Source organism: Serratia sp. HMSC15F11 (assembly GCF_001808215.1).
Taxonomy (GTDB): Bacteria; Pseudomonadota; Gammaproteobacteria; order Enterobacterales; family Enterobacteriaceae; genus Serratia; species Serratia nevei.
In genome coordinates, this window is sequence record NZ_KV792462.1 from 72,603 (window position 1) to 121,164 (window position 48,562).

Here is a 48,562-nt window from a genome sequence, read left to right on the forward strand (position 1 = left end):
ATAAGAAATAAGAAATAAGAAATAAGAAATAATATTTAATAAAATTAAAGAAACCGGGCGATTTTTATGACCGCCATGTAGGGTTTATAAATTGAAAATGATTAGCTGTTATCATGTGCAAATTGTATTTTTAAATGCGAAGATTTCCTTTTTATTTCACTAACATCTTTTTTGAAAATCACCTCCTCTATGAGATAAAGCTCCTATGCTGACGCACGGCTACGCCCTAACGCTGTAAAATATATTTAACGTTTTAACAATGGTATTTGCTATGTTCGAGGGAAAAGCCAAAAGGATCAATCTCTGTTCTTTTAATTATAATAAGATATATATGATCCTATATATCATAATAATATTAGCACTAAAACATATAGCATTTGCTCTTAAACGCATAGGAAAACTATATTCATAGAAGCAGCACTTAGTGATTGCTCAAGACAATCACATTGCTGAAACAGGGTTCACCCCTGTTAATGATGGATTTATCCATAGAGAATTGCGGCGACAGCCGCCAATAAAATAAAGGTAAAACAATTGCAATATTCCTGAAACACCAGCAGCGCTGCGTGATTGTATGAAACAATCACTTCGCTGCAAATAACTCGCCAGAAACCACATATTTTTACGTAAAACTCTCTGCACATACGGTAAAAGGAAAGCTAGACTCTCTTAACGTCTTACTAATTATTTAATTATAAGCACTGTCCCAGCCCAATAAAACCAAGGCTTCACACTTTTTTTTCCTATGTTTAAACATAGCAGTTCCCTATGTTTAAACATAGAATCGTCCTATGTTTAAACATAGCGGGATCTATGTTTAAACATAGTTTTTTTAACATATAGCAATATCATAATAGTAAAAGTTCTATTTTATTTATAGTTTTACTATTGACTTTCATTTTTCTGCATAGTATTAAAATAAAAACTATAAGAGAGAATAATATGAACACTAATGACACTGAACTACTTCGCTTATTTGAAACATTAACCACAGAGCAAAAGATTGATATCGCAAGACACTTGCTACAAAACAAAGATATAAAATCAACCACCGTTATTGCAACAGAAGAAGAAAAAGCGATCTCATTTGCACAGCCTTATGTATTTGCTTTTACTTCTAACTTTCGTGTTTTTTCTGATCTGGACATATCTAAGAATGAATTCCGTGTATTAACTTACATCTTGGAATACATGGAGTTTGGAAACCTTATTAACCTTTCTCAGGCATCACTCTGTAAAGCGTTGAATATCGCATCCGGTAATATGTCAAACATATTCAAAAAACTAAAACAGAAAGGCATTCTCGTTGATCATCATGGACATCTTTATATTAACTCAAACATCTTTGCCAAAGGTATGAGTCATCAACTTGATGAAAATCGTAAAGAGCATTTAAGCAATGCAAGAAATGTTCAGGCTGAGATTGAACAATACCCTGATGGTTATCAAAATCTTTCTCAACAGGAAAGACGAGGATTAGCCCTCGAAACAGTAATTCAAAATGTTTATACAGATGCTTTTATTTTTAGCAAGAAGAAAAAGAACAATGCAGTTCCTAATGCTAAAAACAGTATCAAGATAGATAAACCCCGCAAGGTATATAAACGAACAAAAGAAAATGAAGCAAATAGACAAGATTTAGTTAATATCACTAACCACTTAAAAGCTGTTTCCTAAAGAGTAATAAGGAATGAAAATGAAAAAACTACCCGGTTCACTTGAAATTAAACTGCATGAAAAACTATCTAAAAACGACATTCTGAATGTCTTAGCAGAACATATGACGATGCTTGAGGAAACATTTGGCATTGAAGAGTTCAAACTCTATTCTTTTCTTGAATGTTATATTGATAGTAAAAAACAGTCCTTTTATCATGAAGAACATAATACTGTTGTAAATTCATTTAACTTACAAGGTAATGAGAAACTTGAGAACACAGCAAAAATAATTTCAAAAGATGGTAATAAAAGAATCGTCTCTTTTGATAAAAATATCGATGTAGATAGAATACGTTTAACAGTTGGAAGTATTCAGAAACATAATCCGTATCGATATTGGCCTAACAATATTCAAGTCATTCCATCATCAGTAGTCAACAACATCATTCAAGATAAAGAAAGCCAACTACAATTAGAAAGAGATAAACTTTACTTCCTCAACCAACTGAGACGTAAACAAGAAGAGGAACAAAGGCGTAAAGAGCGTGAGGAATTTGAGCGTCCATTAAAATCACTCATCGCAAGAAAGATCATGGAAAGCGGTCTAACTGATGTAGAGTTCAAAAGAACAATATGTTCCAGCTTCGACTATATAAAAAGCGGCGCTGTAATAGCAAAATACCTAGCCAATAAACCTGATTTATTAGAAAAATATCATGATTCCCGATTAATAAGAATGTCCATCAAAAATGATGAAGGTAAAGTCGGCAAGGTTGAACTTTATGATCTTTCTGGAACACTAATTTTTGAAAGCTATAAAAACAAATAAGAGAGGTATGATATGCAATGTTCATGTGGTAGAGAAATGACAGAGAGGTTTTCTGTTTCTAAGAAATGCAACTTGAGATGGGAATACTCTTTTTGTAAGTCTTGTGGAAGAATCGATGCAGATTATCTTTATAGCTACGATAAAACACAGTTTATTGAACGAGGTTATTCAGCAAGGCTAAATTATAGAGACATGACAAGAAAAATAGATAATTAAATCCATGCCTCTCCATTAAATTTGACACTTTGAACCAATCCCTTAAAATAAAATATATACACAATCCACTAAAAATAAGAGGAGTCAACATGACAGACCATATAAAAAAAGAACCAGAAGATGAAACAATTATTGATAGTGCTAAAATTTACGATGCGCTTAGAAAAAATTATTTTGATAGATGCTTCCTTTCTTCTTACTTAGATGAAAAAATAGATGATAACTTACATCCTTTCAGTGACGAAGCATATAATAAAATGAAGTCCTTGCATGATGAAAAAGATAATCTTAATTTTAAAAACAAAATGAAAGAGATTAAAAGGAATTTATCTATATCACAAAAAAAAGAAATCGAAAAAAATAATGAAAAACAAAATAAAATAATTTTTTAAATATCCAGCCATGAAAAACACTTTCTCCGATGAGATAAATCTCATCTCTGTTTCAGAAGATGGCATTTTTGTTGATTATCCTGAAGATGTTGATCAAGAAGAAATAATATAGTTTTCATCTGAATATTATCATTCTTATTTACCGGTTATATTTGACACTTACACTATATCTCGTAATATAGATATATCCACTATTTTATTTACGAGGTATATATGAGGAAAGTAAAATTAGACAATGATGATTTAATTCAGTACATGAACACCATTAAAGCATTAAAAAAATATCCAACGATGACTGAATACAGAGATGAATATCGCAGGTTAAGAACCGATGGTTCACCGTTGAGTGAAGCCAAGAAATTTAAATCGGCACATACCAAACTTCTGAGATTAGACAGGAAGAAAAAGTCACTACTCGAAAAATTTATTGAAGAACTCAACCCTGTAAGTCACGCATCAGCCCTTGCATCAAGAAAGCTTGAAAAAGTACAAGAGTCCATTATCTACCGAAAGTCATTACTTGAGAAAAGCCCTGATGAACTCGTCGCTCTGGTCATAAAACAGCGCACAGAAGCGGCTCTTGAGTTCCAGCGTTCTGTTGAGCAAAGTCTTGAGCAACTTTCTAACATTTCGTCAGAGTTCGAACCATCAAGTCAACTACAACGAAAAATGGCCCTATAAATCGATCCTCCGCTTTTCGTTTGAAATGGTTCTAATAGATTGCTCTAATGCTAATATTTACTATATTATTAATATGTTGGTGTGTTTTAAATCGATCATCAGACAATACTGCACACCCTTCGATCCCCCATTTCAAACACAGGATGGCATAGTATGAGTGAAGCATTAAAGGTACTGAACAATATTCGTACACTTCGCGCACAGGCTCGTGAAACTGATCTGGAAACGCTGGAAGAGATGCTGGAAAAGTTAACAGCAATCGTTGAAGATCGTCGTGAGGAAGAAAGTGCCATCCGTAAAGAACAAGAACAACGTCAGGCTAAGCTTGAAGCCTTCCGCCAGAAACTGTTAGAAGATGGTATCGATCCTGCGGAGCTACTTTCAGCGGTAGGTTCCACTAAGCCTAAAACCAAATCGACACGCACTCCACGCCCTGCTAAATACAAATATACAGATGAAAACGGTAATGAACAGACTTGGACGGGTCAGGGCCGTACTCCTAAAGTGATCGCTGTTGCTATTGAAGCAGGTAAAACACTGGAAGATTTCCAGATTTAATCTCATTACATTTTTTATTAAAAGCCGCCAATGTAATATTGTCGGCTATGCTCTTCACTTTAATTCTTACGATACGAATATGAGAAAGATATGACTGACCTATTCGATATAATCTATTCAGATCACCCAAAATCTGCAATTTTTTTTCTGTTTTTCGTAGTAGTAAATTTAATCCTATGGGGTTGGAACAAAAAGCACCCGAACAGAAAAGGTGAAAATGATGCTCTCAAAAAACCACTACTTTTCTTTCTTTTTGTTGCTGGAGTCATTTACTTTATTCTGGTTGGTATTTCTGTAGTAGATTATTCCAAGAGTAAAAACCCAGTCAGTGATGTTCAGTATAACACTATTAAATAATAGTCTACCTCCCTCAAGGGAGGTTTTAAGCATAAAAGTAGATGTTCCATACAATGACAAATATGACACTAATGCATGTAATAACGTTAAAGTGTTCATCAAAGTATCGATATAATTTATTATCTTTGAGTGATGACAAGAATCTTACTGTTCTTTTTTTCATTGAAACCTCCTTTCTTATATAGTTACTAATTGAAACCTCTCACAAGCGCCCTTCAGTCTTCTACTAAAAATAGTAAGTCTTTTTATATGAACCTTATTTATTTTTTTATCAGACTTTATTATTTACATATAACATTGTTCATTAATATGTCAATTAAGTTAAAAATCGAAAATAGGTTTCATAAATTTCGATGCAAGTGGTTTTTAATACTAAAAAATATCTTATCAACTGGCTATTAACTTTTAAGTGTGTTCCAAAAATTCACTTGCTTATTCGCTAATAGGTCACTTCATCAGAAACTAGTTTCACCTCATATAGTCAGAGTACGTATTACCGGAATCCATTCCGGTAACACATTTTAGATATACTCATGTATCCCTCTGAATAACATTACTGATATTATCTATTTATGTCCATATCCCAGTCCAAAACACTATAATCATCAAAAGATCGTCCCGACTCTATATTTCTTATCAACATATCCTTGACATATAAATCATGAAAAAACATCACCCTTTTTAATAGCTCTGTTATATTTATATATTCATACTTTTCCTTTCCTGTACCATAAGCAGCCTTGTAATACTCAAACTCAGTTAATACTTCCTTCATGTGGATTCGTAGTGCAAACTCAACAACATCTTCATCATTTACATAAATCATTGCATCATCTTTGTTTACACTTGCCATGCTGTATATCCTGTCCACATACAACATTAGCGTTGCTGAAATGGCAAATATCATCGTTTCATCTTTTTTACTCAGATTATCTTTCTTCATCTATATCCTCTTTTTTGATTTTTAGTATTTAATAAAAAAACAGTTAGTATTAACAAAACACCCAAGCATTACGCACAAGCCGTTCTGCTACTTCTTCGTAGTTAACCTCTTCAATATTCCCATGATGGCCTTCCTGCGCGGTTAACTTGTCAAAGTTATGACAAACATGATTAATCGTTATCCTTATAAATGCACTCATAAAATCAGCATCATCGACAAGATGCGAAATGCCGTCACTACACATATCCTGCATTGTTTTCCAGCTCGCTTCAAAAGAACGCTTTGCAAGATCATAGAACAACTCAGTAGATGTATTTTTACTTTCAATATTTTTAGTCATGATTACTCCTCATTTTTACATGATATATTTTAACTTACTCTTATTTTCAGCCCCTCAATACGGGGCTAAAACAAAAAACTACTTTTGAGAATCTTTCATAAAATCCATTTCTTTATGAAATGCCTTTAATGCTTTCAATATAAAATCGTTATCAATGAGTCTTGGTGATAACTTTATATCAAAGAATGTATTCCTTACGACTTTAGGGAACATCTGTTTTGCTACTTTAATACTGTCCTTATAAGTATTCATCATGAAAGTTTCTTCATGCTTGAGTTGTTCTACTTGTTCAGGATGGTTCTGAATAATAGAACTCACACGCAATTCAAAGCATTGTTTAGATAAATGCAGTAATATCTTGTTTGCTTCTTTTTTCAGATCTTTATTCATGATTTCTTCCTCTTTATTTAATGCCAAGTTTAGGATAGATTTTTTTGAACTCTCTATAAGAGTATTTTAAATCTTCCATAACTTCATCAATCAAAAAAATACATTCCCCAACATTATTGTCTCTCACCCACTTGAGGAAGTCTGGTTTTGTGATATAAATAATATGATCCATAACCATATTCATATATTTTTTATCATAAAGGTGACGTTCAAATTGATCACCCATTATCTTAAACATGTTTTCCACATAAAGAGCTAAGTTATCCATTGCCATTCTTGAGAAAACTTCAGTTTTATCATTATCAAAGATAAATGATATTTCAGGCACATTTATATTTTTCATGTTATTTTCCTTTTATTAGTTAGATGTATTACGAGAAGCGGTTATAGCTTTATAAATCCACTCATCAACTTCGCTTTCAATGAAAGCAACAGCTCTTTCACCGATTTTTATTTGTTTGGGGAATTTCCCCGCGCTGATAAGTTTATAAATCCACGTCTTGCCGAACCCGGTTTTCCTTATTACTTCTGATAAGCGAATAAGTTTTAAAGTTTTATCTGTTTTGTTTTGAACCATGTTTATCTCCTGTTTTTTTACGTAATATCTTGGATATTTCGTTTTTTAGTATGTTGTTCGATGGAGATAATTCTAGGATTTTGGCTGGTTCTAAACTAGGGATGTTCACCAACCGTGAGTTTCGCGGAAATTTTGGAGGGATACTCTTTATAGGGACGTTCGCAGGTTGTGAACATCCCTTGTGTTTACTTTTTGTTTTTATCCGAGGATTTATCGTTAAGTGTTATCACATCAACGATATCCCAATCCTTCAACATATTGTTTTTAATGTAAAAATCATTTAAAACCTTGAAGTACTCATCGTTATCAAGATAACTTTTCGCGTAATCATAATCAGTATCTTTGATGTTCTCACTACTTCTGGCCCCATTATTACCATGCAGAATGTCAGCTAAAATGGTGAAAGGTATGTTCTTACCTTCGTTGTAGAGCTGTTCCCATGAGATCAAATCCATCAAAGGGATGACTTTGTAATCAAGTATTCTTTCAAAGGTCTTATGACCAAACCTAAATTTTCGTTTCGGGGGTTTAGGCGTTTTCAGGTGCTTTTGCCATAGAGCAATCAGTACTTTCAGATGTTCTGCGAGATCGTCACTGCTGGCTTCTTCCAAGTCAATTTCAATCAGCATCTTGTTAGCAGGGTTCATGCCTCCTTGTTTCAGATACTCAGAGATGTAGTCGGAACTCACTGCAACAGGGTCTGTTTGCTCAGAATTCTCCAGCCGATACATAGCCCGCCCATAGTTGAACAATTGAACTCTGCTCATTGGTCTTACAGCATAGCTATGTGACAGTCTGTGATTGCCTGAAATCCAGTCCGATTGAAGTATCACATCACCACATCGGATTTTGGCATCATGGTATATAGCTTGCATTTGATTATCTTTGCCTGCTGTTTCCCATTGTTGCCTTGTTTTGTAAGCCAACATCCGTCTTTCAAGCTCTGCATAGATTTGTTCTAGGGTCAGGTCTTTCAGGCCATCGTATCGGCGTACATCAAACCAAGATAATGCAGTCCTGATTTCTTCCATTTCCTTTTGTGTAGTCATTATTCTACCGATTGCTTTTAAGTTTCATAAAAGTTAACCCATTCAACATGATAGAGAAAGTGGAAAAGAGGGGCGGGTTTTCAAAATGGTGTGAGAGCAGATAAGTGATCTTGGATGTAAGTGCTTTAATCTTGACTAAACATCGTTTCTTTACTAAAAATTAACTAATTGTTTTATATCAATTACTTTAACAAGAATAACGACAACATCATGTTGATAGATAAAGTTAAATCAGATTCGTATAGTTAGATGGTTATGACAACAACCAATTGTTTTTAATTGACATTTTATTGATAAGAAAACAATAATGATGGTAAATATGTTGGTAAAAATATAGTTAAACTTAACAAAATCAGTAACAACAGGAGATACAGATGAAGTTCGAGTCCAGTCAGAGGAGCCAAATTTAAGAAACCAGATACCTCAGGGCATCTGGTTTTTTTCTTTGCCGGCGTGTTGTCGGTTTCCCTCAGGTACTCCGCCGTTTCCGGTTCGCACGACGCGCGTTCTTTCATTGCGGCATCCTGGCACCGCCACTCTCATGCTCCGCGCTTTTATTCTACACCTTGATAGGTGACATTTTTCAGCTCCAGTTCCGATAATGGATAGTGGCAAAGAATATCCGCCGCGGCATGCACCACATGACGCGTCGTTTTTGCCGGATATAAACGGCGCTGCAACCCCCGGGCGATCACCTCTTCAGGGTGAAGATCAAATTCGTCGCGCCATGAACTCAGCTCTACTTGTGAATAGTCCAGCAAAAGACAAGGCACCCGCCTCAGCGAATGGCGCCTCGCAAACTCTCGGCGATGATGCCCATCCATGATAATCAAAGAGGTTCGTTCAACTAAAATGGGCTTAAGCCAACGCCCCTCACGAATAATATCCTGCTCGATCTGTATTACCCGCTCCTCAATAAACTCTTCTGTCGGTAAAAGCCGTTGCGGATCCAATAACACCACGTTGAAAGAATCCATATTTTTCTTAGCGTCCAGAATATTAGCCATGATATTTTCTCTGTCATCCTATAAACGACCAATGGCCTCTGCCAATGCGAGAGCAGCCAAGGAATAAAAAAAAGACCATAAGAGAATTAAAACCCGTGTTGCTCTTTGACGATTAACCTCACGATTTCGCAGGTCCCTTTGCGGTAGACGAAATGCCAATCGCTCACGGATTTATCCTTTTGCAGAGAAGCTCCTCAATAAGAGAAGCTCTCTGCAATATTGAAGGCGCTACGGTTTATGCCTCAACCTGCACCCTTTTTCCCAGGGCTAAACGCGCCACAAGGATATTGGCGACCTGCTCAGCCTGCGTCTTTATAAAATAATGCCCCCCTTCCGCAAGCCGCTCCACGCTCAACTGAGGGCTCACCTGCTTCCAGTTTTCAACGATATTTTGCCAATCCTGCGTTAAAGGATCGTCATCCGCCAACAGACACAACACTGGGAGAGGTGCTGCGTCGCTGTCGGACACGCGCTCTTGCCACACTTTCTTCAAGGACACATTGCCGCCAATCGCATCGTTACGATAGGCTGCAGCCAATCGAGGCGTGACTTCAGCTTGCCCTTTCATGTCCAGCGCCAATCCCGTGACACTCTCCAGCCAATGGACGATCTCAGCATCGGTCATCTGCCGCGTTTCTTCCATCTGCCGCTCCAGTACCTCGATGGGGCGCAATAGCTTGCCGGACACCACCAACTGATCGACACCTATTCCGAACTGCGGCGCCTGGCGAATGAATTCCGCGCCGGCCCCAGTCCCCGAGCAGTGCCCCCATACGCTGACTCGCGTAATACCGCGTTGCTGCAGCGCCTTGAGACTTCGGCTGACCAGTTCGGACAACGCAACGCCCCCTTCACGGCGAGACAGATCGTTACCCGGAGGCTCTACGCCGTATACCGTAGTCTGCGTGAGCCGATACAATGCATTGGCCACATTTTGGAAGTTAACAGCATTACCACCGGCATAACTGAAGCAAACCAGAACCGATTCGCGCTTCTCCGGGGTTAACGCCTGCAGCACATTATCCGTGGTGCTTGCCTGTGCGTTCGCCAACCTATCCAAGGTGCGCAAGGCAAAGATATCCGCCAGAGAAAAACGCCCTGCTGAACGGATGGCGGCCGACATGGCGAGCAGGGAATTCCCGCCGAGCGCAAAGAAATCGCTGTTCCGACCGATGCTTTCTACCGGCACGTTCAGGACATCAGCCCAGAGTGACGCCAACGCGTTTTCGGCGTCGCCTGCCGGCGCTTGCCACTGTTCGGCGTCAGAGACGCTCAGCGTCGACGCAAGAAAACGCAGCTGATTTTTGTCCACTTTACCTGCGGCATTCAGCGGTATTTGATGACAGTGGAACAACCGATCCGGCAACATGAATGCCGGCAGCAACTCGGCAACCTGACGCCTGATGGCGGCCACATCGTCATCGCCCTGAACAAAGCCGATCAAGCGTTCCCTGTTGTCGCGCACGTCCAATACAACGGCGGCATTGAGCACGCCGGCCACGGATTGTAACGCGTTTTCTATTTCGCCGATTTCAATGCGCATGCCGCGAATTTTAACCTGCTCGTCTTTACGCCCCAGATAAGCCAGGGTGCCATCCGTGCGCCATTTCCCGATATCACCGGTGCGGTACAGCCTGCCAGTCGACCATGCGCCTAACGGATGGGCAAAATCAAAGGCCTGAGCCGTTTTCTCCCGGCTGTTGATGTAACCCCGGCCAATACCGATGCCCGTCACACAGATTTCTCCCACGCTGCCAAAGGGTACCGCCTGCCCCTGATTATTCAGTATATGAATCCACATGTTCTGAACAGGTTTGCCAATCGGCACAATGGCATCGCCCGGTGGCGCAGTAAAAACGTGATGGGTAATGTCATCGGAGGCTTCGGTTGGCCCGTAGGCGTTGATCAGCTTGATCTCCGGGTACAGCGCAAACCACCGCATGACAAGTTCGTGCTTCAAAGCCTCACCGGTCAGCAGCAATACGCGCAACGGTGCCAAATCGCACGGAGTTTGCTCCAGATACTCCAGCAGAATGGCGAAATAAGAGGGAACGACCTCCAGAATGGTCACGCCGTCCTGCTTAAGCCGTTGACAGAAAACGGCGGGGTCAAGCTGCTGCTGTTTGCCGTACACGACGGTACTCGCCTGAGTATATAGCCCCGTTAACGCTTGCCAGACGGAGATATCGAAAGTAACCGGCGCTGTCTGAGCCAAAACATCCGCAGCGTTCATGCCCAGATCCTGAATCTTAGCCAGCATATGATTCAACATTCCGCGATGCTCCAGCAACGCACCTTTGGGTTTGCCCGTCGAACCGGATGTGAACAGCACATACGCTAACTCCTGCGCGGCCGGCAGCCGTAATTCCGCCGCCTGCTCTGACGCAGGATAATCACCATAGCAAACCAGATTGATCGGCGCCCCTAACCGGGCAATGATCCCTGATAGCCTCTGCGTTTGTTCCGCATCACAGACGACCTGCGTGACCTGCCCCTCGTTCAGCAGCTCCAGGAGGCGAGCATCAGGGTTATCCAAATCAAGCGGCATGTAGACGTTGCCGGAAGCCATGATGGCCGCCATTGCCACGATCCACTCCACGCTTCGCGGCAAACTCACAGCGATAACCTGCTGCCGCTGCTGGCCGCCAACGCCGGCCAAATGCAGGGCCAAAGTCCGACACTGCTGCGCAAACTGCGAATAATTCAGCGCGTGTTTCTCATCTTGTAACGCCGGCTTATCCGCACACTCTTCGGCTTGCGCCAAAATGCGTTGAATCATGCCCTCTTCAGGCAGCGGCCGCTGCTCGCCCTGCCCAATCTGCTGTAGCAAAAGCGCCTCTTCCGCCGACATCAGCATGCAGCTCAAATAGGCTTGCTGCGGTTGCGAAGCAATAGCCTGCAACGCCCCGGCATAATAGGCAGCGATGCGTTCAATGTGCTCCGCATCATACTCATTGCTGTGATAATGCAAACTCAGTTGAACCTGGTCAGTGTAAGCATTTTGCGAGAACTCAGCGCGCAACACGAACTCGGTCTCTGCACGCACGCGGACATCCAACGTTTGCATGCCTGGCAGGCTTTGCAATTCTTTCAGCATATGGAAGTGGGTAAAGTTAAACACTGACTCAAACAGCGTTTCCGTCGTATTGACGATTTGCTTCATCTCCGCCATCGGATAGCGGCGATGAGGCAGGAACTCCGCTTCTTGCCGATGAACTCGCAGAATGAGCGCCTCCCAACTTTCCGCTTCCGTCAACGTCGTGCGGAAGGGTATCGAGTTCAGGAAGAGGCCAATAGCCTGATCCACCCCCTCCTCTTCAGGACGGCCACTGTGTTCATAACCGGTAATCACATTTTCAGTGTTGGCGATAAAGCTAAGCACGCGCAAATGTGCGGCCATCAAGACATTCTTCAACGGCACATTCAGACGCGCCGCCACTTCTCGCAGTCCGTGGGAAAGCGATGAAGAAATAGCGATATCATGATATTCGATGGTGGGAATGTCGTGGTTTTTGACGCGTAAACGCGGCAGCGGCATCGGCTCATAGCCGCTAAGCTGTTGCTGCCAGAAATGGCGATGCGTCTCATTGCTGCGCGCAGCTTGCTCCAAAGAGACATATTTGCGCAGGAAATCATCGTGAAATACCTTGGCGGGCCGTCCCCCTTCCCTGTATTGGTGGTAATAACGCAATAGCTTGGTGTGGAAAAGGTTAATACTCCAGCCATCCAACGCAGAATCATGGAAGCTTAATACATAGCGGAAAGACTCATCTGAAAGAATGACGACATGGATACGGATTAATCCCGGCTGTTCCCAGTTGAATTGATAATGGCTTTCTTCCTCAAGGAACGACTCAAACGCCGCCTCTTGCTCCCGGCGCCCCATCTGCCGCCAGTCTTTAATAAACAGCGGCAGCGGCACCGCCGCGTGAACCATTTGCACAAATTGGCTGAAGCCTTGCAAATGATAACTGGTGCGCAATATCGGGTGTTCTTGCAACATCTGCGTCACGGCCTGCGTGAATGCCCCGGCATTAAAGGCGCCCGACAACGGGTAAACCTGAATGTCATGGTACCAGGAAGCGCCTTTTTGCAGTTCGCTTTGGAAAATTAAACCCGCCTGCAACATCGACAACGGGTAAGCATCGTCAATATTTGCCGGTAACCTCTGCCGCTCTTCCTCAGACAACAGACTAAACGGCTGATATTCCTCAGTGCTTTTACCCTTCACCGCACTGATTTCCGGGATGATTGCGGCGATCGTCGGGTAGCTGAACATGGTTTGGAAACTGATTTCCATGCCAATTTTGCGCGCCCGACTGATCACGCTCAAAGAGGTGATCGAATCGCCCCCCAGACTAAAGAAACTGTCATGGATGCCAACGCTGTCCAGCCCCAGCACCTGACACCAAATTGACGCGAGTTGCCGCTCACTTTCTGTTTGCGGCAATATCCGCTCTGCGGCCGAGGCGCGTTTGAGCGGATTAGGTAACTGCGCACGATCCAGCTTTCCATTCGGCGTCAACGGGAAGTGGCTCATCACCACCAACCACGGCGGCACCATAAACTCCGGAAGATTGGCGCTTAAATACTCCCGCAACTCAGCCTCCCGATATCCTTCGCCGGGTAAGAGATACGCAGCGAGATATTTACTGCCGTCTTCACGCATCAGGGCGATGACACGAACATCGCGCACGGGCTTGTACCGCAGTATAGCGGTTTCGATTTCGCCCAGTTCAATCCGATAACCGCGGATTTTTACCTGGAAATCTATGCGCCCCAAATATTCAATCTCGCCATCCGCCAACCAACGCACCAGATCGCCGGAACGATAAACGCGTCTCCCCAGCGGGGCTGGAAGCTGGCAAAACTTCTCCGTTGTTAGCTCCTCACGATTCCAATAGCCACGCGCCAGGTTAACACCGCTGATGCACAGCTCTCCCGCCACCCCCAAAGGGACAGGCTGATTATTCTTATCCAATATTAAAATACCGGTATTCTGGATCGGTTTACCGATGGGTACGGAAGCGCGAGATTCATCGGCCCGACACGCATAATAGGTCACGTCCACGGTCGCTTCCGTGGGGCCATAAAGGTTGATCAGACGGCAGTCATTCCACGGCGCAACCAAGGCAAAAAATCGTGCGGATTGGTGTAGCGTCAACGCCTCGCCACTGGTGAAAACCGTTCTCAGCGACTGGGTAAGTTCCGCCTCGCCTTCTCCCGCTTCAATTGCATTGAGAAAAGCATCCAGCATTGACGGCACGAAATGCAAATGGGTGATTTTATCGCGAGCGATGCTCGCCAGCAGCGCGGAAGGATCCTTTTCTCCGCCGGGCGCCAACAGAGAGACCGTCGCGCCGCTCAGCGCCCACCAAAAGAGTTCCCATACCGATACGTCAAAAGAAATGGGTGTCTTCTGCAAGATCACATCCCCTGGCCCCAGCGGATATTGATTCTGCATCCATTCTATTCGGTTAAAGACCGAGCAATGCTCAATCATTACCCCTTTAGGGTTACCTGTCGAACCGGAGGTATAGATCATATAGGCTAACGCCTTGGCATCACCGCTCACTGCCGGATTGCCGGCGTCACCCTCAAGGACAGAGAAATCCGCAATGCATAACGCATTGTCCCGAGCCTCATGACGCTCATTCACCAGAACGAACTTCGCCTGGCTGTCTTCAATAATATAGTGACGGCGATTATCCGGATAGTTGGGATCAACGGGCACGTAGACGGCGCCGGCCTTCAATACGCCATATATGGCCGCGATCATCTCGGCGCTGCGCGGCAGCATGATCGCAATCTTATCCCCTTCCGACACGCCACGGCGAATGAGGTTGTTGGCAATAATGTTGGCTTGCTCATTAAGCTGCCGGTAATTCCAGCGGACGCCATCGGCAATCAACGCCACGCGTTGTGCATCCCGGTTTGCCCAGTGCTCCAGCCAATGTTCCAAACGCGCCGTAGCGGTATAGGGCACCGTGTCCCCTTGGGAAAAATGCATCACGCGCCGCAATTCTTGTTCATCGGCAATCGGGATTTGAGCAAGGGCAGTGCCGGGGCTGGCCGTTATGGCCGCAAGCAACGCGAGCAGATTATTGAGAATAGATTCACGGTAAGTGGCAGGATAAAGCTGCGTATCGGCAATCAGACGAACCGTCGCATTGTCGTTAAGGCAAAAGTCGATCAGAAGCGCGCGTTCAAACCGCTCGACGGCATGACCGTCATGGGTACGAACGCTAAGTTGCAGCGCGAACATGTTTTGCGAGCTATCTGCTGGTAATGCAGCCTGAATCGCGCTAAAGCGGGTGGCGCCGCACGCCAAGACCGCCAACATTTTTTGCCTTTGACTGACAATCAGCTCGGCGCCGCTTTTATCATCCTCAAATAACGGCGACAGCAAAACGAAATCGTTTGCCTTTTCGTCATCAGGCCGCTGTAAAGAATAGCCGATGGCCAAAGGATAATCCGATGGGTTGTAATAATGAACTAAATGCGTTAAGGCAACGGAAATAACCGCGCTAATATTCACCAGGTCGCCATTGGTGATTTTCATTAAACGCGCCAATGTCTCTTCGGACAGTGTTTTTTCACAGACCCCATTATCGGCGGGATAACCAGGCATTACCGGAAACTTTGCAGGATGCCAGGTGTTTGAGAAAGACGCCTGATAATGTTTCATAACGGAGATATTAAATTCATCAGAACTGCTGTATGTATTCATCACTCACCTAAGAATTAGATACCAAAGTTAAACTCAGCCACATTCAAATCGACACAGGGAGACGTATTAGCCACATCTATAACAAGAAGCTGCTGCAAAGTATGACAGCTTTCGGCGTGAGCAATATTGCTCATGATGGATTGATAATGAGAGAGAAAACCGCTTACCATTTTTGGCGAGAATCGCTCTGGCGCGTACTCCCATTGAATGTCATATCCTTGTTCACCCAAATCAAATATCTGGATTACCGTGCCGAACTGCGCCATCTTCTTGGCCTGATGAAAGGATCTAAAGCGCCCGCCAAAAATCTCTATTTTTTGATAATCAATATTTTGAAAGGCAAATAATGCATCTAACGGTGACGGTGAGTCGTCACCCTTTTGCAATGCGCCGACTTGCCGGGCAAAGGGATAATGCTGATGTTCCAAAATGGCTGCGGTCCGCTCCGCCAAACCACTCAACGCCTCCTGCAGTGAAGTCTCTGCATTGAAGTTCACGGGAAGCAGCAGCGTATTGACGAACATGCCGAAAGTGTCGTAGTACTCCGGCTCGGTACGGCCGGACGCCACTAAGCCAACACAGCTGTTCCAGGCGCCCGTCACTTCACTTTGCAGCAGAGACCAACCCAATAAAAACAGCGTAAATGCGGTAACCTGATGTTGCTCCGCTTTTTGACGAATATCCGCCGCGAGCAAGGCATCGATTGGCGCTTGCTGAATCCCATAGCCCATCGTATGAGACGCTTGCCGCATGCCCGGCCAGCGCGGACGGAGGTTTTTCTCACCCAGGCAGTCATGCCAGAATGCCGCCGCATCAGAGAACTTCGCCTGATAAATTGCCGTTTCCGTCCAGCGGCTAAAATCAAAGATGGTTTTCGCGGTGCCTTCAAACGATTTCTGATACAGAGCCGCTTTCAGCCGACGAATGAAATGTCCTATTGATAGCCCATCGGCAATGATATGACTGAAATCCAGCATGACCTGAGTTACATCGCCATCGAACGGTACGACAGCCGCTCTAAGCAGACAATCCTTGCTTAAATCGAAAGGCTGAACAAACTGCTGTGCAGCCTGTTGTTGATTGTCGTAGACAATCAACGGAATCGTTTCTGCTTCGTAATAGCGAAATAAAAATTCACCATCGAGATCATAATAATGAGTGAAGATCGCCGGGAAGCATTTCACAACCTTTTGTAACGCCTGTTGCACCACCAGCGGTGAGAACGCGATAGGCAGTTCAGCAATAACAGGAATGTTATAAGCCGTCGTGTTCGGCTGCCGGAATGTCTCAAGATAGACCATCTTCTGTCCGTCAGTTTGACGGTACACATCTCGTGTATTTATCACCTCTTTTTCTGCTTCACGTTCAACCGTCTGAGCCGGCAAGTACGCCATCAGGCCAGCGAAATTCTCCAACTGAAGGATCGACTTAACGGAAAATTTCATCGACCAAAGCTGATAAAGGCGGGAAGCTAATGCAGCAGCCATAATAGAATCCCCCCCGAGATGGATGAGGTTCTCCTTCAGCACAACATCCGCCGCCGCATGAGGAAATAATTCAGTCAACAATGACCGCAATGCCGATTCTGTCGCCGCCATATGACCTCCTTATCCTATGAATTGAGAAAGTAAGAAATAAACCGCATAACCACTTGCGATCACAGCAAAAAAATTCTTCACTTTGCTGGATATAAGTAAAGTAATCAATATCGCAACCAGTGCATAATTAGTAAAAGAAATGTCCAGCTTAGCGGTTGTCGGGTTAACCAAAACACCACTGGCAATAATCACGGTTAAAATTGCGGGAGGCAACAGCTCGAGTGCATCCTTGACGACATTCGGTAGCGAAATATAATTTGCGAAAATAAACGCGACGCTCCTGACGGCAAATACCGTGACACCCATGAGTAAAATAACCTGCATGACATGGCTCACTTTGCATCCTCCGCTGAAGGACGCTGTCTTACCTTCCTTTGGCTGATTATCATTTCGCTTACTTTAACTACAACGACCGCCACCACACAGGAAATCAGAATCGCAAGATTATAGGGTGCCTGATATGTCAAGATATAAGTCGCCAAGGCAACCAGGGAAACGTAAATATTTCTGCCCACTCTCAAGTATGGCGCCAGCATGGCCACAAAGGTGGCATAGGTAATAAACTCCAGACCGTACTGCGCCGCGTAATGCGCTAAGGTATCCCCCAGAAACAGTCCAATTGCCGTGCCGATGATCCAGTTAAAGTAAAAGATCAGTACACACGCCATAAAATACGTGTTTTTTTCCGACTGCGTTCCCGGCTCATTAAAACGCTCCTTCGCCATCACAAATACCGCATCAATCAAACCGAATGCCAACATGATGCGATAGGCTACGGGTATCGACCTCACTTCATCGATCAAAGAAATGGAGTAGAGGAAGAAACGTAGGCTGAGCAGCAGTGTGGTCAGCAGCGCAACAGCCAGGCTGGTATGTGAAACGATCAGCTGCAACCCCACAAACTGGGCTGCGCCTGAGTAGATAAAGCCGGACATGACCAGCCCATCAATGACCGTAAGCCCCCCGGCAATGACCAAGGCGCCAAACACAATCCCCGAAAGCGTCGCGGATATCAGGAAAGGGGACGATCGCTTAAAGGCGAGCCGCCACTCTTTCTTTTTCGAACCCACCATCATCTCACCTCTTTCTTATTGTGCATAAGGCACCGGGAAGAATTCAGCAACGTTGACCATATTTTTCTCATCAATAGAATCCAGAATGCGTTGCGCTACCGCCAAATCAAGAATGCCCATGCCAAACGGAGAGAAAATGCGTGTGCGATGACTATCCGGAGCCACTTGCCGGCGAATAACGGCAGCGATACCGCCGGCCATAAATTCATGATGCCCCACCTGTTGGCTGGCCAGATGTGTCGATGTCTGCGCCTTCAGACTGTGGCTGATATCGTCCGCAAAGTTTTGCGCAGACAGGATCACTTCGGGCGCCAAATCCCGCAATGACATATGCAATACCGTCGGCGCATGGCTGAACCATTCCGGCGAAGTGATATAAGGCTCTGTCGCAGAGGTTGCCATGAGAACCATATCCGACTGAGTCACCGTGGCCTCCAACGAAGCGGCCGTTGATTTCCCCACGAAGCTGGCGCATTTATCACGAAACAGCTGGCTGCGTTGCTCAGATAAATCAGCCACATACAGCTCATCAATGCACCAGCCTAATTTAACCAACAGGGCCAAGGTGTGATAAGCGATCGGGCCACAGCCGATTACGCCGAGGCGTTTGACCTTCCCTGGCGTTGAGTGCAGGTAGTGCGCACCCAACGCGGCCGAAGCAGCGGTGCGAGCGGCGCTGATTAAACTGCCTTCCAAACACGCGCGGGGATAACCCGTTTCGCGATCATTGACGATTAATACGGCGGAAGCGCGATCCAGCCCTTTTTCGATATTGCCGGGAAAGCTGGCGATCCATTTGATGCCGGCAATCGGCGCGGCGCTCTCGATAGAAGCAGGTAAAGCGATAATGCGATTGCGCGTACTGTCAGGGAAACGCAGAAAATAGCTGTCAGGGCTCACCGTGCGGCCATCGGCATGTTGCAGATAAGCATCTTGTACCGCGTCGAATACGGACTCAGGGTTCTGCTCCAGCCACTCGGCGATCTGTTTCGCGCCAATGACATGGAATGCAGGCATGGATGTTGTTGTTTGCATAGAGACTCTTTTAATGAGACTGGAGGACATAAAAATGGGTTAAATGGCGATAGCGCATTTTTCATAACCCTGCATTTCGGGAAAATGCTCGTTGACCCAATCGGGGTTATAAAGCGTATCGACGTAACGATCGCCCATATCAGGCGATATCGCTACCACACAGGCTCCTGGCGGAATGGCGCTGGCATAACGTTGCACACCACATAGCACCGTTCCCGAGGATCCCCCCAGTAACATGCCTTGTTGCGCAAGCTGTCGGCACATCCGCACCGTATCGAGTTCAGGGATCATCAACAGCTCGTCGAAGCTGGAATATTGACGGATCGCAGGTGGATTACTGGTCCCTAATCCCGGGATTAAACGTTTGCCTGCCGGTTGACCAAACGTGATGGATCCTTGGCTATCAACGGCGATGATTTTTGTTTTCGGCGCTTTCTCCCGAAGGTAACGGGACACGCCTCCCAGCGTTCCCGTCGTCCCCGCCCCGATAAAGACATAGTCGGGCTCGGGAAACTGCGCCAAAATCTCCGGAGCGGTCGAACAGTAATGCGCGTGAACATTCTCTTCGTTTTCGTACTGGTTAACCCACAGCAAATCAGCGTCTTGTTTCAACAACGATTTGATCAGGTTAATGCGTGTCGCCAGATAACCGCCATTCGCATCACGATCTTTTACGATGATTAATTTCGCACCGTAAGCCTGGATGATACGCGCGGTTTGCGGGGAAATGTTCGGATCGCTGACGCAAGTAAAGGAGTAACCTTTCGCGGCACAAATCATCGAAAGCGCTAATCCAAGATTTCCGGATGAGCTTTCAATGATTTTCATGCCTTTTCGCAACAGGCCTTGCTGCTCCAGCTGTGAAATCATTCGCAAACCTGATTTCACCTTGATAGAGCCCGTCGCGGACAACCCCTCTAACTTCAGGTTAACCTGGAAATGCTTCGCAACAGACAGTTTTATAAAAACGTTTGAAATCAATAACTCCATTGGAGAATTCGCGATCAATTTGCCAGCCCCCAAGCTGAACCATTCACGCAACGCAAGTAAGCCTAACCTTCCCTGCACAACATGAATTGCAAGAAAAAATAATGTTAAAAACGTTAACAACTTGATAAACGGTAAATATAGATAGCACAGTTCCACCTTTCGTCAATAAAAAAGCAGACCATTACACATTAGAAAATCTTTACTTAACAGCTAAGACCAACTTAAAAGCAAACGTTTGCTTATGATTTGATCAGTTCCTAAGAATAAAATTCTGACCGCCCATTTTTTGTCAGTAAAACTGTCTGTTCTTGGCCTTTTTTTGCTTTAACGCGACAAGGCTGATGCAACCCCCAGGCTGACAAAACTTCGTTCTGATTTACCGGACGGTTTTTTTACATTCAGCACGACGAATCGCCCCATCCGGCACCGCAAACCGAACCCCAGAACAGCCCGCCCCCCAGCGAAACCCACTCTTTTATCTAAGAAGATTCCTAACCCAGATGACGGAAATCCCTCCCTGGCGCCAATACGCAGGTTAACCCGCAGATTTACAGTAATAACCCTGTAAAAACAATCGATAAGCGAATTGTTCGCACTCGATAAGTTGCGTCTATCCTTTCGCTATGGGCGCCTGCCGCCCATCGTTCGCTGCGGCTCGCGGCATGCGCGTTTCTGGCTGTACGGGTTTCGGTTTATTTCATAGCGCGTCTCCATTCATCATGTTGAATTTCACAGCAATCTCTCAGCAACAAGGAGTGTTTATATGGCTTACGTCATTACCGACCGAGAAAAACTGCAAGCGATTTGGGAGGCCGCCAAAGCCGGCGATTGGCCGACCGTGTATGCCGCCTCCGTCGATGCGCTCACCGATCCCAACCATGCCAATCAACCTATTCAGGGCGTGGATATCGCGGTGTATACCTGGATCAAAGGCGCCTATGGCGTGAACTCGAACCAGGGGGCGTTTGCCCATTACATTCGTGACCAAACCAAGCTGCAGTATGAGCTGCGCACCGGGCATGTGCCCGATGACTGGGAAACGCGCATCCAGAATGCCTCCGACAACATCGCCAAAAACTTCGCCAAGACGCTGTTTGGCGTCGATCTGAGCAGCGATCCCAACGCGCCGCTGCCGGATGCCCCGCCCACCAGCGCCAAAGTGCCGGACATTCACGAGGTCGGCCTGATCGACGCCGGCGCGGCGGCGTCCGAGGTGTTCACCGATGCCTCCTCGACCGGCGCCCCCAACTATTCACCCTGGGCCGGCACCACGCTGTTCTCCTATTTAGGCGACACCTCGTTCTTTACCGAATGGGTGGCCACCAACGACACCTCGCCTTTTAAGATCGAAAGCGGCACCTACGATTTGATTGCGGCGGCGCAGGTCTCCATGCAGATGAAAAACCTCAGCTACGTGGTTGAAACGCTGCTGGCGGGCGAAGTGCCCACCTATTTAACTACCCTCGGCATTGGCCACGAGACCATCCGCCTCGCCGCCGAAGCGGCGCGTGATTTCTACACCGAATCCTACGGCAGCAGCGTGACCGGCGGCGGCAGCATCATTCCCGGCAAGCTGGATATCGGCTCGGCGATTTTCAACGACATTGCCGACGTGCTGTCCACGCCGAATCTGTACCGCGTCGGTACGCTGTATGACGACGATTTCACGCTGGCGTTCGGCAATATCGCCGTTAACACCGGCAGCGGCGACGACACCATCAGCGTGCCGCGCGGCTGGCAAAACAACGCCGGCAACTACGGCTGGACGGTGATCGACGGCGGCAGCGGCCACGATACGGTCGATTATTCCAGCCTGTCGCACGGGGTAAACCTGAAGTTTGACGCCCAAGGCAGCTATGGCGGGCGCGGGGTGGTCGAGAAAAACGGCATCGGACTGTATGGCTTTAAGGACGGGCTGTACAACATCGAGGCGGTGAAGCTGACGGACTTTAAGGATAACGTCACCTTTAACGATCGGGTGCTGACGCCGGCCAACGGTCTGGAGGTCAACCTGGGCAAAGGCTCCAGCGAGATTCGCTTCGAACACGGCTATACCACTGCGCCGGGTGGGAGCGCGCCGCAGGATTATCTCGGCGTGAACCTGAGCATGCTGTCCAACGATGTGCCCTTCCCCAACAGCCTGCTGAATATTCCCGTAAAGCAGACCCACAATATCTACATCGACGACAGCTTCGAGCTGGGCTTTTTACAGGCCTCTTCCCTGTCTATCGATAACCACCTGTTGGCCTTCGGCACCGAAGGCTCAAACAGCAGCTTCTCGCTGAACTACAACGCGCAAACCCATACGCAGGATCTGTCGATATTCATGCAGGGCGAAAGCGCGCTCAATCAGCACGTCGTCAATATCTACAATTGGGCGCAAGGCGACTTCGGCATCACGCTGGAGCAGCCGGCCATTCAGCTTGTCGGTTTGCAAACCGTTACGTCGCAAGAGCTCGCGGCCGCCTAAGCGAAGCCCGCCGGGTTTACCGGCGGGCGGTTTACCTTCAGCGCGACGGCTCAGGCCCCATCCCGCTCCGCAACCCGCGCCATCAACGCTCCCAGCAGCGCTAGGTCGATCAGCAACGCCAGCGCGAAACAGCCGCCTCTCGCGCCCGGCGCGGCGTAGGTTTGAATCAGCAAAGCGGCAACCACCACGGCGACGATGCTCACCACCGTCGCCAGCCTGCACGCCACGGCGAACGCCGTTTTCTCCCCCACCGCCGTGCGGTAGGCTACGCCCTGCCCCAGGCCGCCGAGGGCGATGCCCGCCAGCAGGGCCGGCCAATCATGGCCGCCGAACAGCATCAGCAGCGTCAATAGCCACCCCGCCGCCGCCAGCAAAAAACCGTAGCGGAGCATAGCCAGCACAGGCCGGTTCCGCAGCGGCTGCCAGCGGGCCAGCGCGGCGCCGCCGAGAAACGCCAGCACCAATGCCGTTAGCAGCATCAGCGTTGCAACGATGCCCAGCAGGCTCTCCGCCTCCAGCAGCAAAGCGCCCGCCGCGACCGGCACGCTGAGCGCCAGGGCGCTCGCCGCCGTTCCCGTGTGTTCCATGGCGCCCAGGGCGCCGTTGTTGATATAGAGGCTCATCGTTAACTCCCGACATGTGGGAATGATGAAATTAATTCATTCCCCTGTTCACATGTCGCCAGCCTATCTCTTGTATAATCGATCAGACAAACTCATAGTTTTCAGCCTTAGATGAGAATAACTCAGCCATGAGAAAAACCCGTTTGCCGCCGCTGGGCGCGCTGCGCGCCTTCCACGCCGTGGCCGGCTGCCGCAGCTTCAAACTGGCCGCCGAGGCGCTGGGCGTCAGCGCGACGGCGGTCAGCCACCAGATCAAGCTGCTGGAGTCAGTGCTGGAATGCCGGGTGTGCGAGCGCAGCGCGCAGGGCGTCAGCCTGACCGAAATCGGCGAGATCCTGTATGCCGGCACCCAGCGCGCCTTCGCCGCGCTGGAGCAGTCCGTCGCCCAAATCACCCGCGCCCGGCAGCCGCCGGCGCTGACCGTCACCACCACCTCCAATTTTCTCACCCACTGGCTGGTGCCGCGCCTGGCGGATTTCAAGGCGGAATTTCCCGCCATCGATCTGCGCCTGCATACCAGCGTCGAGCGGGTCGATCTCAGCCAGCGCACCGTGGACGTCGCCATCCGCTACCGCGAAACGCCGGAAAGCGATCTGCATTGCACCCTGCTGCATGAGGATCGCTTTATGGTGGTGGCCAGCCCGGCACTGGCACTGGAGCGCAGCGAGGATTTGCAGCGGGTAACGCTGTTTCACGTGGAACATCGGCAGGTGCCTGCCGACTCCCCGACCTGGGAAAACTGGCGGCGGCGCTATGGGCCGGAAGGGTTGAACGTGGAAGCCGGGCTGACCTTCAGCGACGAGACGCATGCGCTGCAGGCGGCGGTGGCGGGCCAGGGGGTGGTGATCGCCAGCCGGCTGCTGGCGCGCGATTTGTTGCAGCGCGGCGTGCTGGCCGCGCCGTTCGAGATGGCGTTACCCGGCGCCAACTATTACCTGGTGACCACCGAAGAAACTGCACAGCGCCCCGATATCATCGCGCTGCGCGAGTGGTTGCTGCGGCAAATGACAGCGGGCTAACGGCTGTCGGGGGCGATTTCCCCCAGGCGGATCGCCACGCCGATCGCCTGTGCGGTGGTGGCGGCACCAAGGCGTTGGCGAATGCGGCGCAGGTGGTTTTCCACCGTGCGTTCAGACAGGCCGAGCATCGCGGCGATATCCGCCTGCCGCCGGCCGATGGCGGTCCAGCTCAGCACCTCACGCTCGCGTGCCGACAGCCGGCCCTCTCCCTCGCCGGCCGCCGGTGCGAACAGCCGCCGCGCCGCCTGAAAGGCCGCCGAGCCCACCAGCGACAGCGCCAGCCGCACCGGCGGTGAAGCGTCGATACGCTCGCCCCCCAGGCTGACGGCGCCCTCCAAACCGGCCGGGCCGAACACCGGGATCTGCACGCCGTGCAGGCCCGCGCCGCGCGGCGTGCGCACAATCCGGTAGCGTTCGCCCTGCTGCGCCCGGGTCTTGGTCCAGAAAAACGGCTCGCTGACCCGCAGCATGTGCCGGGTCACCGGGCAGTGCCGCACGTAGGTCAGGGCATCGACGGCCTCGCCGTCGCCGAACCAGTCGCCCTCGACCCAATAGATATGCTCGATCCCCGCCTCCGCCGTGGCGGAAGCGGAAAACAGCACAAAGCGATCGAAGCCGAACGGCGCGGCAAAGGCGCGAACCCGCCCCTGAATGGCGGACAGGGTTCGCTCGTGGTCCATCGCCAGCGCCGTCTGGAAAGCGCGCTGCGCGATCTCGTCGCTCATCGCGCGGCGACGTCGGCCAACAGCGTCTCCGCCGCCAGCTTGCCGAGGTTGTTGGAGGCCAGCGGGCTGTCGCCGGTCAGCAGGCGCCGATCTTTATGCACCTTGCCGGTGATGTCGGCGTTGACGATCTTGACGCCCCGCTCGCGCAGGCGCTCGCCCACCAGCCAGGGCATCGGGCCGGGGATGTAGCCAATGTCGATGTTGGCGCCGGTATCGAGCGAGTCCGGGAACACGCACATCTCATAGCCGCGATAGAGGAAATCCTCTTTGCGCTCGCCGATGCCCGCCGCCAGCAGGCCCGCCGGCCCGTGGCACAGCGAAATCACGTAGCGATCGTTGTCGTGCGCCCAGTGCAGGGTCTTTTTCACCTCTTCGCTGAACGGAATATCATTCAGCACGCCGTGGCCGCCGGGGATGAAAACGCCGAGGTAGTTGCCGCCATCCAGATCCTTCACCACCTCCGTCAGCTTTTTCGGCTGCTTGAGTTGGCTACGGTACTTCTCGTAGGTGGCCTTGACCGCTTCGTCTTCCTGCGGGAACGCCCACATCTCCAGCTTCACCGGATCGCCGGACGGCGTGGCGATGTCGATCTCGAAACCGGCCAGATCCAGGTGATACATCGGCAGCAGCATCTCGACCGGGTGGTTGCCGGTGGAGAAGAACTTGCCGTTTTGCATCAGCAGGTAGCGCTCCTGCGAGGCGATCATCAGCACCTTCCACTTGCCGCCGCGATAGGCGTTCGGGTAGCTGGCGCCCGCAAAGTCGGTTTTGGACGAGGTGTACTGGCTGAGGGAGTAAGGCGATGGGAAGAACGCGTTGTCTTCCGCCACATCCGGGGTAGGATTACGATCGTTGGACACTGAATCAGTCATGATTATCTCCATATTCACCGTTACGTTGCCCTTTCAGCTTAAATAACCGCCGGCGGGGCCGCAATGAGGGATATCCCTCAAGCATCGCCCAGGCGGTGGAGATTCCGCCCGGGCGATAGGGTTAGCTGTTCACGAACGCCAGCAGATCGGCGTTGACCTGATCGGCATGGGTGGTCGGGATACCGTGTGGCGCGCCCTTATAGGTATGGAGCGTGCCGTTCTGCACCAGCTTGGCCGACAGCACGCCGGAGTCCTGATAAGGCACCACCTGATCGTCGTCGCCGTGGATCACCAGCACCGGAATGGCAATCTTCTTGAGATCCTCGGTGAAATCGGTCTGCGAGAAGGCGACGATGCCGTCGTAGTGCGCCTTGGCGCCGCCCATCATGCCCTGGCGCCACCAGTTCCAGATAATCGCCTCAGAGGGTTTGGCACCCGGACGGTTATAGCCGTAGAACGGGCCGGCGGGCACGTCGTAATAGAACTGTGCCCGGTTGGCGGCCAGCTGCGCCTGGAAATCATCGAACACCGCTTTGGGGGTGCCCTGCGGATTGGCGTCGGTTTTTACCATCAGCGGCGGCACCGCGCTGATCAGCACCGCTTTGGATACTTTGTCCTCGCCGTGGCGCACGATATAGCGCACCACTTCGCCGCCGCCCGTCGAGTGGCCCACGTGCATCGCGCCCTGCACGCCCAGGTGTTTTACCACCGCGGCGACGTCATCGGCGTAGTGGTCCATGTCGTGCCCTTCCGACACCTGGCTGGAGCGGCCGTGGCCGCGGCGATCGTGCGCAACCACGCGGAACCCTTTGTTCACGAAGAACAGCATCTGGGCATCCCAGTCATCGCTGGACAGCGGCCAGCCGTGGTGGAAGTAGATAACCTTGCCGTTTTTGGGGCCCCAATCCTTGTAGAAAATCTCGACGCCATCGCTGGTCGTTACGTAACCCATGTCGTTTCTCCCATTTACACTATGGTTAAAAAAGAAGGTTTATACTGCGCGCGGCGCCGGGATCTCTGGCTCCCTCATCCCGGTTGGCCGACGATCTTGCGTTGATCGTTTAACGAGTATAGGTTTAAAGCTCACTTTAAGGTCAAACACGATTCGGCAAACCGCATTCCCGCTTTCACTCGGCATCAGGAGAATTCAAGTGCAGGGAGATGACATCCTCATGACGATGGAGCAACGGCTTGCCGCCCAGCGCCATGCCTTCCTGCGCGACGGCGCACCGACGATCGCTCAGCGCAAGGCCGCCCTGCGCCGCCTGCGGAGCGCCATTCTGGCCCAGCGCGGTGCGCTGACGGCGGCCGTCAGCGCGGACTTCGGCCACCGCTCGCCTTACGAAACCGACATCCTGGAGATCCTGGTCACCGTGCAGGCGATCGATTATCTGCTGCGCCACCTGAAGCGCTTTATGCAGCCGGAACGCCGCCACGTCGCCCTGCCGTACCAGGCCGGGCGCGCCTACGTGCAATACCAACCTAAAGGCGTGATTGGCGTCATGGCGCCGTGGAACTATCCCTTCTCGTTGACCTTCATCCCGCTGGCCACCGCCCTGGCCGCCGGCAACCGCGTGATGCTGAAACCTTCGGAGCTCACGCCGCGCACCAGCCAACTCATCGAAACGATGTTGGCGGCGCTGTTTCCCGCCGATGAGGTCGCGGTGGTGACCGGCGGGCCGGACGTCGGGGCCGGGTTCAGCACACTGGCGTTCGATCACCTGGTGTTCACCGGCAGCACGGCGATCGGCCGCCAGATCATGCAGGCGGCCGGTAAAAATCTGGTGCCCTTGACGCTCGAGCTGGGCGGCAAAAGCCCCGCCGTCGTGGCGCCCGGCGCGCTCACCGCCAGAACCGTTAACAGCCTGGTGTTCGGCAAGCTGTCGAACGCGGGCCAAACCTGCATCGCACCCGATTACCTGTTGCTCCATCAGGACGATGTGGAAAACTTCATCGCGCTCTACGACGCGGCGGTCAAGGCGTTTTACCCTGACGGGCCGACGAGCCATGACTACGGCGCCATCATCAACGACAGGCACTACCACCGTTTGCAGGATCTGCTCACCGACGCCCTGGCGCGGGGCGCGCGGATCATTCCGGTGGGCCACCGCCCGGACTCGGCGGCGGAACGGCCGAAAACCCTCGCCCCCACGCTGATCGTCGGCGCCCCCGACGACAGCCGGATCATGCAAGAGGAGATCTTCGGGCCGCTGCTGCCGATACGCACCTACGCCGCCTTCGAAGAAGCGATCGACGTTATCAACGCCGGGCCGCGCCCGCTGGCGCTGTACTACTTTGGCGCAGGCGGCCCCCTGCAGGACAGGCTGCTGGCGCGCACCACCTCCGGCAACGTCAGCGTCAACGCCACCCTGCTGCATTTTGCCCAGGACGATCTGCCGTTCGGCGGCATCGGCCCCAGCGGCATGGGGGCCTATCACGGCATTGAAGGATTCCGGGCGCTGAGCCACGCCAAGGGCGTCTTCATCCAAAGCCGCTGGCACTTCACCGATCTGCTGCGCGCACCGTTCGGCAAGCTGGCGGACGCGGTGCTCGCGTTCATGTTGCGGCGTCGATAACGCGACGTGTTGACTATCAATAGCACATCGATGAATCGCCGCAAGCTATCACAATATTCACTCATTCCTATTTTATCTCTCCGCCGCCGCTGACTAAGCTTACCCATGTGTCACCCTCTGCCCGTTGACGGTGGGGGTGACGTAAATCGATTGAGTTCAGTTATTTAGCGCAATACCCGACGCAAGCCTGACCCGCCTGCCTTGTTAACCGCTCCACGCCCGGCGGCTGGAGCATCTTTACGGAAGCAGAGAGCGCATTATGACAACTGAAAGCAAATGCCCGTTTTCGGGCGGCAAGCAGCCCGCACCACAGAACGGCCCCACCAATCAGGATTGGTGGCCTAATCAGCTCAGCCTGAAACCGCTGCACCAGCACTCCCCCCTGTCCGATCCGATGGATAAAGACTTCAACTACGCCGATGCCTTCAACAGCCTCGATCTGGCGGCGGTCAAACAGGATCTGCACGCCCTGATGACCGACTCGCAGGCATGGTGGCCGGCGGACTTCGGCCACTACGGCGGCCTGTTCATCCGCATGGCCTGGCACAGCGCCGGCACCTACCGCATCGGCGACGGCCGCGGCGGCGCAGGCGAAGGCCAGCAGCGCTTCGCCCCGCTCAACAGCTGGCCGGACAACGTCAGCCTCGACAAGGCGCGCCGTTTGCTGTGGCCTATCAAGCAGAAATACGGCCGCAACATCTCCTGGGCCGACCTGATTATCCTGACCGGCAACGTGGCGCTGGAATCGATGGGCTTCAAAACCTTCGGCTACGCCGGCGGCCGCGCCGACACCTGGGAGCCGGACGACGTCTACTGGGGCTCTGAGAAGATCTGGCTGGAACTGAGCGGCGGGCCGAACAGCCGCTACTCGGGCGACCGTGACCTGGAAGACCCGCTGGCGGCGGTGCAGATGGGTCTGATTTACGTCAACCCGGAAGGCCCGGACGGCAATCCCGATCCGGTGGCCGCCGCGCGCGACATCCGTGAAACCTTCGCCCGCATGGCGATGAACGACGAAGAAACCGTGGCGTTGATCGCCGGCGGCCACACCTTCGGCAAGACCCACGGCGCCGGCCCGGCGTCTCACGTCGGCGCCGATCCTGAAGCGGCCGGGCTGGAGTCGCAGGGTCTCGGCTGGCACAGCACCTTCGGCACCGGCGTCGGCAAAGACGCCATCACCAGCGGCCTGGAAGTCACCTGGACCACCACCCCGACCCAGTGGAACCACGACTTCTTCCGCCACCTGTTCGAATACGAATGGGAGCTGAGCCAAAGCCCGGCCGGCGCGCACCAGTGGGTGGCGAAAGACATCGGTGAAACCATTCCCGACGCCTTCGATCCCAACAAGAAACGCCGCCCGACCATGCTGACCACCGACCTGTCGCTGCGCTTCGATCCGGCCTACGAGAAGATTTCGCGCCGCTTCTATGAGCACCCGGAAGAGCTGGCCGACGCCTTCGCCCGCGCCTGGTTCAAGCTGACCCACCGCGACATGGGGCCGCGTGCGCGCTACCTCGGCCCGGAAGTGCCGCAGGAAGAGCTGATTTGGCAGGATCCGATCCCGGCGGTCGATCATCCGCTGATCGACGAGCAGGATATCGCCGCGCTGAAAAACGCCGTGCTGGCTTCCGGCCTGTCGGTGTCGGCGCTGGTCTCCACCGCCTGGGCTTCTGCTTCCAGCTTCCGCGGCTCAGACAAGCGCGGCGGCGCCAACGGCGCGCGCATTCGCCTGACGCCGCAAAAGGACTGGGCGGTCAACCAACCTGCGCAGCTCGCCGCGACGCTGGCCAAGCTGGAGAGCATCCAACGCGCCTTCAACGATGCGCAGACCGGCGGCAAACGCGTCTCGCTGGCGGATCTGATCGTGCTGGCCGGCGCGGCGGGCGTGGAACAGGCGGCGAAGAACGCCGGTTTCACCCTGACGGTGCCGTTCGCCCCGGGCCGCATGGACGCCTCGCAGGAACAGACCGACGTGGACTCCTTCGAGGCGATGGAGCCGCTCGCCGACGGTTTCCGCAACTTCCTGAAGGGCAAATACCGCGTGCCGGCCGAAACGCTGCTGGTCGACAAGGCGCAGCTGCTGACCCTGACCGCGCCGGAAATGACGGTGCTGGTCGGCGGGCTGCGGGCGCTCGGCGCCAACGTCGGCGGCACGCAGCACGGCGTATTCACCCATCGCCCGCAGGCGCTGACCAACGACTTCTTCGTCAACCTGCTCGACATGGGCACCACCTGGCACCCGGTGGGTGAAGACGGCCTGTTCGAAGGGCGCGATCGCCGCAGCGGCGCGGTTAAATGGACCGGCACCCGCGTCGATCTGGTGTTCGGTTCGCACGCGCAGCTGCGCGCGCTGGCCGAAGTCTACGGCAGCGCCGACGGGCAAGAGAAGTTCGCCCACGACTTCGTCGCCGCCTGGAACAAAGTGATGAACCTCGATCGTTTCGATCTGGCGTAACTAAGCGACAGCACAAAGCCCGCCACGGTAAACCTGGCGGGCTTTTTAATTTGAGGGTAAAAACCGACGACACAACACATAAAAATGACTAACTGATTGATAAAATTTATAACCCCATGATAGGTTAGGCGATTAAATGTATACAAAGACAATTTAAAAATATTAAAAATCAATAAAATAGGAGTAATCATGGACGATATTAATGTTTACGGAGAAACAGGAATATTTATCATTAAAGAACAAATTTTCAGCAAAAATGGACTCCCGTCCATAGGACACTTCTCTCCTTCTGCTGTACAAATCCAGCGCTACGTCTACCAATTGCGTAAGGAACAAGAGGTTTTTTGGGAGGGGCGAAAGGTCGACTATACACAGCTCGGCATTTGGGAAAAATTTAAGATACTGATGGGCAACGACTTGGTCAGTAGAGACAAACAAGGGGGCAGCACGCTCTATTCACTGGAGTTCGCCGGATTTGAAACAAGAATAACACCTCTGGATGGAGCAAAAGCACCCCTCCCCGAATTTTTAGGAAAATCCTATAAGATTAACGTACCCACACCTTACATTTATGGCCAAGATCCTATCCCAGAGATGAAGCTCTATGGCAGGAAAGACGTCTCATTCATTATGAGCAACGGTGGACAATCAGCCCCTACTGCAATGGCAAAATACAACAAGACGACCAAGAATCTGATAATGATTCGTACTGAACTAGAAATGAAAAATTTGATGTTATCCTTGAGCAGCGCCAAGGAGCTAAAAAAATGAAGAAAACGATGCTGTTCATTAGTCTGATAGTCATTTATGGTTTTATTGGTTATTTTCTGCACATCCCAATGGCAAAGCTCTACTTTGCCGGGAAAACATTGTTTGTTTCTGACGTTGCAGCAACGGTCGTTACCCAGTTTAAGGCCGCCGGGATTTTCATTTTGTGCGGTGTCATCATCCTGACGCAGATCGTACTGACAAAAAAATCAAAATCCCTTAGACGATATGCCGTTATCTATAGCACTTGGGCGGGTATCCACTTCGTCTACCTTCTCGTCATCTTGATACTTAAGAGCAAGTTCCTAGAACCTCTCAACAAAATCCCGATGGATGCAATTGCTATTGAACAGTTTAACCTTGCTGGCCCAGCGCTTATTTCTCTGGTTTTAACCTGTTCGTCGCTATGGCTCGTCAACAAGTCAGGACAATCAGCACGCAATGTCTAAACAACCGAGAATCCTGAATAGTCTACTCAGCAGTTACAAAAAGACCTTCACCTACTCAGGTCGCGAAAGCCGTGGGCCTTATTCAATGCTGCTTTTGTGCCAGCACGTTTGGTTTCTGCTTTATCTCGCTGTTATCGCCAGCAAGATGAATGAGATTTCCATTTTCGCGCTTGCGGCGTTTTTGCTGCCTATGCTAGCGGCCAATGTGCGCCGTTTGCACGATGCGGGTTACTCCGGTGGTTGGTGCCTGACATGGTTCTGCTTCACACCCTATGTAATGCTGATCTTCGCGCTGTTCCTTCCCGCAAAGAACCTCAACAATCCTTACGACGATCGCCCAAACCTGGCGTAAGCCCCCTCAACGGCCTGCTTCGGCGAGCCATGGCTGGCGCCGCGATATTCTCTTTACCCGCTTATTCGTATTTACTCAACAAGTCATATAAAAATTTGATGGGCGGCAATTCTTTTAATGCTGTATTTATATTTAGACGGCAATGGAGACCGTAAACTCAGCTGGCTAATGCGATATATCCCATCCAGGAGAACACCGTTATGGATTATCCTCGATTCACCTCAATATGCGCCAAGGCGGGCCTTATTCTCATCGCTGCCCCTTAGCGGCTGCGGGCCCGCCTGCCAAAGGCGCCCACCGTTCTTATGCCAATAAAAAGAGAGGTTCTGCACCTGCGCGATATTCGCTTAGGCGCCAGAACGTCGCCCTTATTTAATGTTTCACGACGCACATTGCGTTTTTCGCTTTTATTTTTCAGCCGACGAGAAAGCTCATAGGAAATTACGCTTCACTCAGGAAAATAACCGCTACCTGGAGGTCATCATGCAACATATCATCGGTATTTCTTCTCGTCGGCTGAGGATATCGGCCCTTGCGCTGCTGCTCCCGGCAATGTCCTGGGCGGCCGATACGGCGTCTCTCGCCGTAGGGCCGCAATATGACACCACCCATGTCTACGTCGAACGCGGCAAGATGGATGCCTTTGTCGACAGCATCCTGAAAACCTTCGGCGGTACCAGCACCGAACGCGTGCTGGTCAACGTCACGCCCACGCCGAGCGAAACCTACTCCCAGCTGATACTGACGCCGGCCGGCAGCTTCTCGGTGTTCGATTTCAAAACGCCGATCCCGCACCCGTTCGGCACCGAGCGCAATGGTTTTCTGGTCAGGGATATGGACGCCGCCATCCACCAGGCCAGGGCCGCCGGCGCCGATGTGCAGGTCGAGCCTTTCGACGATCCCATCGGCCGCGACGCGGTGATCCAGTGGCCCGGCGGCGTCAACATGCAGCTCTATTGGCACACCAAGGCGCCTGACTACAAGCCGCTGCTGAGCGTGCCGGAAAACCGCCTGTATCTCTCCGCCTACCGCGTCGACGATTTCCTGAAAAGCTACCAGGCGTTCTCGCACGGCAAGGTCGTGAGCGACGAACGGGTCAGCGATACGGCGATCGGCCGCAGCGACAACGGCAAGATCCGTCAGATCGAACTGGACTCCCGCTTCGGCAAAACGCGCATTTTCGTCACCGACGGGCATCTGCCTTATCCGTTCGGCCATGAGCGCACCGGCTATGGCGTCGACGATCTGCCGGCCACGCTGGCCAAAGCGACAGCCAGCGGCGCGCAGGTGCTGTGGCGTTCGACGGCGGCGGAGCGCCGCGCCTCGGCGCTGGTGCGTTTCCCCGGCGGCTACATCGCCGAAATTCACCAGGCGGCTAAATAAACCCAAGGCGCGCTGCGGCGCGCTTTTTTCTTCGGATATCCATGATGAAACGCACGCTACCCGCACTGTTGCTGTTCTCCACGCTCCCCGCCCTGGCGGCGGAGCCCGCCGCGTCCCCCTGGAAAAACATCCCGTTGGACGATGCGGCCACCCTGTCTTTCGACGGTTCACTGCGCGAGCGCTATGAATGGACGGATCAACGGGATCTGAGCGGCGGACGCGACGATACCTTCATGCAGCGCTTGCTGGTTGGCGCGCGCCTCGACTACGGCGACTATTTCGGCGCCTATGTGCAGGTGGGATCGTCACTGGCCACGCCGCGCGACCGTGGGCGCAAGCCGACCGACGAAGATCATGCCTACCTCGGCCAAGGCTATGTGGACTTAAAACTGCCCACCGCCTACGGCCTCGGCACCCTGCGGGTCGGCCGCCAGGAGATTGCGCTGGGTTCGCTGCACCTGATGGGCACCCGCGACGGCCCCAACGTGCGCCGTTCTTTCGACGCCGTCCGCGCCAGCTGGGCCAAGGATAAAAACCGCCTCGACGCCTTTATCGGCCATCCCGTCACCCTTAAAACCGGCAGTTTCGACGACGATACCGACAACAGCCAAAAGGTGTGGGGGCTGTACGGCACCACGCCGCTGGCCGCGCTGGCTTCCTCGCTCGATCTCTACACCTTCGGCTTTGAGGATAGCGATGCCCACTACGCGCAGCTCAGCGGGCAAGAGCGGCGTTATACCGTCGGCGCGCGCATTTTCGGCGCGGCGCAGGGATTCGACTGGGACAACGAGGCCGCCTGGCAGTTCGGCAGCGCAGAACAGCGCGACATCCGCGCCTGGTCGGCGTCGGCGCACGCCGGGTATACGGTGAGCGACTGGCGCTGGCAACCGCGCTTCGGCGGCAAAATTGGCATCGCCAGCGGCGATAAAAACGGTCGCGATGGGCAGCTCAATACCTTTAACGCCATGTACCCCAAGCTGCCCTACCTGACCGAGAACGGGCTGGTGGCGCCGGCTAACCTGATCGCCATCCACCCTTCGGTCACGATTACGCCTTGGCAAACCCTGTCCATCGATTTCAGCTGGGACGCGTTGTGGCGACAACGTCGCGAGGATGCCTTCTACCTCGGGCCGATGCGCCCGGTGAAAGGCAGCGAGCAAGGCTCGCGCTTTATCGGCAATCAGTATCAGGTCGAAACCACCTGGACACCGCGCAGCGATCTTCAGTTCAAGGTGGCCTATGTCTACTTCGACGTCGGCCACAGCCTGCAACAGCATGCCGGGCTGAAAAACATGAACTTCGTGCTGGCGCAGGGCACCTACAGCTTTTAACGCCAGGCCAAGAAAAAGGGCGCCGAATCTGGCGCCCCGTCTCCCTTACAGCGCTTCCAGCTCCGCCGCCAGGGTGGCGACCAGCTCCGCCGCCGGCATCGGCCGTGCCAGGCCCACGCCCTGCCCGGCCCACAGCGACATAAACTCTCCGCGACCGGCCTTGGCCGCCGCCTGGCGGATATCGCCGGTGAGCGCGTTCTGCACCGGATAAGGCAGGATCTGCGCCTCTTCCGCGCGCATCTGGCACATGAAATCATTGACGATACCGCGCGCCGGGCGGCCGCTGAAGGCGCGCGTCAGGCGCGTGCTGTCATCACCGGCGTTGCGCAGCGCCGCCCGCCAGGCTTCGGCGATGCCCGACTCCGGGCTGCACAGGAACGCGGTGCCCAGCTGCGCCGCCTGCGCGCCCAGCAAGCGCGCCGCCGCGATGCCGCGCCCGTTCATGATGCCGCCTGCGGCGATCACCGGGATCTTCACCGCCGCCACCACCTGCGGCAGCAGGGCCATCAGGCCGACGCAGGATTGCTCGATGTCGCCGAGGAAGGTCGGGCGGTGCCCGCCCGCCTCCGAGCCCGAGACGCAAACGAAGTCGGCACCCGCCTCTTCCCAGGCGCGGGCTTCCGCCACCGTGGTGGCGGTGCCGATCACCCGCGAGCCGGCCTTCTTGAACTGCGTAACCGTGGCGCGCGGCAGCACGCCGAAGGTGAAGCTGGCCACCGGCGGCGCAGCCTCCAGCAAGGCCGCGATCTGGTCACGGTTGTTTTCGGCAAATTGGGTGGGGATCGGCGGCTCGCTCAGCCCCAGCGCTTCGCGGAACGGCCGCAGCAGGTGCTGGGCGCGCTTGAGCTCGGCGAGATCCGGGTGCTGCTCATCGAGCAGAAACAGATTGATGTTGAACGGCGCGGCGGTCTGCGCGCGGATCTGCTGCACCCGTTCGAGGATCACCGCCGGTGAAAACAGCGCCGCCGCGCACGAGCCCAGCGCCCCGGCGTTGCTCACCGCCACCGCCAACGCCGGCGGCGACGCGCCGTTCATCGGCCCCTGAACGATCGGATAGCGCAGCCCAAGCTCGCGGGCAAAAGCAGAAGGTGCCGTCATCAATGTGTCTCCCTGTGCTGACTACATTCGTCTTACGGCGGCCGCGCCGCCGAACCGACCAAAAGCATAGCACCTTCTCACCGCCTGGCCGTGCAGTTAATGCTTCGCCTGATGCCTGTCGAGCGACAGGAAGTGATGCACCACCGGTTTCTCCGGCCCGATGTGGAAGCGCAGCGCCTCCTGCTGCAGATCGGCGTCGGCGTGCGACACCCGCTGGTGCTGCCGCAGGTGCTCCGCCCAGGACTCCACCAGGAACCACTCCATGATGCATTCCGGATCGCCGGTGTGCTCGGTGATGCCCCAGGCGTAAGCGCCGTCGCGGCGACGCGCCCGCTCCAGCATCAGTAGCATGCGCAAGAACTGCGGCCGATCCTGTTCGCGGATGCGGTACTCCACCTGAATCATCACCGGGCCGCGATCGTTCTCAACCGGCGTGTTGACCAGCGGCTCCGGCCAATGGTTCGACGGCTGCAGATCGGCCTCGCCGGTCGGCAAGCGCAGGCGGTGGAACAGCAGCCCCGCCGCCAACAGGCCGACGCCGCCGACCAGCAGCGTGGCGGCCACGCCCAGCTCCTGTGCCACCAGCCCCCACAGCAGGCTGCCCGCCGCCATCGCGCCGTTGAACACCATCAGGTAGATGGCCAGGCCGCGGCCGCGCACCCAGTTGGGCAGCACGCCCTGCGCCGCGCCGTTGAGCGTAGTCAGCGCAATGATCCAGCCGGCGCCCAGCACCAACAGCAGTACCACCGCCAGCCACTGCGGCGGCGCCAGCGACAGGGCCGCCATCACCACGGCGGTGAGCACCGCCGCCAGCAGCACCAGCCCGTCAGCGTTGAGCCGCTGGCGCAGGCGCGGCAGCGCGATCGCCCCGAGGATCGCCCCGGCGCCTACCGCCCCCAGCAGCACGCCGTAAAAACCGGCGCTGCCGCCCAGCATGCGGCGCGCCACCAGCGGCAGCAGCGCCCAGACCGAGCTGGAGAAGGCGAAGAACACCGCTGCCCGCAGCAGCACCACGTGCAGCTCACGGCTGGAACGGGCATAGCGCAGCCCGGCGCGGAAAGCGCCGAAGAAGTGTTCCGACAGGCCGCTGTCCTCGGCCTTCGGCCGCTTCCACCACAGCAGCGCCGCGATCACCAGCACATAGCTCATCACGTCCGCGCCGTAGGCTGCGCCGGCGCCGAAGCTGGCCAGCAGCAGACCGCCGGCCGCCGGGCCGATGGAGCGGGCGATGTTAATGCCCAGCGAGTTCAGCGCCACGGCGTTTTTCAGCTCGGTGCGCGGCACCAGCTCCGGCACGATCGCCTGCCAGGTCGGCCCCATCAGCGCCGCACCGATGCCGCCGACGAAGGTCAGCGCCAGCAGGTATTCCACCGTCAACGCACCGGTCTGTGACAGCACCAGCAGGCTGCCGCTGACGCAGGCCAGCAGAATTTGCACGAAGATCAGAAAGCGCCGCCGATCGAGAATGTCCGACAGCACCCCGGCCGGGATCGCCAGCAGAAACACCGGCAGCGTGGCGGCGGTCTGCATCAGCGCCACCGCCGAGGGCTTGCTCGACAGGTCGGTGATCAGCCACGAGCTGGCGACGTCGCGCATAAAGCTGCCGACGTTGCCGAGCACCGTGGCGCCCCACAGCACCGCAAATAATGGGATTTTCAGCGGCGCGAAGCCGCCCGCCGCCGCCTTGTTTTCCGTCTGTTCAGCCATCCGCTCGCTCCTTCAAATCGTTAAATGCCACCAGCAACAGCGCGCCGGCCAGCCCGAGGTGTTCAAAAAATCCGTTCATCATCTGGCCGCGTTCCGCCCCGTCGAACTGCCAGAACGGATTGGCCATCAGCGTCGCCATCAGGGTAAAACCGGCCAGCGCCAACGCGCCGAGCCAGCGATAAAAGCCGCTCAGGATCAGCGCCGACGCCGCCAGTTCCAGCAGCGTCACCAGCACGGCGAACAGCGCCGCCGGCTGCAGGCCGAAGTGGGTCATCTCGGCAACCGCGCCTTCGACGTTCAGCGCCTTGACCAACCCGCCCTGGATGTAGGCAGCGCAAATGGCGAGCAGCAGCAGCCAGCGCACTGCGGGCGCATGCAGCCGCTGCGCGCAGCGGGCGGCGATAGCAGTCAGGTTCATCGCGCCCCCTTAGAACGGCGAATTCTGGATAAAGGCCAGCAGATCGGCGTTGAAGCGATCGGGATCGACCTGCGCCAAGCCGTGAGCGCCGCCGGCGTAAACGTTCAGCTCCGCCTGTTGCATAAGCTTAGCGGCTTTCAGCGCCGAGGCGCCGATCGGCACGATCTGATCGGCGTCGCCGTGCACCAGCAGCGTCGGCTTGTCGATCGCCAACAGATCGGCGGTGTAATCCACTTCGGAGAACGCGCTCACGCCGTCGTACTGCCCTTTCACACCGCCCTGCATGGCCATCAGCCAGAAGTGGTCGATCAGCCCCGCATTGCTCTCCACCTCGTCGCAATGGAAGCCGTAGAACGGCACCGCCAGATCTTTGAAGAACTGCGAGCGGTTGCCCGCCACGCCGCTGCGAATGCCGTCGAAGGCCGCCATGGGTGCGCCTTCCGGGTTGGCCGGCGTTTGCAGCATCAGCGGCGGCACGGCGCCCACCAGCACCACCTTCGCCACCCGATCGCTGCCGTGGCGGCCGATGTAGCGCGCCACTTCGCCGCCGCCGATGGCGTGGCCGACCAGGATCAGATCGCGCAGATCCAGCGTTTCAATCAGCAGAGCCAGATCGTCGGCGTATTGGTTAATGTCGTTACCGTGCCAGGTCTGATCCGAACGGCCGTGGCCGCGGCGATCGTGGGCGATCACCCGGAACCCGCTCTGGCCGAAAAACAGCAGCTGGTTGTCCCAGGCGTCGGCGGACAGCGGCCAACCGTGGGAGAACAGGATCGGCTGGCCGCGGCCCCAATCCTTGTAGAAAATGCGCGCGCCATCGGGCGCGGTGAGGATGCTCATGACGTGTTCCCCGCTCGGTATTGAATTGGATTTTGTACCGGGTAACAGTACGGCAGGCGCAAAAGCAGTGATAACGGAATAATTTTCGTATGATCGCGAGTTTTTTTGCTGAAGAGGCCGGCGTCACCGCCGGCGTAAAACGTCAGATGTTTTCCAGATCGATACCGCGCGTTTTCGGGCCGAACAGCCCGATCACCAGCATCACGATCAGCATGCTGGCGACGATAAACGCGATCACCCCCAGCGAGCCGCCGTACTGCAAGATAATGCCGATGATGATGCTGCTGAACACCGTCGACAGGCGGCTGAAGGAGTAGCAGAAACCGACGGCGCGGGCGCGGATGTGGGTCGGGAAGATCTCGGATTGATACGAGTGGTAGCTGTAGGTCAACCAGGCGTTGGACCAGGTGATGAAGAAACCGCACAGGATCAGCCACAGCGGGTTGTTCTGCAGCGCGAACAGCGAGCCGAAGATCACTGTTACCAGGCACGACAACACGATCTGCCACTTATTCTCCATCTTGTCGGCATAGAAGCTGCACAGCAGCGAGCCCAGCGGGTAGGCCAGCGTGATGAAGAAAGCGTAAAGCAGGCTGTGGGTGACCGAAGCGCCCTTGCCCGACAGCAGCGCCGGCAGCCAGTTGCCGAAACCGAAGAAGCCGATGGCCTGAAAGAAATTCATCACCACCAGCATCAGCGTGCGATCGCGATACTGCGGCGCCCAGATGTCGCGAAAGCGGCCGCGCAGCGGCGCACCCTCGGCATCGTCAACCGGGCGCGACGGAAAGTCCGCGGGCGCCACGCCGCAGCGCCGCTCCATATCCCGCATCACCTGCCGGGCCTGCGCATAGCGCCGCTGCTGCACCAGCCAGCGCGGCGACTCCGGTAGCCCCTTGCGCACCAACCAGATCACCAGCGAAGCCAGTGCGCCGGCGATCACCACGTAGCGCCAGCCGCTCAGGCCCCAAATGGTCTGCGGCACCAGCCACCAGGACATCAGCGCCACCGCCGGCACCGACAGGAACTGCACGAAGAACGCGAAGGCGAAAGCCCGGGTGCGCAGATGCGCGGGCACCCACTCCGTCAGGTAGGTATCGATGGTCACCAGCTCAATGCCGAGCCCGACGCCCACCAGAAAGCGCAGAAAGATCACCCACTCTGCCTGCTGTTGAAACGCCAGCAGCAACGAGAAGGCGCCATACCAGATCAGGGCGAACATAAAGGTGGCGCGGCGGCCGAAGCGATCGGCGTACGGGCTCAGCAGGCTGGCGCCGACGAACAGGCCGAGAAAGGTGGCAGAAGCGAAAGCCGCCTGGTCCGAGACGCCGAAGACGCCCTGCGCGCCGGTGTGGAAAATACCGTCGGCGATAAGACCGGTGCTGATATAGCCGGTCTGGAACAGATCGTAGAGTTCGAAAAAGCCGCCCAGCGACAGCAGAATGATAAAGCGCCACAGGCCGGCCGACGCGGGCAAGGCGTCGATTCTGGCCGCCAAATCCCGCGCATGGATCGGCGACGCCGCTACAGAGTCACTCACCGTTAACCTCGCATTAACATTTTTGATGACTTTCTATGCTAACGAAGCGGCGTCGGAGTTAAATTTTTAATTAGCAGACTATGAAAAAAAGTTAAGCATAAAACGCTGCAGCAGCCTGTTTTATCGCAGGAAAATACAGCGCGGGGTGCCGCAACGGCCCCCCGAATCGGTGGTTTAACGGCTGGGGTGCTGCTGCAGCCGTTCGCTGCGGTAGAAGTTCAGCAGGCACCAGCCGAGGGCGATCAGCGCCAGCGGCGCGGCGACGAAGCCGATGTTGCCCATGCCCAGATGCAGGCTCACCTGGTTGCCCAACAGCGCGCCGCTGCCGATGCCGAAGTTGTACAGGCCGGAGAAGATCGCCATCGCCACGTCGGTGGCGTCCGGCGCCAGGCTCAGCACTTTGGCCTGCATCGACAGGCCGATGGCCATGATCGCCATACCCCAGAAAATGCACAGCACGGTCAGGTGGCTTTCGCTGCCGGCGGCCGGCAACAGCAGCACCAGGCTCAACGTCAGCAGCGCGATGGCGCCGATAAAGAAGCCGGAAGGAAAACGCTCGCTGTAGCGGCTGAACAGTAAGCTGCCGACGATGCCGGCGGCGCCGAACAGCAGCAGCATCAGCGTGGTGAAGTTCTCCGACAGCCCGGCCACGGTCTGGATAAACGGCTCGATGTAACTGTAGGCGGTGAAGTGCGCCGTCACCACGATGACGGTCAGCATGTACAGCGCCAACAGCGCCGGGCGTTTGAACAGCAGCGGCACGCTGGCCAGCGAACCGGAGTGCTCGCTTTTCAGCACCGGCAGCAGGCGCCACAGCAGCACCAGCGCCAGGGTGGCGCACACCGCGATGCCGATAAAGGTCATGCGCCAGCCGAGCAGCTGCCCCACCACCCGCCCGAGCGGCAGGCCGAGCACCATCGCCAGCGCGGTGCCGCCCGCCAGCAGGCTCAGCGCCTGGGCTTTCTTGCCTGGCGGCGCCACGCGGATCGCCAGCGAGGCGGTGATCGACCAGAACACCGAGTGCGCCAGCGCCACGCCGGCGCGCGAGATGACCAGCGTGGTGAAGTTCCAGGCCACGGCGGTCAGCACGTGGCTGGCGATAAACAGCATGAACACGCCGATCAGCAGCTTGCGGCGCTCGATTTTGCTGGTCAGCAGCATGCACGCCAACGAGGCGGCGGCGACGATCCAGGCGTAGATGGTGATGATCAGGCCGACCTGCTCGGTTTGCATCGAGAAGCTGGCGGCGATGTCGCTCAGCAGACCGACCGGAATAAATTCGGTGGTGTTGAAGATAAAGGCCGAGACGGCGAGGATAACCACGCGCAACCAGGCGGTTGAGCGCGAAACGGCAGCGTGTTCCATGGTAAACAAAATCCGGACAGGTGCGGGCAAGTAGCGATATTTTAACCAACCGGCCCGCTAAATGCGATACGCGTCACACTTTAATTGTGTGGTTTTATTCGCCGCATTTCGACACATTCGCAGACACACAGTTGCACAAATGCTGTGCTAATCTATTGAAGCGTACCAATTTTTCCTGCCGCTCTTCCCCTCCGGCCGCCGCAGACGACGCGCCGCGCCGAAGAGCCGCGCGCAGTGTCCATTTGGCGTTTTCTGAGGCGAGGTCATTATGTCCGCGATTTATGATTGGTCCGTGCTCGCATTGCGCAATGTTTACGATCGCCGCATTCAGGGCAAGCCGGTGCTCGACAGCGCCGCGCTGTTCCCCGACGCCGAACGTTTCACCGCCCAATGGCGGCAGATCCGCGAGGAGGCGCTGACCGTCGCCCACGATCTGCACAATATTCCCCGTTTTCACGAGATCATGATCCAGCAGGAATCGATCTCCGCCAACGACGCGCGCGACTGGCGCATGTTCATCATGAAGGCCTACGGCCAGCCGATCGCCCGCAACCTGGCACGCTGCCCGACGCTGGCGGCGCTGATCGCCTCGTCGCCGGACGTGCTGTCCGCCTCGCTCTCCTTCCTGGCGCCCGGTAAACAGGTGCCGCCCCACCGCGGGCCGTTCCGCGGCATTCTGCGCGGCTATCTGGTGCTGGACATGCCCAAACGCGCCGACGGGGTGCCGGCGGCGGTGCTGAAAGTGGACGGCCGCGAATACCGGCTGCACGAGGGGGAGTTCATGCTGTGGGACGATACCTTCGAACACGAGGTGTGGAACGACAGCGCGCAGGTGCGCACCGTGCTGCTGCTGGACATCCGCCGCCGCGACATACCCGGCGGGCTGCGGCTGCTCTCCAGCGCCATCATCGCCCTGGTGCGGCTGAACGTGCGCTGGATGCAGCGCCAGTTCTAAGTCCGGCGCTCAGGCGACTAACCGTCCTGCGAGGTCGGGCATTGCTGCGCCAGCCACTGCTCGGCGGTGGTGGTGGCTATACCCTGGCGCGCATTGAAGGTCTTCGCCTTATCCCAGGCCACGCCGTCGGGCCGGGCGAAAGCCAGCCGGTATTTGGCGCCGACGTCACGCGGATGGTTCAGCACCTCCTCCTGCAGCCGCTCTTTGTTCAACAGGACTCTGTTGACCTCAACGCCCCAGTGCGCCTGCATGACATCGGCAAGCTCGCGGTAGGTCAACGTGTCCCCGGCGATATAGACCACCTGGTTGCGAAACGCGGGCCGATGGAAAAAAATCGCGGCCGTCAGCCGGCCAATGTCCTCGGGGGTGGTCAGCGTCACCGCGTAACGCCAGTCGCCCAACGCGCGCACCGTTTTGGTGGCCGCGTCCACCACGCCAAAACCCGAGTCAAACAGGTAGCTGGTGAAAATGCCCGTGGAAACAATCACCCACTCCGTCGCCTTCTGCGCACGCAGCAGGTGGCGCACTTCGAGCTGTTCATCCCACACCTGTTGCCCGCTGCCTGTACCGACAACATCGTAGTCCACGCCGAACTGCCACGGGAAATAACGCGCCACGCCCGCCTGCAAAACGGCCTGGGTGATCTTTATCTGCGTGCCCGCCCCGCCGACAAAGCCGCTGCAGTTGATCACCGCGTCAAAGCCGCGCAGCAGCGTACTCAGCTCATCCACGCTGTTTTGCTGCAGATCGCCTTCCACCACGGCGATACCGAGCCGCGCCAGCGCATCCCGCCGCGCGCGATGCGGGCCGGTGACGGCGCGGGCAGCCTCCGGCCGCAGCAGCACGCTGATATTTAAAGCGTGGTGTAACCGGGCCTGCCGGCTCATCGCGCGCAATACCGGCAGCCCCAGTTCACCGGCGCCGAGTATGAGCACGGTATTGATGGATGGATTTGTGGATTTCATTCTTGCCTCCTGTCTTGACACTGCGCCATCCTGACAGCTGACAAAAACGGGTTCAATTAGGTACACGCGTGATACCGGAGAGGAATATGGCGAACGATCGGGAAACGCTGCTGCAATTTTCGCAGGCGTTCTGTGAAGAATTGAGCAACGACGATGAAGGGTTGAAGCGTGAGATCCTCGCGCATGCGGGCAACCGTTGGTCGCTGGGGGTATTGCATATCCTGGGCACCCACGGGCCGCTGCGCCACGGCGAGATAGGCCGCCAATTAGCGGGCGTGACGCAGAGAATGCTGACGCGGACGCTGCGCCATCTCGAACGGGACGGGCTGATATCGCGCTGCGATTATCAGGAAAAGCTGCCCCGCGTGGTTTACACCATCACCGACGCGGGGAAAGAGATGCTGCTCAACATGCTGCCGCTCTGGTCGTGGATTATCGCCTCCGCCGACGCCTTCAGGGCGGCCCGCTCACGCTACGATGATCAAGAACGAAGCGCCGCCGAGGGATGAACGCGGGCCTCCCTGCCCGTGGGGCGGCGCTCAACCGCCGCCCAGATAGGCCTTTCTTACCTCCGGATCGTTCAACAGCTCCTGCCCGCTGCCGGTGAGGCGGATCTGGCCGTTGACCATCACATAGCCGCGATCGGACAGCTTCAGCGCATGGTTGGCGTTCTGCTCCACCAGAAACAGCGTCATGCCGCTGCGGGTCAGCTCGCGCAGCACGCCGAAGATCTGCCGCACCACGATCGGCGCCAGCCCCAGGCTCGGCTCGTCCAGCAGCAGCAGCTTCGGCCGGCTCATCAGCGCGCGGGCGATCGCCAGCATCTGCTGCTCGCCGCCGGACAGGGTCATCGCCCGCTGGTTGCGCCGCTCCTTGAGGCGCGGAAACAGCTCGAACATGCGCGGCAAATCCTCTTCCAGATAGCGGTTGCCGACGGTGATGGTGCCCATCAGCAGGTTCTCCTCCACGCTCATGTCCGGAAAGATGCGCCGCCCCTCCGGCGCCTGCGCGATGCCGCCGGCCGCCACGTAGTGCGTGGAGCGGCGGCTGATGTCCTCGCCGCCAAACAGGATCTGCCCGCCGGCGATGCGCGGCTGGCCGAAGATTGACATCAACAGCGTGGATTTGCCCGCGCCGTTGGCGCCGATCAGCGCCACCGTCTCCCCAGCGTTGACCTGCAGTGACACCTGGCACAGCGCCTGGATCGGCCCGTAAAACACGTCCACTTCGCGAAATTCCAGCATCGCTTCGCTCATCCCGCCAGCTCCTCTTCGTCCGCGCCCAGGTAGGCGGCGATCACCGCCTCATTGTGCTGGATCTCCTGCGGCGTGCCGCGGGCGATCACGTCGCCGTGATCGAGCACGATCACCCGATCGGAGATCTCCATCACCATGCCCATGTCATGCTCGATCAGCAGCACCGTGATGCCGTGATGCTGGCGCAGAAAACGGATGATGCGGCTCAGCGTAGCCGTTTCCACCGGGTTCAGCCCGGCGGCCGGCTCGTCGAGGCAGATCATCTCCGGCGCGGTGCACATGGCGCGCGCGATCTCCAGCCGCCGCTGCTGGCCATAGGACATCTCCCCCGCCAGCCGGTTGGCGCAGTCCACCAGATCCACCACCTCCAGCCAGTAGAAAGCGTGATCCAGCGCGGCGCTCTCCGCCCGGCGGTAGCCCGGCGTGTTCAGCACCCCGGCGATCAGGTTGCGGTTGCTCTGCATGTGCTGCGCCACCAGCAGGTTCTCCACCACCGACATTTCACGGAACAGGCGGATATTCTGGAAGGTGCGCGCCAGCCCGGCGCGGTTGACCAGATGGGTGCCGCCGAACATCTTGTAATAGAGGCGCGAGCCGAACCGCTTCGGGCGTATCCAGTCGCCGGCGCGAAACTTCTGCCCCAGCACCTGGATCACGTCGGTCGGCCGCTTGTGGGTATTGAGCAGGATCGCGCCGCCGCTGGCGCGGTAAAAACCGGTCAGGCAGTTGAACACCGTGGTCTTGCCGGCGCCGTTGGGGCCAATCAGGGCGGTGATGGAGCCGCGCTCCACCTCCAAATTGACGTCGTTCAGCGCCTTGATGCCGCCAAAGCGCATCATCAGGTGCTCCACCCGTAAAATGGCGTCGCTCATGGCGCCACCCCCTTGCGTTCGGCGAAGCTGGCGCGGCTGATGCGCACCAGCCCGCGCGGCCGCCAGATCATCATCGCCACCATCAGCACGCCGAACAGCAGCACCCGGTATTCGGCGAAACTGCGCAGCAGCTCCGGCGCCACCGTCAGCACGAAGGCCGCCAGCACCACGCCGAGGGTGGAGCCCATGCCGCCCAGCACCACGATCGCCAGGATCAGCGCCGACTCGAAGAAGGTGAACGAGGTCGGGTTGACGAAGCCCTGATAGGTGGCGAAAAATACCCCCGCCAGCCCGGCGGTGGAGGCGCCCAGCATAAACGCCGACAGCTTCACCAGCACGTGATTGAGCCCGAGAGAGCGGCAGGCTATCTCATCCTCGCGCAGCGCCTCCCAGGCGCGGCCGATCGGCATGCGCGTCAGCCGGTGCTTGATGTACAGCACCAGCAGCACCACCAAAAACAGCACCGCATAGATGAAAATGAACTTGAGGTTGGGGTTGTAATCGATGCCGAGAAATTTGTGGATCGGCACCCCGCCGTCTTTGGCGCGGCGGCCGAACTCCAGGCCGAACACCGTCGGCGCCGGCACCGAGACGCCGTTCGGCCCGCCGGTGAGCGACATCCAGTTGTTCAGCACCAGCCGGATGATCTCGCCGAACCCGAGCGTAACGATGGCGAGATAGTCGCCGTGCATGCGCAGCACCGGAAAGCCCAGCAGCGCGCCGGCCAACGCCGCCATCAGCGCCCCCAGCGGCAGCATCGCCCAAAAACCGAGCCCGAGATACTGGTAGCCCAACGCCAGTCCGTAGGCACCGATGGCGTAAAACGCCACGTACCCCAGATCGAGCAGCCCCGCCAGGCCGACCACGATGTTCAGCCCCAGGCCGAGCAGCACGTAGATCAGGCCGAGGATCGCCACCGTCAGCAGGTATTTGGTGGCGACGAACGGGAACAGCAGCGCGATCGCCGCCATCAGCGGCAGGATCCAGCGCAGGTTGGATTTATAGCCCAGCGGCCGCACGTAAACGCCGTCGTTGCCACCGTCGAAGCGCGCCAACACCCTGCGCCCCGGCGCGGTTTGCAGGAACAGGCTCAGCAGCAGCCGCCCGGCCATCACCGCGACGATAATCCACACCAGCCGGTGCGGCTCGAAGTTGAAGCTGTAGCCGTTCAGCACGATGCCGACGATCGGCCCGAACACGATCAGGGCGATCAGCCCGGCCAAGACGGCGTCCAGCAGGCTGCGTTTAACGTCCAGCCCGCCGTTGATCACGGATTGCGACATGGCGTTCTCCTTAAACCTTGGCGATCAGCGGCCGGCCGAGCAGGCCCTGCGGACGGAAGATCAGGATCGCCACCAGCAACCCGAAGGAGAACACGTCCTTGTAATCCGAGTTCACCATGCCGGCGAACTGCGCCTCCGCCACGCCGAGCAGCAGCCCGCCCAGCATCGCGCCCGGCAGCGAGCCGATGCCGCCCAGCACCGCGGCGGTGAAGGCCTTGATGCCGATGATAAAGCCGACGTAAAAATCGAAGGTGCCGTAGTTCATGGTGATCAGCACCCCGGCCAGCCCGGCCATGGCGGCGCCGATCACGAACACCAGCGAGATCACCCGATCGGTATTGATGCCGAGAATCGAGGCCATTTTGCGATCCTGCTGGGTGGCGCGGCAGATGCGCCCCAGCCGGGTGCGCTGAATGATGTAGGTAAGGATCGCCATGCCGAGCAGCGACGCCACCAAAATAAACACCTTGGTGTAAGTGATCTGCACCACGCCGCCGTCGAACTCCAGGCGGAACACACCGCTCAGCAGCGTCGGGATGCCCTGCTGGCGCGGCCCCTGGCTGATCTGCGCGTAGTTTTGCAGGATTAACGACATGCCGATGGCGGAGATCAAGGGCGCCAGGCGGGTGGAGTTGCGCAGCGGCCTGTAGGCGATGCGCTCGATCACCCAGCCGTACACCCCGGTGATGACGATGGTGAGCACCAGCGTGCCGAGGATCAGCAGCGGGAACGAGTGCAGCCCGAAGAACGACAGCAGCGCCAAGCCGATGGCGCACAGGTAGACGGAAATCATGTACACCTCGCCGTGGGCGAAGTTGA

At 54.9% G+C, this 48,562-nt stretch carries 46 protein-coding genes and 1 pseudogene; 18 read left to right on the forward strand and 29 right to left on the reverse strand.

What is annotated here, in order from left to right:
• Positions 1-942: 942 nt before the first annotated feature.
• The 6 genes from HMPREF3138_RS12800 to HMPREF3138_RS12825 all read left to right on the forward strand — a co-directional run bounded on the left by HMPREF3138_RS12800 (position 943) and on the right by HMPREF3138_RS12825 (position 4,692).
• Positions 943-1,677, forward strand: coding sequence for a helix-turn-helix domain-containing protein (locus HMPREF3138_RS12800; protein WP_070559094.1), 735 nt, complete (start codon positions 943-945; stop codon positions 1,675-1,677).
• A gap of 19 nt (positions 1,678-1,696) precedes the next feature.
• The gene (locus HMPREF3138_RS12805; RefSeq protein WP_070559096.1) at positions 1,697-2,488 is read left to right on the forward strand and encodes a hypothetical protein; all 792 of its coding nucleotides are present in this window, start codon (positions 1,697-1,699) and stop codon (positions 2,486-2,488) included.
• A 305-nt stretch (positions 2,489-2,793) separates the two neighbouring features.
• A complete protein-coding gene (locus HMPREF3138_RS12810; RefSeq protein WP_230122585.1) occupies positions 2,794-3,096 on the forward strand; it encodes a hypothetical protein in 303 nt (100 codons plus the stop codon).
• 213 nt (positions 3,097-3,309) lie between these two features.
• On the forward strand, positions 3,310-3,777 hold the full coding sequence (locus tag HMPREF3138_RS12815) for a DUF4756 family protein (protein ID WP_070559098.1): 468 nt from the start codon (positions 3,310-3,312) through the stop codon (positions 3,775-3,777).
• A 153-nt stretch (positions 3,778-3,930) separates the two neighbouring features.
• Positions 3,931-4,335 carry an H-NS family histone-like protein gene (locus HMPREF3138_RS12820; RefSeq protein ID WP_032260072.1) on the forward strand — a complete coding sequence of 135 codons (405 nt, stop codon included), beginning with the start codon at positions 3,931-3,933 and terminating at the stop codon, positions 4,333-4,335.
• Between the two features lie 90 nt (positions 4,336-4,425).
• Positions 4,426-4,692, forward strand: a complete 267-nt coding sequence (locus tag HMPREF3138_RS12825; RefSeq protein ID WP_057057391.1) for a hypothetical protein — start codon at positions 4,426-4,428, stop codon at positions 4,690-4,692.
• 562 nt (positions 4,693-5,254) lie between these two features.
• On the opposite strand, the gene HMPREF3138_RS12830 is transcribed toward HMPREF3138_RS12825, so the two are convergent.
• The 14 genes from HMPREF3138_RS12830 to sbnA form a co-directional block, all read right to left on the reverse strand.
• Positions 5,255-5,635, reverse strand: coding sequence for a hypothetical protein (locus tag HMPREF3138_RS12830; RefSeq protein WP_000711007.1), 381 nt, complete (start codon positions 5,633-5,635; stop codon positions 5,255-5,257).
• Positions 5,636-5,684: 49 nt separating this feature from the next.
• Positions 5,685-5,975, reverse strand: coding sequence for a hypothetical protein (locus HMPREF3138_RS12835; RefSeq protein ID WP_042203313.1), 291 nt, complete (start codon positions 5,973-5,975; stop codon positions 5,685-5,687).
• Positions 5,976-6,053: 78 nt separating this feature from the next.
• Complete coding sequence (locus HMPREF3138_RS12840) at positions 6,054-6,365, reverse strand: hypothetical protein (RefSeq protein ID WP_032260077.1); 312 nt, start codon at positions 6,363-6,365, stop codon at positions 6,054-6,056.
• A 13-nt stretch (positions 6,366-6,378) separates the two neighbouring features.
• Positions 6,379-6,708 carry a hypothetical protein gene (locus HMPREF3138_RS12845; protein ID WP_032260079.1) on the reverse strand — a complete coding sequence of 110 codons (330 nt, stop codon included), beginning with the start codon at positions 6,706-6,708 and terminating at the stop codon, positions 6,379-6,381.
• Positions 6,709-6,723: 15 nt separating this feature from the next.
• On the reverse strand, positions 6,724-6,942 hold the full coding sequence (locus HMPREF3138_RS12850) for a helix-turn-helix transcriptional regulator (RefSeq protein ID WP_002911792.1): 219 nt from the start codon (positions 6,940-6,942) through the stop codon (positions 6,724-6,726).
• A 185-nt stretch (positions 6,943-7,127) separates the two neighbouring features.
• A complete protein-coding gene (locus HMPREF3138_RS12855) occupies positions 7,128-7,991 on the reverse strand; it encodes a DUF6387 family protein (protein WP_070559100.1) in 864 nt (287 codons plus the stop codon).
• A 287-nt stretch (positions 7,992-8,278) separates the two neighbouring features.
• A complete protein-coding gene (locus HMPREF3138_RS25550) occupies positions 8,279-8,506 on the reverse strand; it encodes a hypothetical protein (protein ID WP_083301485.1) in 228 nt (75 codons plus the stop codon).
• Between the two features lie 39 nt (positions 8,507-8,545).
• Entirely contained in the window at positions 8,546-8,998 is a 453-nt protein-coding gene (locus HMPREF3138_RS12860; RefSeq protein WP_049193800.1) for a ParB N-terminal domain-containing protein, read from the reverse strand.
• A gap of 235 nt (positions 8,999-9,233) precedes the next feature.
• Positions 9,234-15,728 (reverse strand): non-ribosomal peptide synthetase, encoded by a 6,495-nt coding sequence (locus HMPREF3138_RS12865; protein WP_080213359.1) that lies wholly within the window; start codon positions 15,726-15,728, stop codon positions 9,234-9,236.
• Positions 15,729-15,742: 14 nt separating this feature from the next.
• Positions 15,743-17,326, reverse strand: coding sequence for a condensation domain-containing protein (locus tag HMPREF3138_RS12870; protein ID WP_038877977.1), 1,584 nt, complete (start codon positions 17,324-17,326; stop codon positions 15,743-15,745).
• Positions 17,327-17,335: 9 nt separating this feature from the next.
• Complete coding sequence (locus tag HMPREF3138_RS12875) at positions 17,336-17,662, reverse strand: AzlD domain-containing protein (protein ID WP_038877975.1); 327 nt, start codon at positions 17,660-17,662, stop codon at positions 17,336-17,338.
• Positions 17,659-18,402, reverse strand: coding sequence for an AzlC family ABC transporter permease (locus HMPREF3138_RS12880; RefSeq protein ID WP_038877973.1), 744 nt, complete (start codon positions 18,400-18,402; stop codon positions 17,659-17,661). The genes HMPREF3138_RS12875 and HMPREF3138_RS12880 overlap by 4 nt, the downstream gene beginning before the upstream one ends.
• A 12-nt stretch (positions 18,403-18,414) precedes the next feature.
• Entirely contained in the window at positions 18,415-19,434 is a 1,020-nt protein-coding gene (sbnB, locus tag HMPREF3138_RS12885; protein ID WP_048234426.1) for a 2,3-diaminopropionate biosynthesis protein SbnB, read from the reverse strand.
• Positions 19,435-19,473: 39 nt separating this feature from the next.
• A complete protein-coding gene (gene sbnA, locus HMPREF3138_RS12890; RefSeq protein ID WP_223294889.1) occupies positions 19,474-20,580 on the reverse strand; it encodes a 2,3-diaminopropionate biosynthesis protein SbnA in 1,107 nt (368 codons plus the stop codon).
• Between the two features lie 607 nt (positions 20,581-21,187).
• Here sbnA and HMPREF3138_RS12895 point away from each other — a divergent pair.
• Positions 21,188-22,894 carry a hemolysin gene (locus HMPREF3138_RS12895; protein ID WP_038877969.1) on the forward strand — a complete coding sequence of 569 codons (1,707 nt, stop codon included), beginning with the start codon at positions 21,188-21,190 and terminating at the stop codon, positions 22,892-22,894.
• Positions 22,895-22,944: 50 nt separating this feature from the next.
• Here the strand turns inward: HMPREF3138_RS12895 and HMPREF3138_RS12900 are convergent, their stop codons facing one another.
• Positions 22,945-23,517: a hypothetical protein gene (locus tag HMPREF3138_RS12900; protein ID WP_038877967.1), complete on the reverse strand. Its 573-nt coding sequence runs from the start codon at positions 23,515-23,517 to the stop codon at positions 22,945-22,947.
• Between the two features lie 12 nt (positions 23,518-23,529).
• On the opposite strand from HMPREF3138_RS12900, the pseudogene HMPREF3138_RS27475 reads away from it, so the two are divergent.
• Both HMPREF3138_RS27475 and HMPREF3138_RS12905 read left to right on the forward strand, forming a co-directional pair.
• A pseudogene (locus HMPREF3138_RS27475) lies at positions 23,530-23,595 on the forward strand (SWIM zinc finger family protein); the annotation flags it as partial.
• Positions 23,596-23,645: 50 nt separating this feature from the next.
• Positions 23,646-24,536 (forward strand): LysR substrate-binding domain-containing protein, encoded by an 891-nt coding sequence (locus tag HMPREF3138_RS12905; protein WP_038877965.1) that lies wholly within the window; start codon positions 23,646-23,648, stop codon positions 24,534-24,536.
• Here the strand turns inward: HMPREF3138_RS12905 and HMPREF3138_RS12910 are convergent.
• The 3 genes from HMPREF3138_RS12910 to HMPREF3138_RS12920 all read right to left on the reverse strand — a co-directional run bounded on the left by HMPREF3138_RS12910 (position 24,533) and on the right by HMPREF3138_RS12920 (position 27,085).
• Positions 24,533-25,261: a PA1136 family autoinducer-binding transcriptional regulator gene (locus HMPREF3138_RS12910; RefSeq protein ID WP_038877963.1), complete on the reverse strand. Its 729-nt coding sequence runs from the start codon at positions 25,259-25,261 to the stop codon at positions 24,533-24,535. The genes HMPREF3138_RS12905 and HMPREF3138_RS12910 overlap by 4 nt on opposite strands.
• Entirely contained in the window at positions 25,258-26,133 is an 876-nt protein-coding gene (gene hchA / locus HMPREF3138_RS12915) for a glyoxalase III HchA (protein ID WP_038877961.1), read from the reverse strand. The genes HMPREF3138_RS12910 and hchA overlap by 4 nt, the downstream gene beginning before the upstream one ends.
• Before the next feature lie 121 nt (positions 26,134-26,254).
• Positions 26,255-27,085 (reverse strand): alpha/beta fold hydrolase, encoded by an 831-nt coding sequence (locus tag HMPREF3138_RS12920; RefSeq protein ID WP_038877959.1) that lies wholly within the window; start codon positions 27,083-27,085, stop codon positions 26,255-26,257.
• 199 nt (positions 27,086-27,284) lie between these two features.
• On the opposite strand from HMPREF3138_RS12920, the gene HMPREF3138_RS12925 reads away from it, so the two are divergent.
• The 7 genes from HMPREF3138_RS12925 to HMPREF3138_RS12955 all read left to right on the forward strand — a co-directional run bounded on the left by HMPREF3138_RS12925 (position 27,285) and on the right by HMPREF3138_RS12955 (position 35,447).
• Positions 27,285-28,709, forward strand: a complete 1,425-nt coding sequence (locus tag HMPREF3138_RS12925) for a coniferyl aldehyde dehydrogenase (protein ID WP_223294890.1) — start codon at positions 27,285-27,287, stop codon at positions 28,707-28,709.
• 259 nt (positions 28,710-28,968) lie between these two features.
• Complete coding sequence (katG, locus tag HMPREF3138_RS12930) at positions 28,969-31,164, forward strand: catalase/peroxidase HPI (RefSeq protein ID WP_038877955.1); 2,196 nt, start codon at positions 28,969-28,971, stop codon at positions 31,162-31,164.
• A 189-nt stretch (positions 31,165-31,353) separates the two neighbouring features.
• Complete coding sequence (locus HMPREF3138_RS12935; protein ID WP_049193805.1) at positions 31,354-31,935, forward strand: hypothetical protein; 582 nt, start codon at positions 31,354-31,356, stop codon at positions 31,933-31,935.
• Complete coding sequence (locus HMPREF3138_RS12940; RefSeq protein WP_038877953.1) at positions 31,932-32,381, forward strand: hypothetical protein; 450 nt, start codon at positions 31,932-31,934, stop codon at positions 32,379-32,381. The genes HMPREF3138_RS12935 and HMPREF3138_RS12940 overlap by 4 nt, the downstream gene beginning before the upstream one ends.
• Positions 32,374-32,733, forward strand: a complete 360-nt coding sequence (locus HMPREF3138_RS12945; RefSeq protein ID WP_049193807.1) for a DUF805 domain-containing protein — start codon at positions 32,374-32,376, stop codon at positions 32,731-32,733. Before HMPREF3138_RS12940 ends, HMPREF3138_RS12945 begins: the two co-directional genes overlap by 8 nt.
• 483 nt (positions 32,734-33,216) lie before the next feature.
• Positions 33,217-34,116 (forward strand): VOC family protein, encoded by a 900-nt coding sequence (locus tag HMPREF3138_RS12950; protein WP_038877951.1) that lies wholly within the window; start codon positions 33,217-33,219, stop codon positions 34,114-34,116.
• A 41-nt stretch (positions 34,117-34,157) separates the two neighbouring features.
• Positions 34,158-35,447: an alginate export family protein gene (locus HMPREF3138_RS12955; RefSeq protein WP_038877949.1), complete on the forward strand. Its 1,290-nt coding sequence runs from the start codon at positions 34,158-34,160 to the stop codon at positions 35,445-35,447.
• A gap of 45 nt (positions 35,448-35,492) precedes the next feature.
• On the opposite strand, the gene HMPREF3138_RS12960 is transcribed toward HMPREF3138_RS12955, so the two are convergent.
• From HMPREF3138_RS12960 to HMPREF3138_RS12985, 6 genes are all read right to left on the reverse strand, one after another.
• A complete protein-coding gene (locus HMPREF3138_RS12960; RefSeq protein ID WP_038877945.1) occupies positions 35,493-36,545 on the reverse strand; it encodes an NAD(P)H-dependent flavin oxidoreductase in 1,053 nt (350 codons plus the stop codon).
• Between the two features lie 96 nt (positions 36,546-36,641).
• Positions 36,642-38,252, reverse strand: a complete 1,611-nt coding sequence (locus tag HMPREF3138_RS12965) for an MFS transporter (protein ID WP_038877943.1) — start codon at positions 38,250-38,252, stop codon at positions 36,642-36,644.
• Positions 38,245-38,670, reverse strand: coding sequence for a DoxX family protein (locus HMPREF3138_RS12970; RefSeq protein ID WP_038877941.1), 426 nt, complete (start codon positions 38,668-38,670; stop codon positions 38,245-38,247). Before HMPREF3138_RS12970 ends, HMPREF3138_RS12965 begins: the two co-directional genes overlap by 8 nt.
• A 9-nt stretch (positions 38,671-38,679) precedes the next feature.
• Complete coding sequence (locus HMPREF3138_RS12975; protein ID WP_038877939.1) at positions 38,680-39,510, reverse strand: alpha/beta fold hydrolase; 831 nt, start codon at positions 39,508-39,510, stop codon at positions 38,680-38,682.
• 142 nt (positions 39,511-39,652) lie between these two features.
• Entirely contained in the window at positions 39,653-41,047 is a 1,395-nt protein-coding gene (locus HMPREF3138_RS12980; RefSeq protein ID WP_174135406.1) for an MFS transporter, read from the reverse strand.
• Positions 41,048-41,221: 174 nt separating this feature from the next.
• Positions 41,222-42,412 (reverse strand): sugar transporter, encoded by a 1,191-nt coding sequence (locus tag HMPREF3138_RS12985; RefSeq protein WP_038877935.1) that lies wholly within the window; start codon positions 42,410-42,412, stop codon positions 41,222-41,224.
• Between the two features lie 268 nt (positions 42,413-42,680).
• Between HMPREF3138_RS12985 and HMPREF3138_RS12990 the strand changes: the two genes are divergently transcribed.
• Complete coding sequence (locus HMPREF3138_RS12990) at positions 42,681-43,367, forward strand: aspartyl/asparaginyl beta-hydroxylase domain-containing protein (protein ID WP_038877933.1); 687 nt, start codon at positions 42,681-42,683, stop codon at positions 43,365-43,367.
• A gap of 17 nt (positions 43,368-43,384) precedes the next feature.
• Here the strand turns inward: HMPREF3138_RS12990 and HMPREF3138_RS12995 are convergent, their stop codons facing one another.
• A complete protein-coding gene (locus tag HMPREF3138_RS12995) occupies positions 43,385-44,332 on the reverse strand; it encodes an aromatic alcohol reductase (protein ID WP_038877931.1) in 948 nt (315 codons plus the stop codon).
• 86 nt (positions 44,333-44,418) lie between these two features.
• Between HMPREF3138_RS12995 and HMPREF3138_RS13000 the strand changes: the two genes are divergently transcribed.
• Positions 44,419-44,841 (forward strand): winged helix-turn-helix transcriptional regulator, encoded by a 423-nt coding sequence (locus HMPREF3138_RS13000; protein ID WP_038877929.1) that lies wholly within the window; start codon positions 44,419-44,421, stop codon positions 44,839-44,841.
• Positions 44,842-44,871: 30 nt separating this feature from the next.
• Here HMPREF3138_RS13000 and HMPREF3138_RS13005 read toward each other — a convergent pair whose 3' ends face one another.
• The 4 genes from HMPREF3138_RS13005 to HMPREF3138_RS13020 all read right to left on the reverse strand — a co-directional run.
• Positions 44,872-45,588 carry an ABC transporter ATP-binding protein gene (locus tag HMPREF3138_RS13005; protein ID WP_038877927.1) on the reverse strand — a complete coding sequence of 239 codons (717 nt, stop codon included), beginning with the start codon at positions 45,586-45,588 and terminating at the stop codon, positions 44,872-44,874.
• A complete protein-coding gene (locus HMPREF3138_RS13010) occupies positions 45,585-46,460 on the reverse strand; it encodes an ABC transporter ATP-binding protein (protein WP_038877925.1) in 876 nt (291 codons plus the stop codon). Before HMPREF3138_RS13010 ends, HMPREF3138_RS13005 begins: the two co-directional genes overlap by 4 nt.
• Positions 46,457-47,743, reverse strand: coding sequence for a high-affinity branched-chain amino acid ABC transporter permease LivM (livM, locus tag HMPREF3138_RS13015; RefSeq protein ID WP_038877923.1), 1,287 nt, complete (start codon positions 47,741-47,743; stop codon positions 46,457-46,459). Before livM ends, HMPREF3138_RS13010 begins: the two co-directional genes overlap by 4 nt.
• A 10-nt stretch (positions 47,744-47,753) precedes the next feature.
• The coding region (locus HMPREF3138_RS13020) for an ABC transporter permease subunit (RefSeq protein WP_246828726.1) at positions 47,754-48,562 on the reverse strand (809 nt) is incomplete at its 5' end.

Bases quoted from the DNA above. Each gene is read 5' to 3' on its own strand.
- HMPREF3138_RS12800 (WP_070559094.1), top strand. From the start codon at position 943: ATGAACACTAATGACACTGAACTACTTCGCTTATTTGAAACATTAACC.
- HMPREF3138_RS12805 (WP_070559096.1), top strand. From the start codon at position 1,697: ATGAAAAAACTACCCGGTTCACTTGAAATTAAACTGCATGAAAAACTA.
- HMPREF3138_RS12810 (WP_230122585.1), top strand. From the start codon at position 2,794: ATGACAGACCATATAAAAAAAGAACCAGAAGATGAAACAATTATTGAT.
- HMPREF3138_RS12815 (WP_070559098.1), top strand. From the start codon at position 3,310: ATGAGGAAAGTAAAATTAGACAATGATGATTTAATTCAGTACATGAAC.
- HMPREF3138_RS12820 (WP_032260072.1), top strand. From the start codon at position 3,931: ATGAGTGAAGCATTAAAGGTACTGAACAATATTCGTACACTTCGCGCA.
- HMPREF3138_RS12825 (WP_057057391.1), top strand. From the start codon at position 4,426: ATGACTGACCTATTCGATATAATCTATTCAGATCACCCAAAATCTGCA.
- HMPREF3138_RS12830 (WP_000711007.1), bottom strand. From the start codon at position 5,635: ATGAAGAAAGATAATCTGAGTAAAAAAGATGAAACGATGATATTTGCC.
- HMPREF3138_RS12835 (WP_042203313.1), bottom strand. From the start codon at position 5,975: ATGACTAAAAATATTGAAAGTAAAAATACATCTACTGAGTTGTTCTAT.
- HMPREF3138_RS12840 (WP_032260077.1), bottom strand. From the start codon at position 6,365: ATGAATAAAGATCTGAAAAAAGAAGCAAACAAGATATTACTGCATTTA.
- HMPREF3138_RS12845 (WP_032260079.1), bottom strand. From the start codon at position 6,708: ATGAAAAATATAAATGTGCCTGAAATATCATTTATCTTTGATAATGAT.
- HMPREF3138_RS12850 (WP_002911792.1), bottom strand. From the start codon at position 6,942: ATGGTTCAAAACAAAACAGATAAAACTTTAAAACTTATTCGCTTATCA.
- HMPREF3138_RS12855 (WP_070559100.1), bottom strand. From the start codon at position 7,991: ATGACTACACAAAAGGAAATGGAAGAAATCAGGACTGCATTATCTTGG.
- HMPREF3138_RS25550 (WP_083301485.1), bottom strand. From the start codon at position 8,506: ATGAAAGAACGCGCGTCGTGCGAACCGGAAACGGCGGAGTACCTGAGG.
- HMPREF3138_RS12860 (WP_049193800.1), bottom strand. From the start codon at position 8,998: ATGGCTAATATTCTGGACGCTAAGAAAAATATGGATTCTTTCAACGTG.
- HMPREF3138_RS12865 (WP_080213359.1), bottom strand. From the start codon at position 15,728: ATGAATACATACAGCAGTTCTGATGAATTTAATATCTCCGTTATGAAA.
- HMPREF3138_RS12870 (WP_038877977.1), bottom strand. From the start codon at position 17,326: ATGGCGGCGACAGAATCGGCATTGCGGTCATTGTTGACTGAATTATTT.
- HMPREF3138_RS12880 (WP_038877973.1), bottom strand. From the start codon at position 18,402: ATGATGGTGGGTTCGAAAAAGAAAGAGTGGCGGCTCGCCTTTAAGCGA.
- sbnB (WP_048234426.1), bottom strand. From the start codon at position 19,434: ATGCAAACAACAACATCCATGCCTGCATTCCATGTCATTGGCGCGAAA.
- HMPREF3138_RS12895 (WP_038877969.1), top strand. From the start codon at position 21,188: ATGGCTTACGTCATTACCGACCGAGAAAAACTGCAAGCGATTTGGGAG.
- HMPREF3138_RS12900 (WP_038877967.1), bottom strand. From the start codon at position 23,517: ATGAGCCTCTATATCAACAACGGCGCCCTGGGCGCCATGGAACACACG.
- HMPREF3138_RS12905 (WP_038877965.1), top strand. From the start codon at position 23,646: ATGAGAAAAACCCGTTTGCCGCCGCTGGGCGCGCTGCGCGCCTTCCAC.
- HMPREF3138_RS12910 (WP_038877963.1), bottom strand. From the start codon at position 25,261: ATGAGCGACGAGATCGCGCAGCGCGCTTTCCAGACGGCGCTGGCGATG.
- hchA (WP_038877961.1), bottom strand. From the start codon at position 26,133: ATGACTGATTCAGTGTCCAACGATCGTAATCCTACCCCGGATGTGGCG.
- HMPREF3138_RS12920 (WP_038877959.1), bottom strand. From the start codon at position 27,085: ATGGGTTACGTAACGACCAGCGATGGCGTCGAGATTTTCTACAAGGAT.
- katG (WP_038877955.1), top strand. From the start codon at position 28,969: ATGACAACTGAAAGCAAATGCCCGTTTTCGGGCGGCAAGCAGCCCGCA.
- HMPREF3138_RS12935 (WP_049193805.1), top strand. From the start codon at position 31,354: ATGGACGATATTAATGTTTACGGAGAAACAGGAATATTTATCATTAAA.
- HMPREF3138_RS12940 (WP_038877953.1), top strand. From the start codon at position 31,932: ATGAAGAAAACGATGCTGTTCATTAGTCTGATAGTCATTTATGGTTTT.
- HMPREF3138_RS12945 (WP_049193807.1), top strand. From the start codon at position 32,374: ATGTCTAAACAACCGAGAATCCTGAATAGTCTACTCAGCAGTTACAAA.
- HMPREF3138_RS12950 (WP_038877951.1), top strand. From the start codon at position 33,217: ATGCAACATATCATCGGTATTTCTTCTCGTCGGCTGAGGATATCGGCC.
- HMPREF3138_RS12955 (WP_038877949.1), top strand. From the start codon at position 34,158: ATGATGAAACGCACGCTACCCGCACTGTTGCTGTTCTCCACGCTCCCC.
- HMPREF3138_RS12960 (WP_038877945.1), bottom strand. From the start codon at position 36,545: ATGACGGCACCTTCTGCTTTTGCCCGCGAGCTTGGGCTGCGCTATCCG.
- HMPREF3138_RS12965 (WP_038877943.1), bottom strand. From the start codon at position 38,252: ATGGCTGAACAGACGGAAAACAAGGCGGCGGCGGGCGGCTTCGCGCCG.
- HMPREF3138_RS12970 (WP_038877941.1), bottom strand. From the start codon at position 38,670: ATGAACCTGACTGCTATCGCCGCCCGCTGCGCGCAGCGGCTGCATGCG.
- HMPREF3138_RS12975 (WP_038877939.1), bottom strand. From the start codon at position 39,510: ATGAGCATCCTCACCGCGCCCGATGGCGCGCGCATTTTCTACAAGGAT.
- HMPREF3138_RS12985 (WP_038877935.1), bottom strand. From the start codon at position 42,412: ATGGAACACGCTGCCGTTTCGCGCTCAACCGCCTGGTTGCGCGTGGTT.
- HMPREF3138_RS12990 (WP_038877933.1), top strand. From the start codon at position 42,681: ATGTCCGCGATTTATGATTGGTCCGTGCTCGCATTGCGCAATGTTTAC.
- HMPREF3138_RS12995 (WP_038877931.1), bottom strand. From the start codon at position 44,332: ATGAAATCCACAAATCCATCCATCAATACCGTGCTCATACTCGGCGCC.
- HMPREF3138_RS13000 (WP_038877929.1), top strand. From the start codon at position 44,419: ATGGCGAACGATCGGGAAACGCTGCTGCAATTTTCGCAGGCGTTCTGT.
- HMPREF3138_RS13005 (WP_038877927.1), bottom strand. From the start codon at position 45,588: ATGAGCGAAGCGATGCTGGAATTTCGCGAAGTGGACGTGTTTTACGGG.
- HMPREF3138_RS13010 (WP_038877925.1), bottom strand. From the start codon at position 46,460: ATGAGCGACGCCATTTTACGGGTGGAGCACCTGATGATGCGCTTTGGC.
- livM (WP_038877923.1), bottom strand. From the start codon at position 47,743: ATGTCGCAATCCGTGATCAACGGCGGGCTGGACGTTAAACGCAGCCTG.